The 54,686-nt window shown below is 70.5% G+C and carries 59 protein-coding genes and 1 pseudogene (2 of these 60 only partly in view); 34 read left to right on the forward strand and 26 right to left on the reverse strand.

Going from position 1 to position 54,686, the window contains the following annotated elements:
• Nucleotides 1-131: the end of a hypothetical protein gene (locus ACFSZT_RS23490; RefSeq protein WP_377478342.1), read on the forward strand. Its footprint begins 274 nt before the window's first position; 131 of the gene's 405 nt are visible here — the last part of the coding sequence; the start codon falls outside the window, past its left edge; it ends in the stop codon at nt 129-131.
• Between the two features lie 221 nt (nt 132-352).
• On the opposite strand, the gene rpsR is transcribed toward ACFSZT_RS23490, so the two are convergent.
• Genes rpsR through rpmB form a run of 4 tightly spaced genes read right to left on the reverse strand, consistent with a single transcriptional unit; the run spans nt 353 to nt 1,312 of the window.
• Nucleotides 353-592: a 30S ribosomal protein S18 gene (gene rpsR / locus ACFSZT_RS23495; RefSeq protein ID WP_377383948.1), complete on the reverse strand. Its 240-nt coding sequence runs from the start codon at nt 590-592 to the stop codon at nt 353-355.
• 10 nt (nt 593-602) lie between these two features.
• Entirely contained in the window at nt 603-908 is a 306-nt protein-coding gene (gene rpsN, locus ACFSZT_RS23500; protein WP_377383945.1) for a 30S ribosomal protein S14, read from the reverse strand.
• Nucleotides 908-1,072, reverse strand: a complete 165-nt coding sequence (gene rpmG, locus ACFSZT_RS23505; RefSeq protein WP_377383943.1) for a 50S ribosomal protein L33 — start codon at nt 1,070-1,072, stop codon at nt 908-910. The genes rpsN and rpmG overlap by 1 nt, the downstream gene beginning before the upstream one ends.
• A gap of 3 nt (nt 1,073-1,075) precedes the next feature.
• A complete protein-coding gene (gene rpmB, locus ACFSZT_RS23510; protein WP_377383940.1) occupies nt 1,076-1,312 on the reverse strand; it encodes a 50S ribosomal protein L28 in 237 nt (78 codons plus the stop codon).
• 51 nt (nt 1,313-1,363) lie between these two features.
• Here rpmB and mrf point away from each other — a divergent pair, with 51 nt between their 5' ends.
• From mrf to rpmF, 3 genes are read left to right on the forward strand one after another with little or no spacing between them, the layout of a single operon-like run.
• The gene (mrf, locus tag ACFSZT_RS23515) at nt 1,364-2,608 is read left to right on the forward strand and encodes a ribosome hibernation factor-recruiting GTPase MRF (protein WP_377383937.1); all 1,245 of its coding nucleotides are present in this window, start codon (nt 1,364-1,366) and stop codon (nt 2,606-2,608) included.
• Complete coding sequence (locus tag ACFSZT_RS23520; protein ID WP_377383934.1) at nt 2,605-2,862, forward strand: type B 50S ribosomal protein L31; 258 nt, start codon at nt 2,605-2,607, stop codon at nt 2,860-2,862. Before mrf ends, ACFSZT_RS23520 begins: the two co-directional genes overlap by 4 nt.
• Nucleotides 2,862-3,020, forward strand: coding sequence for a 50S ribosomal protein L32 (gene rpmF / locus ACFSZT_RS23525; RefSeq protein ID WP_377383932.1), 159 nt, complete (start codon nt 2,862-2,864; stop codon nt 3,018-3,020). The genes ACFSZT_RS23520 and rpmF overlap by 1 nt, the downstream gene beginning before the upstream one ends.
• Before the next feature lie 109 nt (nt 3,021-3,129).
• On the opposite strand, the gene ACFSZT_RS23530 is transcribed toward rpmF, so the two are convergent.
• Nucleotides 3,130-4,356: an MFS transporter gene (locus ACFSZT_RS23530; RefSeq protein ID WP_377384186.1), complete on the reverse strand. Its 1,227-nt coding sequence runs from the start codon at nt 4,354-4,356 to the stop codon at nt 3,130-3,132.
• A gap of 303 nt (nt 4,357-4,659) precedes the next feature.
• Nucleotides 4,660-5,480: pseudogene (locus ACFSZT_RS23535) on the reverse strand (MmyB family transcriptional regulator); the annotation flags it as partial.
• Between ACFSZT_RS23535 and ACFSZT_RS23540 the strand changes: the two are divergent.
• Complete coding sequence (locus ACFSZT_RS23540) at nt 5,481-6,503, forward strand: zinc-dependent alcohol dehydrogenase family protein (protein ID WP_377383930.1); 1,023 nt, start codon at nt 5,481-5,483, stop codon at nt 6,501-6,503.
• A gap of 125 nt (nt 6,504-6,628) precedes the next feature.
• On the opposite strand, the gene ACFSZT_RS23545 is transcribed toward ACFSZT_RS23540, so the two are convergent.
• The 3 genes from ACFSZT_RS23545 to ACFSZT_RS23555 are packed head-to-tail and all read right to left on the reverse strand — an operon-like array spanning nt 6,629 to nt 9,623.
• Entirely contained in the window at nt 6,629-6,937 is a 309-nt protein-coding gene (locus tag ACFSZT_RS23545) for an AtuA-related protein (RefSeq protein ID WP_377384184.1), read from the reverse strand.
• The gene (locus ACFSZT_RS23550) at nt 6,937-8,262 is read right to left on the reverse strand and encodes an acyclic terpene utilization AtuA family protein (RefSeq protein ID WP_377384181.1); all 1,326 of its coding nucleotides are present in this window, start codon (nt 8,260-8,262) and stop codon (nt 6,937-6,939) included. Before ACFSZT_RS23550 ends, ACFSZT_RS23545 begins: the two co-directional genes overlap by 1 nt.
• A gap of 5 nt (nt 8,263-8,267) precedes the next feature.
• A complete protein-coding gene (locus tag ACFSZT_RS23555) occupies nt 8,268-9,623 on the reverse strand; it encodes a CitMHS family transporter (RefSeq protein WP_377478344.1) in 1,356 nt (451 codons plus the stop codon).
• 173 nt (nt 9,624-9,796) lie between these two features.
• On the opposite strand from ACFSZT_RS23555, the gene ACFSZT_RS23560 reads away from it, so the two are divergent.
• From ACFSZT_RS23560 to ACFSZT_RS23570, 3 genes are all read left to right on the forward strand, one after another.
• Nucleotides 9,797-10,735: a LysR family transcriptional regulator gene (locus ACFSZT_RS23560; protein WP_377383926.1), complete on the forward strand. Its 939-nt coding sequence runs from the start codon at nt 9,797-9,799 to the stop codon at nt 10,733-10,735.
• An 81-nt stretch (nt 10,736-10,816) separates the two neighbouring features.
• Nucleotides 10,817-10,966, forward strand: a complete 150-nt coding sequence (locus ACFSZT_RS23565) for a hypothetical protein (RefSeq protein WP_377383924.1) — start codon at nt 10,817-10,819, stop codon at nt 10,964-10,966.
• Between the two features lie 135 nt (nt 10,967-11,101).
• On the forward strand, nt 11,102-13,411 hold the full coding sequence (locus tag ACFSZT_RS23570) for an FdhF/YdeP family oxidoreductase (RefSeq protein WP_377383922.1): 2,310 nt from the start codon (nt 11,102-11,104) through the stop codon (nt 13,409-13,411).
• Between the two features lie 59 nt (nt 13,412-13,470).
• On the opposite strand, the gene ACFSZT_RS23575 is transcribed toward ACFSZT_RS23570, so the two are convergent.
• The 5 genes from ACFSZT_RS23575 to ACFSZT_RS23595 all read right to left on the reverse strand — a co-directional run bounded on the left by ACFSZT_RS23575 (nt 13,471) and on the right by ACFSZT_RS23595 (nt 17,084).
• Nucleotides 13,471-13,980 (reverse strand): hypothetical protein, encoded by a 510-nt coding sequence (locus ACFSZT_RS23575; protein ID WP_377383919.1) that lies wholly within the window; start codon nt 13,978-13,980, stop codon nt 13,471-13,473.
• 141 nt (nt 13,981-14,121) lie between these two features.
• Nucleotides 14,122-14,841 (reverse strand): alpha/beta hydrolase, encoded by a 720-nt coding sequence (locus tag ACFSZT_RS23580; RefSeq protein WP_377383917.1) that lies wholly within the window; start codon nt 14,839-14,841, stop codon nt 14,122-14,124.
• A gap of 40 nt (nt 14,842-14,881) precedes the next feature.
• A complete protein-coding gene (locus tag ACFSZT_RS23585) occupies nt 14,882-15,898 on the reverse strand; it encodes an LLM class flavin-dependent oxidoreductase (RefSeq protein WP_377383914.1) in 1,017 nt (338 codons plus the stop codon).
• Nucleotides 15,895-16,215 carry a TIGR04076 family protein gene (locus ACFSZT_RS23590; protein WP_377383911.1) on the reverse strand — a complete coding sequence of 107 codons (321 nt, stop codon included), beginning with the start codon at nt 16,213-16,215 and terminating at the stop codon, nt 15,895-15,897. Before ACFSZT_RS23590 ends, ACFSZT_RS23585 begins: the two co-directional genes overlap by 4 nt.
• On the reverse strand, nt 16,212-17,084 hold the full coding sequence (locus tag ACFSZT_RS23595) for an oligopeptide/dipeptide ABC transporter ATP-binding protein (RefSeq protein WP_377478347.1): 873 nt from the start codon (nt 17,082-17,084) through the stop codon (nt 16,212-16,214). The genes ACFSZT_RS23590 and ACFSZT_RS23595 overlap by 4 nt, the downstream gene beginning before the upstream one ends.
• On the opposite strand from ACFSZT_RS23595, the gene ACFSZT_RS23600 reads away from it, so the two are divergent.
• The 9 genes from ACFSZT_RS23600 (at nt 16,979) to ACFSZT_RS23640 (ending at nt 24,584) form a co-directional block, all read left to right on the forward strand.
• Nucleotides 16,979-17,503: a tryptophan 2,3-dioxygenase family protein gene (locus ACFSZT_RS23600; protein ID WP_377383905.1), complete on the forward strand. Its 525-nt coding sequence runs from the start codon at nt 16,979-16,981 to the stop codon at nt 17,501-17,503. The genes ACFSZT_RS23595 and ACFSZT_RS23600 overlap by 106 nt on opposite strands.
• An 11-nt stretch (nt 17,504-17,514) precedes the next feature.
• Nucleotides 17,515-18,753 carry a kynureninase gene (gene kynU / locus ACFSZT_RS23605; RefSeq protein ID WP_377383902.1) on the forward strand — a complete coding sequence of 413 codons (1,239 nt, stop codon included), beginning with the start codon at nt 17,515-17,517 and terminating at the stop codon, nt 18,751-18,753.
• A complete protein-coding gene (locus ACFSZT_RS23610; RefSeq protein WP_377383899.1) occupies nt 18,750-18,902 on the forward strand; it encodes a hypothetical protein in 153 nt (50 codons plus the stop codon). The genes kynU and ACFSZT_RS23610 overlap by 4 nt, the downstream gene beginning before the upstream one ends.
• The gene (locus tag ACFSZT_RS23615) at nt 18,899-20,215 is read left to right on the forward strand and encodes an FAD-dependent oxidoreductase (protein ID WP_377383896.1); all 1,317 of its coding nucleotides are present in this window, start codon (nt 18,899-18,901) and stop codon (nt 20,213-20,215) included. Before ACFSZT_RS23610 ends, ACFSZT_RS23615 begins: the two co-directional genes overlap by 4 nt.
• The gene (locus tag ACFSZT_RS23620; RefSeq protein WP_377383893.1) at nt 20,212-21,684 is read left to right on the forward strand and encodes a 2-hydroxymuconic semialdehyde dehydrogenase; all 1,473 of its coding nucleotides are present in this window, start codon (nt 20,212-20,214) and stop codon (nt 21,682-21,684) included. The genes ACFSZT_RS23615 and ACFSZT_RS23620 overlap by 4 nt, the downstream gene beginning before the upstream one ends.
• Before the next feature lie 146 nt (nt 21,685-21,830).
• Entirely contained in the window at nt 21,831-22,607 is a 777-nt protein-coding gene (locus tag ACFSZT_RS23625; RefSeq protein WP_377383890.1) for a 2-keto-4-pentenoate hydratase, read from the forward strand.
• Nucleotides 22,604-23,041 carry a RidA family protein gene (locus ACFSZT_RS23630; RefSeq protein WP_377383888.1) on the forward strand — a complete coding sequence of 146 codons (438 nt, stop codon included), beginning with the start codon at nt 22,604-22,606 and terminating at the stop codon, nt 23,039-23,041. Before ACFSZT_RS23625 ends, ACFSZT_RS23630 begins: the two co-directional genes overlap by 4 nt.
• Nucleotides 23,038-23,577, forward strand: a complete 540-nt coding sequence (locus tag ACFSZT_RS23635; protein WP_377383885.1) for a 3-hydroxyanthranilate 3,4-dioxygenase — start codon at nt 23,038-23,040, stop codon at nt 23,575-23,577. Before ACFSZT_RS23630 ends, ACFSZT_RS23635 begins: the two co-directional genes overlap by 4 nt.
• Complete coding sequence (locus tag ACFSZT_RS23640) at nt 23,577-24,584, forward strand: amidohydrolase family protein (protein ID WP_377383883.1); 1,008 nt, start codon at nt 23,577-23,579, stop codon at nt 24,582-24,584. Before ACFSZT_RS23635 ends, ACFSZT_RS23640 begins: the two co-directional genes overlap by 1 nt.
• Before the next feature lie 106 nt (nt 24,585-24,690).
• Here ACFSZT_RS23640 and ACFSZT_RS23645 read toward each other — a convergent pair whose 3' ends face one another.
• A complete protein-coding gene (locus ACFSZT_RS23645) occupies nt 24,691-25,164 on the reverse strand; it encodes a hypothetical protein (protein ID WP_377383881.1) in 474 nt (157 codons plus the stop codon).
• A 296-nt stretch (nt 25,165-25,460) separates the two neighbouring features.
• Between ACFSZT_RS23645 and ACFSZT_RS23650 the strand changes: the two genes are divergently transcribed.
• The 6 genes from ACFSZT_RS23650 to ACFSZT_RS23675 all read left to right on the forward strand — a co-directional run bounded on the left by ACFSZT_RS23650 (nt 25,461) and on the right by ACFSZT_RS23675 (nt 32,374).
• Nucleotides 25,461-26,459, forward strand: a complete 999-nt coding sequence (locus ACFSZT_RS23650) for a 2-keto-3-deoxygluconate permease (protein ID WP_377383878.1) — start codon at nt 25,461-25,463, stop codon at nt 26,457-26,459.
• Nucleotides 26,456-27,658: a four-carbon acid sugar kinase family protein gene (locus ACFSZT_RS23655; RefSeq protein WP_377383875.1), complete on the forward strand. Its 1,203-nt coding sequence runs from the start codon at nt 26,456-26,458 to the stop codon at nt 27,656-27,658. Before ACFSZT_RS23650 ends, ACFSZT_RS23655 begins: the two co-directional genes overlap by 4 nt.
• Complete coding sequence (gene pdxA / locus ACFSZT_RS23660; protein WP_377383872.1) at nt 27,655-28,701, forward strand: 4-hydroxythreonine-4-phosphate dehydrogenase PdxA; 1,047 nt, start codon at nt 27,655-27,657, stop codon at nt 28,699-28,701. The genes ACFSZT_RS23655 and pdxA overlap by 4 nt, the downstream gene beginning before the upstream one ends.
• A 9-nt stretch (nt 28,702-28,710) precedes the next feature.
• Nucleotides 28,711-29,547, forward strand: a complete 837-nt coding sequence (locus tag ACFSZT_RS23665; RefSeq protein WP_377383869.1) for a GntR family transcriptional regulator — start codon at nt 28,711-28,713, stop codon at nt 29,545-29,547.
• Nucleotides 29,548-29,964: 417 nt separating this feature from the next.
• On the forward strand, nt 29,965-31,065 hold the full coding sequence (locus tag ACFSZT_RS23670; RefSeq protein ID WP_377383867.1) for a Vgb family protein: 1,101 nt from the start codon (nt 29,965-29,967) through the stop codon (nt 31,063-31,065).
• A gap of 172 nt (nt 31,066-31,237) precedes the next feature.
• Nucleotides 31,238-32,374: a hypothetical protein gene (locus ACFSZT_RS23675; protein WP_377383865.1), complete on the forward strand. Its 1,137-nt coding sequence runs from the start codon at nt 31,238-31,240 to the stop codon at nt 32,372-32,374.
• Here ACFSZT_RS23675 and ACFSZT_RS23680 read toward each other — a convergent pair.
• A complete protein-coding gene (locus tag ACFSZT_RS23680) occupies nt 32,371-32,817 on the reverse strand; it encodes a nuclear transport factor 2 family protein (protein ID WP_377383862.1) in 447 nt (148 codons plus the stop codon). The genes ACFSZT_RS23675 and ACFSZT_RS23680 overlap by 4 nt on opposite strands.
• Before the next feature lie 83 nt (nt 32,818-32,900).
• Entirely contained in the window at nt 32,901-34,130 is a 1,230-nt protein-coding gene (locus tag ACFSZT_RS23685; protein ID WP_377383859.1) for an acetyl-CoA C-acetyltransferase, read from the reverse strand.
• Nucleotides 34,131-34,248: 118 nt separating this feature from the next.
• On the opposite strand from ACFSZT_RS23685, the gene ACFSZT_RS23690 reads away from it, so the two are divergent.
• The 6 genes from ACFSZT_RS23690 to ACFSZT_RS23715 are packed head-to-tail and all read left to right on the forward strand — an operon-like array spanning nt 34,249 to nt 39,649.
• Nucleotides 34,249-34,650 (forward strand): Zn-ribbon domain-containing OB-fold protein, encoded by a 402-nt coding sequence (locus ACFSZT_RS23690; protein WP_377383857.1) that lies wholly within the window; start codon nt 34,249-34,251, stop codon nt 34,648-34,650.
• Nucleotides 34,647-35,861, forward strand: a complete 1,215-nt coding sequence (locus tag ACFSZT_RS23695; RefSeq protein WP_377383854.1) for a thiolase family protein — start codon at nt 34,647-34,649, stop codon at nt 35,859-35,861. Before ACFSZT_RS23690 ends, ACFSZT_RS23695 begins: the two co-directional genes overlap by 4 nt.
• Nucleotides 35,862-36,983 (forward strand): CaiB/BaiF CoA transferase family protein, encoded by a 1,122-nt coding sequence (locus ACFSZT_RS23700; RefSeq protein WP_377383851.1) that lies wholly within the window; start codon nt 35,862-35,864, stop codon nt 36,981-36,983. It abuts the gene before it with no gap.
• Nucleotides 36,980-38,143, forward strand: coding sequence for an acyl-CoA dehydrogenase family protein (locus ACFSZT_RS23705; protein ID WP_377383849.1), 1,164 nt, complete (start codon nt 36,980-36,982; stop codon nt 38,141-38,143). The genes ACFSZT_RS23700 and ACFSZT_RS23705 overlap by 4 nt, the downstream gene beginning before the upstream one ends.
• Nucleotides 38,144-38,148: 5 nt before the next feature.
• The gene (locus ACFSZT_RS23710; protein ID WP_377383846.1) at nt 38,149-39,123 is read left to right on the forward strand and encodes an acyl-CoA dehydrogenase family protein; all 975 of its coding nucleotides are present in this window, start codon (nt 38,149-38,151) and stop codon (nt 39,121-39,123) included.
• A gap of 16 nt (nt 39,124-39,139) precedes the next feature.
• A complete protein-coding gene (locus tag ACFSZT_RS23715) occupies nt 39,140-39,649 on the forward strand; it encodes a nuclear transport factor 2 family protein (RefSeq protein ID WP_377383843.1) in 510 nt (169 codons plus the stop codon).
• A gap of 47 nt (nt 39,650-39,696) precedes the next feature.
• On the opposite strand, the gene ACFSZT_RS23720 is transcribed toward ACFSZT_RS23715, so the two are convergent.
• From ACFSZT_RS23720 to ACFSZT_RS23755, 8 genes are all read right to left on the reverse strand, one after another.
• Nucleotides 39,697-40,467 carry an enoyl-CoA hydratase/isomerase family protein gene (locus tag ACFSZT_RS23720; protein WP_377383841.1) on the reverse strand — a complete coding sequence of 257 codons (771 nt, stop codon included), beginning with the start codon at nt 40,465-40,467 and terminating at the stop codon, nt 39,697-39,699.
• Between the two features lie 11 nt (nt 40,468-40,478).
• Nucleotides 40,479-41,615 (reverse strand): acyl-CoA dehydrogenase family protein, encoded by a 1,137-nt coding sequence (locus tag ACFSZT_RS23725; protein WP_377383839.1) that lies wholly within the window; start codon nt 41,613-41,615, stop codon nt 40,479-40,481.
• Entirely contained in the window at nt 41,612-42,772 is a 1,161-nt protein-coding gene (locus ACFSZT_RS23730) for an FAS1-like dehydratase domain-containing protein (protein WP_377383836.1), read from the reverse strand. Before ACFSZT_RS23730 ends, ACFSZT_RS23725 begins: the two co-directional genes overlap by 4 nt.
• A 35-nt stretch (nt 42,773-42,807) precedes the next feature.
• Nucleotides 42,808-43,725 (reverse strand): SDR family oxidoreductase, encoded by a 918-nt coding sequence (locus tag ACFSZT_RS23735; RefSeq protein ID WP_377383833.1) that lies wholly within the window; start codon nt 43,723-43,725, stop codon nt 42,808-42,810.
• A gap of 11 nt (nt 43,726-43,736) precedes the next feature.
• A complete protein-coding gene (locus tag ACFSZT_RS23740; RefSeq protein ID WP_377383830.1) occupies nt 43,737-44,981 on the reverse strand; it encodes an acyl-CoA dehydrogenase family protein in 1,245 nt (414 codons plus the stop codon).
• An 82-nt stretch (nt 44,982-45,063) separates the two neighbouring features.
• A complete protein-coding gene (locus ACFSZT_RS23745) occupies nt 45,064-46,071 on the reverse strand; it encodes an alpha-ketoacid dehydrogenase subunit beta (RefSeq protein ID WP_377383827.1) in 1,008 nt (335 codons plus the stop codon).
• Nucleotides 46,068-47,105 carry a thiamine pyrophosphate-dependent dehydrogenase E1 component subunit alpha gene (locus ACFSZT_RS23750; RefSeq protein ID WP_377383825.1) on the reverse strand — a complete coding sequence of 346 codons (1,038 nt, stop codon included), beginning with the start codon at nt 47,103-47,105 and terminating at the stop codon, nt 46,068-46,070. Before ACFSZT_RS23750 ends, ACFSZT_RS23745 begins: the two co-directional genes overlap by 4 nt.
• A gap of 225 nt (nt 47,106-47,330) precedes the next feature.
• Nucleotides 47,331-48,803, reverse strand: coding sequence for a pyruvate, phosphate dikinase (locus tag ACFSZT_RS23755; protein ID WP_377383822.1), 1,473 nt, complete (start codon nt 48,801-48,803; stop codon nt 47,331-47,333).
• A gap of 166 nt (nt 48,804-48,969) precedes the next feature.
• Between ACFSZT_RS23755 and ACFSZT_RS23760 the strand changes: the two genes are divergently transcribed.
• From ACFSZT_RS23760 to ACFSZT_RS23780, 5 genes are read left to right on the forward strand one after another with little or no spacing between them, the layout of a single operon-like run.
• Nucleotides 48,970-49,761 carry an enoyl-CoA hydratase/isomerase family protein gene (locus tag ACFSZT_RS23760; protein WP_377383819.1) on the forward strand — a complete coding sequence of 264 codons (792 nt, stop codon included), beginning with the start codon at nt 48,970-48,972 and terminating at the stop codon, nt 49,759-49,761.
• Nucleotides 49,758-51,365 carry a class I adenylate-forming enzyme family protein gene (locus ACFSZT_RS23765; RefSeq protein WP_377383816.1) on the forward strand — a complete coding sequence of 536 codons (1,608 nt, stop codon included), beginning with the start codon at nt 49,758-49,760 and terminating at the stop codon, nt 51,363-51,365. Before ACFSZT_RS23760 ends, ACFSZT_RS23765 begins: the two co-directional genes overlap by 4 nt.
• Nucleotides 51,356-52,495 carry a hypothetical protein gene (locus ACFSZT_RS23770; protein ID WP_377383813.1) on the forward strand — a complete coding sequence of 380 codons (1,140 nt, stop codon included), beginning with the start codon at nt 51,356-51,358 and terminating at the stop codon, nt 52,493-52,495. The genes ACFSZT_RS23765 and ACFSZT_RS23770 overlap by 10 nt, the downstream gene beginning before the upstream one ends.
• On the forward strand, nt 52,492-53,553 hold the full coding sequence (locus ACFSZT_RS23775; RefSeq protein ID WP_377383810.1) for a phosphotransferase family protein: 1,062 nt from the start codon (nt 52,492-52,494) through the stop codon (nt 53,551-53,553). The genes ACFSZT_RS23770 and ACFSZT_RS23775 overlap by 4 nt, the downstream gene beginning before the upstream one ends.
• On the forward strand, nt 53,529-53,960 hold the full coding sequence (locus tag ACFSZT_RS23780; RefSeq protein WP_377383807.1) for a hypothetical protein: 432 nt from the start codon (nt 53,529-53,531) through the stop codon (nt 53,958-53,960). The genes ACFSZT_RS23775 and ACFSZT_RS23780 overlap by 25 nt, the downstream gene beginning before the upstream one ends.
• A 7-nt stretch (nt 53,961-53,967) precedes the next feature.
• Here the strand turns inward: ACFSZT_RS23780 and ACFSZT_RS23785 are convergent, their stop codons facing one another.
• Nucleotides 53,968-54,686: the end of an AMP-binding protein gene (locus ACFSZT_RS23785; protein ID WP_377383804.1), read on the reverse strand. It continues 790 nt past the right edge of the window; 719 of the gene's 1,509 nt are visible here — the last part of the coding sequence; its start codon lies beyond the right edge, outside the window; it ends in the stop codon at nt 53,968-53,970.

Here is a 54,686-nt window from a genome sequence, read left to right on the forward strand (position 1 = left end):
CGGAGCGGGACCGGATGGCCCAGGAACGCAACGACTACGCCGAACGCCTCCACAAGGCCCGCATTCAGCTCGATGAGCTCCTCGGCGGCGCGGCGGAAAATCCCGAACGCCAGGCCGAGATCAGCGCTTGACCTGGCCGGATGACGTTGGCTTCATTCAAGCGACACGGAAATGAGAAGGCGCAGGCCCCGACGATCTTGTGAAGGAGACCGTCTGACCTCCCTTGTCCGCCTGGCTTCCGCGGCGTGTCGTCTGTTGGAGAGACGGGAGCCTCTGTGCCACGGCGGGCGCGAGCGCGGCACCGTGAGGCGTCGGCGGCACCGAACTCGCAGCCACTCGCGCGGCCGCGGGCTTACCCCCGTCGCGACGCGGGATACGGAAGCAAGGCCATCTCGCGTGCGTTCTTGATCGCGGTGGCGACCTGCTTCTGCTCCCGCGGCGTCAGGCCCGTCACGCGGCGGGCGCGAATCTTGCCGCGGTCGGAGATGAACTGACGCAGCAGTGCCACGTCTTTCCAGTCGACCTCCTCGACCCCGTTGGCACGCAACAGGTTGCGCTTGCGCTTGCCGGGGCGCGGATCACGCTTGACCATCGGCCTCTCCCTACCAGCTCGACTTGGCGACGCCGGGCAGTTCCCCGCGGTGGGCCATCTCGCGCAGCCGGATGCGGGACAAGCCGAACGCGCGGAAGTAGCCGCGCGGCCGGCCGTCGACCGCGTCGCGGTTGCGGATGCGGGTGCGGCTGGCGTCGCGGGGCATCGCCTGCAGCGCCGACACGGCGGCCGCCTTCTCCTCGGGGGTCGACCGGGGCGAGCGGATGGTCGCCTTGAGGGCGGCCCGGCGATCGGCGTAGCGGGCGGCGAGCGTCCTCCGCTGCTCGTTGCGGGCGATCTTCGACTTCTTGGCCATCAGCGCTCCTCGCGGAACTCGACGTGCCGCCGGACGACCGGGTCGTACTTGCGCAGCACCATGCGGTCGGGATCGTTGCGGCGGTTCTTCCTGGTCACATACGTGTAGCCGGTTCCGGCCGTGGACCGGAGCTTGATGATCGGCCGGACATCGTTGCGGGCCATGACTCAGCGGAGCACCCCCGTGGCGCGCAGCTCGGCGACCACCGCGTCGATGCCGCGCTTGTCGATCGTCTTCATCCCCTTCGCCGACACCCGCAGCCGCACCCAGCGGCCCTCGCTGGGCACCCAGTACCGGCGCGACTGCAGGTTCGGCTCCCAGCGCCGCGACGTGCGGCGGTGGGAGTGCGACACCTGCTTGCCGTACCCCGGCCTGCGGCCGGTGACCTGGCATACAGCCGACACAAACCCTCCCTATTTGGTACTGATTTTCATTGTCAACTACGCTACAGCACCGTGACCGATAAGCACCGAACACCCCTGCTCCTGATCAGCGGCCTCTCCCCCGGGCCGAACCAGGACCTCGCCGACGCACTCGGCGGAGCCGACCCCGGCACGGCCGTCGTCCACCACGACCTGCGCCAGGTCACCTCCGGCGTCGTGCTGCGCACCGTGCGGCTCGGTGCGGGCGAGTCGCTCACCACGCTGGAACCGGCCCACGGGTGTGTGTCCTGCACCCTGCGGGAGGATCTGTTGCCGCTGCTGCGCCGGCTCGCCGAAAGGCCCGACGTGGAGCGGATCGTGCTCCGGCTCGACGCGGCGATGGAGCCCGAGCAGGTCAGCGTGGCCCTGCAGTCCGTGCTGGTCGGGGACCGTCCGGTTATCGAGGACGTCGAGATCGAGGCCGTCGCGACCGTGTTCGATGCCGGACGCTGGCTCGACGACGCCATCGGCGAGGAGACCCTGGCCGAGCGCGGACTGCATGCCTCGGCCGACGACGAGCGCACCGTCGCCCAGGTCGCCCTCGCCCAGGTCGAGTTCGCCGACGTGCTCGTCCGCGCAGGCCGCCCGCCCGACGCGTGGACGGCCGCCAAGACCAGCGCCGTGCTGCAGCGCGTCGCACCGACCACCCCCATCCTCGAGCTGCCCGCGACACGGCGGGACACGCTGCTCGACGCCGTCCCCCGCGACGCCCGCCGCGGCACGGTCGAGGACCCGCACGGATCCCTGCTGCGCGGCCAGCCACCGCTGCGCACCGACTGCGGGGTCACCGTGCTCCCGTTCTCCGCGCGCAGGCCGTTCCACCCACAGCGATTGCACGAGGCCATCAACGCGCTGCTCGACGGTGTCGTCCGGACCCGTGGCCGGGTGTGGATCGCCAGCCGACCCGACGTCGCACTGTGGATCGAATCCGCCGGCGGCGGGCTCGGCGTCGGACACCTCGGCCCCTGGCTCGACGCACCCGACGCGCCGGCGTGGGAGGACGTCTCCAGCGAACGACGCACGCTCGCGTCGCTGCGCTGGGATCCCCGCTACGGCGACCGGCACCAGGAGATCGTGGTGATCACCCACGACGCGGACCCGCACCACATCGAGGCCGCCCTGCGCGCCGCCCTGCTCACCGACGACGAACTCACCGACGGCCGCGCCGCCTGGGCCCGGTACCCGGATCCCTTCGGCGAGTGGCACGAGCAACCGTGCGGCGACACCGGATCCGCCGACACCGCACCGACCATCCACAACGGAAGGACCGGCGAATGAAACCGGGTATCCACCCCGACTACCACCCCGTGGTGTTCCAGGACCGCTCCACCGGAGACGCGTTTTTGACCCGCTCGACAGTCACCTCCGACCGCACCATCGACTGGACCGACGGCAACACCTACCCGCTCGTCATCGTCGACATCAGCTCCTACTCACACCCGTTCTGGACCGGCACCCGCCGCATCATGGACACCGCCGGCCAGGTCGAGAAGTTCCACCGGCGCTACGGACAGCGAGGAGGCGCGAGGTAATGGCGGTCCCCAAGCGGAAGACGTCCCGTTCCAACACTCGCGCCCGCCGCTCCCAATGGAAGGCGAAAGCGCCCGACCTCGTGCCGATCACCATCAACGGCGAGCGCAGGCTCGTGCCGCGCAGGCTCGTCGCCTACTACCACCGATACGGACAGTGAATCCCGCGTTCAGGACTGTCCGGATGCGACGGTCGCGCTGGTCCAGGACGGACTGGACCGGCGCGTCCGCCTGACGATCACCCCGGTCGCGGGCACCGTGGCCATGCACTCAGGTGGGCCGGTCGCCCTCGCTGTCCGGCGGCCCGGCGCTGTGAGCACTCACCAAGCCGTCCGCCCTGCGCCGTGCCGTGTAGGCCAGAAGCATGCGGCGGCCTACCAGGACCCCGCCGCAGGCCACCAGCATGGCCGCCGCGGCCACCAGCCAGGCCGAGGCGAAGGAGGCGTGGGTGGCCAGGAACCCGAAACCGATCGGCCCGACGAATCCGCCCGCGTACACACCGACCTGGATGATCGCCGTCGCCCCCGCGGGAGCCGAGGGATTCAGCCGCACGACGGCGAACTGCAGCAGGCCGGGCCACGACCAGCCGAGCCCGAAACCCAGGACGGTGCCGACGACCAGCCAGACGGGACCGGGCACGGCCAGCAGCGCCAGCCCGATCGCGCCGAACAGCAGGCACCCCGCCACCACCGCGATGTGGCCGCCGGATCGGCGGTCGGCGAGCCATCCGTGCAGCAGCCGCATCAGCAGCCCGACCACACTGCCCAGCGTCAGGACCAGCCCGGCCAGCGCCGGGTCGATTCCGCGGTCGACGGCCGAGGACACGAGGAAGATGCCCAGTCCGTTCGCCGAGGCGGCCCCCAGGCCCGCGGCCGCACCGATCACCCACAGTGCCCCGGTCGCCCGGTCCACGGGTTCGTTCCGGTCGCGGGCGCGCGGCCCGGATCCGCGCGGTGCGGCGGCGAGGGCCAGCAGCGCCAGCCCCGCACCCATCACGTAGGCCCACCGCCAGCCGACGGTCAGGCCGACGGCCGGCACCGCGGCGCCCGCGAGCAGCGTGGCGAGCGGCACCGAGGCCTGCTTGGCGCCGAAGGAAAGCCCCATGCGGCCCGCCGGCATCGCGCGTGCCAGCGTGAGGTTGGACGACAGCTGTCCCATGACGTTGCACCACGCGCTGCACAGCAGGGTCACGAGGAACGAGACGTAGTTCCAGGGGACAGCGGCGGTCAGCACCATCATCGTGGCGGCGCCGAGCGCGGCGATCCGGCTCGTCCGTGCGGAGCCGAAGCGCTCGACGATCCGTCCCACCGGCAACGACACCAGCGCGGACACGCCGAAGTACAGCGCCGCGGCCACACCCAGGCCGGCGGGATCGAAGCCCAGCTCGGCCGAGATCTGCACCGCCATCGCGCCGGCGAGGAACACCGGCAGCACGGTGGACGTCGTGATCGCGATCGCGCCACACCCCACGCGCAAGGCGGACTGCTCCCGGCTCATGCTGAGCAATGCTAACGGACCATGCGCCCGCACCGGCCGTGTCGCGGTGACCACCGCCCCGTTGACCGCGGGCCGGGACAGGCGTGGCACCCCGTCCCCGAGGGCCGCTCGGCCACAGGCCCGTGCCGCGGGCACGACCGCGGGCGTCACCTCACCGATGCGGCGACGTGGACCCGCTCGCCGCCCGCCCGTGGCCGCAGCCCGATTCCGGCGTTCGGTGTCCACGGTCGCCGCCCAGCTCTCCAGCAGCGCGAACTTGTCGGCCGAATCGGTGCCCGGCGGCACGCTGTAGGTCACGATGTGCAAGCCCGGCTCGCCGGGCAGGTCGAACACGTCGAAGGCGACCTCGATGAGCCCGACCTCGGGGTGCCGGAACGACCTCACCCCGTGCGGTGCTCGTGCACGTCGTGCCCTGCCCAGTCTTCCCGGAACCGCGGACTGCGCCCCGAGAGCTCACCGACGAGGGCGGTGAGCTCGCCGTTGAGGGGGTCGCGGCCCGCTTCCAGCCGCATCATCGCGGCCGTCGTGCGGCGGGCGCGGGCCCAGTCGACGTAGTAGTCGCGGGCACGGGGGTCGAGGAAGACGAACCGGGCGACGTTGGGCGTGCCGTCGGTGTCGAAATGCGGCGCGTACAGGGCGCGGCCCATGAGGTTGGCCGCGACGAGGTCCTGGTTGGCGTTGTGCACGATCGCCGGCAGCGCCATGTTGTCCAGCACGCTGGACAACATGTGCGGACCGCCTTCGACGGCTGCCTCCTCCGCGCGGTCGCGGTGGCAGGTGCGGTGCGGGGTGACGTTCGCGCGACGGGAGATCCGGAACTCCCTCACCTCGGCCTTCGTGCTCATGCAGGCACCGTAAGCCGGTGCCGGGAACCGGTGGGGGGTCCTCCACCATGCGAGGCACCCAGACTGCCTCCCAGCGGGCGCGGGTCGTGGTGTCGGGTGACGGGTACCGACAGGACCTCCCAGGCCGTGGTGACGCGCAATTGGCGTCGGAGACGCGATGAGCCGCGCGCGGGTGTTTAGCAGGCTCGCGACGGGCGACACGTAGAGCGCCGAACGAGACATCGCACACCGCGTCAGCACGATCGCGACCAACAGACCGACCGCGAGGAGTACGAGCATATGCGTGGCGTAGTCATGCACACCCCCGGTGACGTCCGGGTGGAGGAACGCGACGACCCGAGGATCGTCGAGCCGACGGACGCGATCATCCGGGTGACGTCCACGTGCATCTGCGGCTCGGACTTGTGGCCCTACCGTGGCGTCGAGCCGGTCGAGCACACCCCGATGGGACACGAGTACGTGGGCGTCGTCGAGGAGGCCGGCAGCGAGGTCCGCAACGTCAAGGTCGGCGACTTCGTCGTCGGTTCGTTCGTGATCTCGGACAACACCTGTGAGATCTGCCAGGCCGGGTTCCAGTCCAAGTGCGTGAACGCCCGGATGGTCGCCGGAACGATCGGTACCCAGGCGGAGCGGGCCCGCATCCCGTTCGCCGACGGAACGCTGGTTCCCACGCCCGGCCGGCCGGACCCGGACCTGGTCCCCTCGCTGCTGGCCGCCTCCGACGTGCTCGGCACCGGCTGGTTCGCCTCGGTCGCGGCCGAGGCCGGCCCCGGAAAGACGGTCGCCGTCGTCGGAGACGGCGCGGTCGGCCTCATGGCGATCCTCGCGGCCAGACACCTGGGCGCCGAACGGATCATCGCGTTCTCCCGCCACCCGGAACGCCAGAAGCTCGCCCGCTACTACGGCGCCACCGACATCGTGGAGGAACGCGGCGACGAGGGCGTGGCCAGGATCAAGGAGCTCACCGGTGGGCTCGGCGCGCACTCGGTCGTGGAAGCGGTCGGCACGCAGGAGTCGTTCATGCAAGCCGTGGGTGCCACTCGCGGCGGTGGCCATCTCGGCTACGTCGGCGTGAACTACGACGTGGCGATTCCCGGTATCGAGTTGTTCTTCGCCGGGATCCATACACTCGGCGGCCCGGCCCCGGTACGGCGGTTCCTGCCCGAGCTCATCCAGCTCATCTGGGATCGCACGATCGACCCCGGGAAGGTCTTCGACCTCACCCTGCCCCTCGACCAGGCCGCCGAGGGATACCAGGCCATGGACGAACGCCGCGCCACGAAGGTCCTGCTGCAGCCGTGAGCGGCATCCCGGTGCCCTGGCTTGGTCGCCGTCTCCGGACGGTTGCAAGCCAGGCACCCGAAGGCGCTCGCGTCGGCCTGGACCGTCTTATGTGGACACCGGATTCTCCGGGGAACTCCGCACGTTCACCCCAGCTCCAGCGTCAGCAGGTGGTAACTCAGCGTCTTGCCGTGGCCGTCGAGGACGGTCGAGCCGGTGACGCCGCCGCCGAGCACACCGGGAAGGCGGAACACCAGCGCGGGCAGACCGGGCACGACGTGCCTGCGCACCTCGCCTGTGACCAGTGGCGCGAAGTGCGCCCGCACGGCCTCGGCCGTGAGCAACCGGTCGAGCACCGCGAACCACTCCTTCTCGCGCGGGAAGACCGCGAGCATCAGGATGTCTCCCTTGTCGCCGGCACGCACGTCGGCCACATCGTCGACCCGCAAAGACATCACGACACCACCCTGACCGCCGGCCGCACGTCCTCGCGTGGCACCAGACACGAGCGGACCGCCACGATCTCGCGCGCGTCCGAGCGAGCGCCCCCACCCCCGGCGGGTCCGTTGGTGTACAAGGACTCGACCTCCCAGCCGATCGCCGTCGCGAGCTCGGCCGACGGGACACGCGCCGACACACGCAGGCGCACCTCCACGGGATCGGCAGCGTCGCTCAGCCCACGGAACGCGGCACCCGCGCCGATGTACTCGATGCCGATGGCTTCCTCCGCCACGCCGTGCACCGTGACGAGGCGTTCGCGCACGATGTCCGCGGCCAGCCGCGCGCGGTCGAGGCACCGTGGGCCCGCGTAGGTCAGCTGCCCCTCCCCGAGCCAGCCTCCTCGGAACCCGAGGGTCACCTTCAGCTCGTCCGGCCGCGCGCGGCCCGTCGCGCCCCGCGCCACCACTCGGTCCTGACCCACGGACGTGAACGTCACGGCGCTGAAGTCGGCGATGACGTCCGGCGTCACGTACGCGCCCGGGTCGTCCACTTCGTACAGAAGTTGCTCGCCGCATGTTCTCGGGTCCAGCCTCCCCCCGGTGTGCGCGAGCTTGCCGAGTGTCGCCGTGCCGTCCGCGGCGACGTCCGCGAACGGGAACCCCAGCCTGGCGGGATCGGGCACCGGCTTCGTGCCGGGATCAGCGAAGTAACCGCCGGTGAGCTGGCCCGCGCACTCCAGGAGGTGCCCGACCAGCGTTGCCTTGCCGAGCAGGTCGTAGTCGCCGACATCCCAGCCCAGTTCGTGCACGAGCGGGCCGAGGTACAACGCCGGGTCGGCGACCCGGCCGGTCAGGACCACGTCGGCGCCCTCGGCCACCGCCTCCGCGACCGGCTCCGCGCCGAGGTAGGCGTTGGCGGAGATCAGTTCCTCGTCGATCGCCGACAGCCGAGTCCCGGTCTCCCACACCAGCGGATCGCGCTTGCGTACGAGGTCGAGGACGTCGTCTCCGGTGACCACCGCCACCCGCGAGGGCAGGTTGAGTTCCCGGGCCACACGCACCGCGCACTCGCCCGCGGCCTCGGGATTCGCGGCACCCGAGTTGGTGACCACGGTCGTACCGGCCCCGTGGCAGGACGGCAGCACCGCGCGCAACCGGGCCGCCAGCAACGGGTCGTAACCAGCCCGCGGGTCCGCCAGGCGGCGGGCGTGCCCGGCCGCGACGGTGCGCTCTCCGAGGCACTCGAACACGAGGTAGTCGAGCTCACCGTGCCGGGCCAGTTCGACGGCGGGATCGATGCGGTCGCCCGCGAATCCCGCGCCCGCGCCCAGCCGGACCATGCCGCTCACGAGGCCCACACCGGGATCGCTCCAGTGGCGAACGCGACGGCCAGCATGACGATGCTCGCCAGCCACGCCCAGCCGAGCAGGCTGCGGATGTGCTTGCCGATCTCGACGCCGGCGAGCCCGACCAGCAGGTAGAACGCGCCGGTCAGCGGGCTGATCGGGAAGCCGAGCGTCTCCTCCCCGATGAGTGCGGCCTGGGCGATGTCCGCGCCGCTGATACCGAACTGCTCTGCGACACCGGTCAGCACCGGCAGCACACCGAAGTAGAACGCGTCGGGACCGAAGAGCAGGCTCAACGGGACGCCGAGCACGCCGACGATCAGCGGCAGCGCAGGCGCCGCTCCGCTCGGAATCGCCTCGGCCGCGGTCCTCGCCATCGCCTCGATCATTCCGCTGGCCTCGAGAATGCCGAGGAACACGCCCGCGGCCAGCAAGGTCGTGGCCATCAGCATCGCGCCCTTGGCATGGGCCTCGATGCGATCCGTCTGCCGTGCGAGTCCCGGGTAGTTGACGATCAGCGCGATGACGAGCCCCGCGAGGAAGAGCATCTCCGGCGGCGCGACCGTGGCGACCAGGCAGCCGATCACCACGACGGTGAGCACGACGTTGAACCAGAACAACCGGGGCCTGCGAAGGTCATCCGCCGGGTCCGAGGTCCGGTCGGACGCATCCGCGGATCCGGTACCCACGGCGGACCCACCGGGCGGCGGCTCGGACGTGGCGCCGCCCGCGGCGACGGCCACGGGCTGCTCCGCACGCGCGGTGATCCGCTTGCTCTCCCGGCGACCGAGCAGCCACGCGATCACGAGCACGACGACGATGCCGGCAACCTGTGCGGGGATCAGGGGAACCCACAGGTCGTTCACCGGCACGCCTGTTGTGCTCGACGCACGCGCCGTGGGACCGCCCCACGGCAGCACGTTCATCACACCGGCACCGAGGCCGACGCAGGTCGCCAGGAGCAGTCTGCTCATGCCGAGCCGGTCGAAGATCGGCAACATCGCCGGGATGGTGATGAGGAACGTCGTCGCGCCCGCACCGTCCAGATGTGCCAAACACGCGAGCCCGGTCGTGGCGACACAGACGGTGGCGGGCGAGTTTCCGGCGAACGCGACGATCCGCCTGATGATGGGGTCGAACATTCCGGCGTCGCGCAGGACGCCGAAGTAGGCGATCGCGAACACGAACATCGCCGCCGTCCCGGCGACGTCGGCGATACCGTCGCCGGCGAACTCACCGACCTCGGCGGGGGTGAACCCGGCCACGAGGCCGGTGACGATCGGTACCCCGGCCAGCGCGACCACGGCGGCGACCCGGTTGGTCAGCAACAGCACGAGGATCACGCCGACGGTCACAAAGCCCAGCAAAGACAACATTGTCGCGGGACCTCTCACGTAGCGAACGGAGTTGCCGAGGGTCCGGTGGCCGCGGCGAAGATCACCACGGTGCCTTCCGGGGACTCGGCCCCGCCAGTCTGCAGCGCCGACCTTCTACCGTCCAGCATTGGTTTCGCATAGATTGATGCATCGTGAGCATCGATCTCTCCGTGCGGCACCTGCGGGTCGTGGTCGCGGTGGCCGACGCGGGCGGCTATACCGCCGCCGCCCGCGTGCTCCACATCGCACAGTCCTCATTGAGCAGAGCGGTGCTGGAGATCGAGCACCGGATCGGAGTTCCGCTGTTCGAACGCACCACCCGGCACGTGCGTCCGACGCCGGACGGCGAGGAGTTCCTCGTGATCGCACGCCGCCTGCTGGCCGACTTCGACGCCGCGCTCAACCACTTCCAGGGCTACCTCGAAGGAAGCCGCGGCTGCGTCGCGATCGCGGCTTTGCCGTCGCTCGCCGGCAGCATGCTGCCCGCCGTGCTGTCGGCGTTCCGGGAAGGCAGACCGGAGGTGACGGTGTCCGTGCGAGACGGGTTGGCGGATGAGGTGCTCGCGCACGTGCTCGGCGGCACCGCCGACCTGGCGGTCACCGTGTCCCCCACGGTGCCCGCGAACCTCAGCGCCACGCGGATAGCGGTCGACCGCTTCGTGTGCGTGTTCCCGCCCGGCCACCGCTTCGACCAGCGCAGGCGCCTCACCTGGCGCGACCTTGACGGGGAACCGTTCGTCGCCTTCGACCACAGGACCAGCATCCGCGCCTACGTCGACCGCACGCTCACCGACGTCGGTGTGGAGCTGGGGCCGATCACCGAGGCCCGCAACATCGGCGCGGTCGCCGGACTGACCGCTGCCGGGCTCGGGGTGTCGATGGTGCCTGCACTCGTCGTGCCCATGATGGGGTTCGCGGCGCTGCACCGGCGGGCCGCGACCGGGCCGGTGGTGGAGCGCGACATCTGCCTCGTCCACGACCCGAACCGCCCGCTGTCCCGGCCCGCCCGAGCGCTCATGGACACCCTGCTCGACGCCTCGTCGCACGACCTGGAGCTGCCTTCCGGCGCCCGCTGGACCACCGGGACGTGACGCCGGACCGGGGTGACCGATCGCTCAGTCGGGACCGTGGTCCAGGCCCGGGCCGCGCGGTCATGTGTCATAGTGCAAGGGATGGACGAGATCAACGACGACGTCGCCGGCACCGAGGTCGTCCTCGTCAGCGGAGCCGGCGACCCCGGCGCTCCGGCGACAGCCGGACACCCCCGCTCTCCCCTCGCGGGCACGCCCTCGCCGCGGCCCCGGGAGCAGCCGATGCCGTGAGCTCGGCCATTCCGACGTCCCGGCCCGTGCCTTCTGCCGAGGTCACGGCCGTCGTCCAGGCAACAGACCCCGGTGCGCCGCGCAGGCCCCGCCTCGCGCTGACCGCATCCCCAGCTGGTCCGGAAAGGCAGTGCAGTGAACAGGAAAGCCCCGCTGTCCGACGTCGACGAGTCCGCGTTGCAGGTCGGTGAGGTGGAGGATCACGCCGCGGGGATGACCGCGGTGGGTGTGTCGCTCAAGCGTGCCTATGAGCAGATGGGCGTGGCGCGAACGGTCAGGACGCTGCCGTTGCTGAACCAGCGGCACGGGTTCGACTGCCCGGGGTGTGCGTGGCCGGAGCCGCAGGGGCGGCGCAAGCCGGCGGAGTTCTGTGAGAACGGTGCGAAGGCGGTCGCGGAAGAGGCGACGACCCGGCGGGTGACGCGCGAGTTCTTCGCCCGGTACCCGGTGGCCGAGTTGGCCGGCAAGAGCGACTACTGGCTGGGGCAGCAGGGCCGGCTGACCGAGCCGATGGTGCTGCGCCCGGGCGGCACGCACTACGAGCCGATCTCGTGGGAGGCGGCGTTCGCGCTGCTCGCCGACGAGCTCAAGGCGATGGACTCGCCGGATCAGGCGTTGTTCTACACCTCCGGCCGCACCAGCAACGAAGCGGCGTTTCTGTACCAGTTGTTCGCGCGAAGCCTGGGCACGAACAACCTGCCGGACTGCTCGAACATGTGCCACGAGTCCTCCGGCGCGGCGCTGTCGGAGACGATCGGCATCGGCAAGGGCTCGGTGTCGCTGGCCGATCTGCACCAGGCGGATCTGATCCTGGTGGTGGGCCAGAACCCCGGTACGAACCACCCCCGCATGCTCTCCGCGTTGCAGGAGGCCAAGCGGGGCGGCGCGCGGATCGTCTCGGTGAACCCGCTGCCGGAGGCGGGGCTGATGCGGTTCAAGGACCCGCAGGGCGTGCGCGGCGTGCTCGGCAAGGGCACCGCGCTGACCGACGTGTTCTGCCAGATCCGCCTGGGCGGTGACCTGGCCTTCTTCAAGGCGATCGCGGCACGGTTGTTCGCACTGGAGGAGCAGGCTCCCGGCACGGTGCTGGACCGGGAGTTCCTCGACCGCCACACCCACGGGTTCGACGCCTACCGCGCGCAGGCCCGGGACGTGGACGAGAAGGAGCTGCTGACCGCGACCGGTCTGACCAGTGAGCAGCTGGACGAAGTCGCCGAGCTGTTCGCCCGCTCGCAGCGGATCGTGCTGTGCTGGGCGATGGGGCTGACCCAGCACAAGCACTCGGTGCCCACCATCCGCGAAGCGGTGAACCTGCTGCTGCTGCGCGGCATGATCGGCAAGCCGGGCGCGGGTGTGTGCCCGGTGCGCGGGCACTCCAACGTCCAGGGCGACCGGACCATGGGCATCTGGGAGAAGATGCCCGAGTCCTTCCTGGCCGCGCTGGACACCGAGTTCGGCATCACCTCCCCGCGCAAGCACGGCTACGACACCGTCGACGGCATCCGCGCCATGGACCGTGGCGAGATCCGGGTGTTCATGGGCATGGGCGGCAACTTCGCCCGCGCGACCCCGGACAGCACGGTCACCGAGGCCGCGCTACGCCGCTGCCGCCTCACGGTGCAGGTCTCGACCAAGCTCAACCGCTCCCACCTCGCCACCGGCGCGACCGCGCTCATCCTGCCCACTCTCGGCCGCACGGAACGCGACGTACAGGCGAGTGGCACCCAGTTCGTCACGGTCGAGGACTCCATGTCGGTGGTGCATCGCTCCCGCGGCCGGCTCAAGCCCGCCAGTGAGCAGCTGCTGTCCGAACCCGCCATCGTCTGCCGGCTCGCCCGCGCCACCTTCGGCCCGGACCACCCCGTGCCGTGGGAGAGGTTCGAGGCGGACTACGACACCATCCGCGACGCGATCTCGCGCGTGGTGCCCGGCTGCGAGGACTACAACACCCGCGTGCGCACCCGCAACGGGTTCGTGCTGCCTCACCCGCCCCGCGACGCCCGCGAGTTCACCACCGACACCGGCAAGGCGAACCTCACCGTCAACGAACTCGTCTACCCCCGCGTGCCGGAGGGCCGCCTGCTGCTGCAGACCCTGCGCAGCCACGACCAGTACAACACCACCATCTACGGGCTCTCCGACCGCTACCGCGGCATCGAGAACGCCCGCCGCGTCGTGATGATCCACCCGGACGACCTCGCTGACCTCGGCCTGTCCGACGGGCAGCTGGTCGACCTCATCAGCGAATGGACCACCGACGGCGTGACCACCGAGCGGCGTGCGGAGAACTTCCGCATCGTCTCCTACCCCACCGCCCGCGGCTGCGCCGCCGCCTACTACCCGGAGACCAACCCGCTCGTCCCGCTCGACTCGGTCGCCGACGTCTCGAACACACCGACGTCGAAGTCCGTCGTCATCCGGCTCGAACCGGCCACGCAACGGTAGGCGGCGGGGCGCTCCCGCCGACGAGTCCGTGGCTCCGGCATCGTGGTTGGCGCTCCGGCCTACGAGTCGGATGGCTCGTCGTAGTCGCCTGGGTACGGCCCGGCCGAGTAGACCAGCCACTCGCTGCCGGACTTCTCGAGGATCACCACGTCCTCGACGATGCTGCCGTCGGGCAGGTTGAGCTGGAGGTCGAAGTTCTTGCGGGTCGCCGTCGAGTCCCCGGCGTTGGGCGTCGCGGACTTGAACCTCAGGCCGAGCTCCGCCATGCCGACCCAGTCGTTGTGGTCCTCGGTCTCCTCGCAGCGGATCGGGTTGTCGTCGGGCAGGTGGATCGCGGCGCCTGCCTCGCAGTCGCCGTTGGCCAGCGCCACGCCCCACGCCTCGGCGACGGACTGTGGGTCGGTCGTGTCCACCTCGCCCTCGGAGGCACCCTGACCCGGCGCGGCAGCGCTCTGGCTCGGGACAGGCGGCGGGCCGGAATCCTGCTCGGAGCTGCCCTCGTCCGAGCAGCCCGCCACCGTCAGTGCCAGGACCGCGGCCGCAGCCACCAGTCCAGGAGTCCTGCGCACGTGCACCATCTCCTTCGCTCACCGGGTCGGTTCACCGGTGCGACGTGACGCCGAACGATGTCGTTCCCTGCGGTGTGGCGCTCCCCCGCACGGAGGACCCACAACGGCGACGCGGGTTCGCCCACGGGGCCGTCGGCGACCTCAGGACCCGAGTGCCACCAGTTCCGCCGTCACGGCCGGCCACGCCGCGCTGAGCGGATCGATGATCTCGAAGTGCGCGGCCTCCGGCACCACGACGAGCTTCGCGCCCGGATGGGTGTCCACATAGGATTCGCTGACCGCCACCGGCAGCCGGTCCTCGGCGCCGTGCAGGAGGACGACCGGCCGTTCCGGAGCCGGCATCCGTACCGGGTCGAGGTCGGCACGGTCGTCGGGCGGCCCGCCGAGGAACGCGGCCACCGCACCGTCCCCGAGCCCGAGGCGGTGCGCGAGCATCAGGTCGGCGACCGGGGCGAGCGCCAGCGTGCCGAGCAGGCCCGCCGGCGGACAGGCCGACGACGCCCAGAGCGCGAGATGCCCGCCCGCGGAGTGGCCGGCGAGCACGACCTCACGGGCGCCCAGCTGCCCCGGCAGCTCGGCCAGCGCCGCCCGCACGTCGCCGACCAGATCGTCCGGCTTGCCCGGCACCCGACGGTATTCGATCGACACCACTGGCCAGCCGTCCTCGCGCAGCGCGACCGCGAGCGGGCGCGTGTGCGTCCGGTCGTACTGCGGAGTCCAGTACCCGCCGTGGACGAACATCAACAGCGGGTGGCGGGCGGTGCCGGGCAACCAGGCGTCGGCCACCTGCTCGGGCGCCTCGCCGTAGCGCAACGTGCGGTCGGGCTCCGGCGCGGAGCGCGTGAGCACGGAACGGTCCATCACGGCCTCCCACACTGCGTCGTCATCGCCATTCTCACCGTCATCCTCTCCCGGCCGACCGGTCGAGCGCGGGCAGCACCCTGCTCCCGATCAGCTCGATCCCGCGCCGGGTGTCGAGCCCCTGCGGGGTGCCGAACTCGACGCGGCCCGCGCCCGCGTCGATGAGCCGCTGCGCCTGCGCGGCGACCTGGTCGGGCGTGCCGGAGAAGGCGAACAGGTCCAGCAGCTCGTCGGAGATCAGCGAACCGGCACCGTCGTGGTCCCCGGCGGCGACGCGGGCCTTGACCTCGGCCAGCAGCTCGTGCGGAACGTCCACGGTGGGGTCGAGGTCACCGACGACGCCGAGATACATCGCGACCTCCCGGCGCGCCCGGCGCCGCGCCGCCGCACCATCGAGGTCCACGACCGTGACGGCCCCGACGACAATACGGACCTCCCCGGGTTCCCGGCCCGCCACGAGCTCCCCGGGTTCGAGCCGCCCGCGCATCACCGGCAGCATCGCGGGGTTGGCGGTGCCGCCGATCTTGATCTCGTGGGCGAGGGAGCCCGCCATCGCGACGGCCCGTGGGCCCCACGCGCCGATCAACAGCGGCGGGTCGGGTCGGTGCGTCTCGTACCGCAGTGCGGCGCCGGGCGCCAGCTCGAAGACCTTTCCCCGGTATCCGGCGCCGTCACCGGCCAGCAGCCGGTAGATGAACTCCACCGCCTCGCGCAGGTGTGTGAGCGGCCTCGGCTGCGTGAGCCCGATGTCGCCGAGCCAGGTCCCCCGCGCCAGCCCGAGGTAGGCGCGCCCGTGTGAGGCGGAGTCGAGCGCCGCGAGCTGGCCGGCGATCTCGTACGGGTGCATCGAGTACGGGTTCCAGCAGGCGGCGCCCAGCCGGACCCGGTCGGTGACCCGCGCCATCTCCAGCAGCGCGGGCAGCGGCGGTTGGAACAGCAGGTCGGCGAACACGCTGAGCACGTCGATGCCGTGCGCCTCGGCGGCCGTCGCGAGCCGCGCGTACTCCGGGAACGGGAGGTTGCTCTGCAGGCCGAGCCCGATCTCCACGCGACTCATGTCAGGTCGCCGGAGTTCAGGGCACACCGCCGGGTGCGGTCGACGCGCATGACGAGCCGTTCCTCGGGATCCGGGCAGGCGACGTGGCTGTCCCGTTCGAGCCAGTCGCCCTCGGGCAGGTCGCGTTGTTTCGCGGGCAGCAGCGGGAGCGCGGCTTGAAGTGCGTACACGCAGAAGTGCTTGCCCTCGGGAATGCGCAACTCCGCGCTGTTGGTCAGCTCGAAGTAGTCGCCGACGGCCATTCCGCACACCGAGCGCCCCTCGATGCGCTCGACGGTCACCCGCAGGTCCCACAAGCTCATGTCCGGTTGTGTCATGCCGCCCTTCCCGTGTCGTCGGCGTCCAGCCAGCAGGCGACCGTGTGGTCGTCACCCGAGAGTCGCGGTTCCTCGGCGCAGGCGGCGAACGCCTGCGGGCACCGGGCCCGGAACCGGCAACCGGTGCGCACGGCCGCCGGGTCGCCGGGCTCCCCCGCGAGCACACGCGGCAGCCCGGCGTCCGGGTCCGCGCTGGGGATCGCCTCGATCAGCGCCCGCGTGTAGGGATGCTTCGGGTCCCGCCACAGCCGCTCGGTCGGTCCGGTCTCGACGATCCGGCCGAGATACATCACCGCGGTGACGTCGGCCAGCCTGCGCACGAGTGCGAGGTCGTGGGAGATGAACAGCATCCCGACGTCCAGCTCTCGCACCAGGTGCGAGAGCACCTCCACCACCTGCGCCTGCGACGACACGTCGAGCGCGGTCACCGGCTCGTCGGCGATCAGCACGTGCGGGCGGGCGGCCAGGGCGCGGGCGATCGCGATGCGCTGCAGCTGCCCACCGGAGAACTGGTGCGGGAACCGCGTCGCGGCGGACTCGTCGAGTCCGACGCGGGTGAGCAGGTCCAGCGCGTACCGTTGCCGGCCCGGCTCGCGCCCGACGTCCGGTGGCACGCCGTCCAGCAGCTGGCTGAGCACCGTGCGGCGCGGGTTGAGCGACGAGTACGGGTTCTGGAACACCATCTGCAGACCGATCTCGGCACGCCCGCGCCTGCGCCGGCCCAGCGGCGTCACCGGCTCTCCGCGCAACCTGACGTCGCCGTGTGTGGGCGCGGACAGCCCGGCCGCGACCCTCGCGAGCGAGGACTTGCCGCACCCCGACTCGCCCACCAGACCGACGATCTCGCCGGGCCGCACGCCCAGCGACACCCCGTCGACCGCGCGGACCCGGCCCCGGCAACCCCGAACAGCACGAGGCGCTGCAGCTCACCGAGCCGAGCGTCTGGGACGACGCGATCGCCACGCTGGCCCGGCACGGCCACGACATCCCGGGCGACCTGCTGAAGCGGGACTTCTCCGTCGAGCACGAACCGCATCCCGCCGTCGAGGCGGCGTGGGTCGCCGTCCTCGGCGACGACGGGCCCGGTAACCACCTGCGCCTGCTCGCCGAAGCGCTGACCGAAGTGGCGGAACGATTCGCCGAATGGCGTTACCGTCATCTCAGCGCGGTACGCCGTGCGATGGGCGCGAAGGCCGGCACCGGAGGCACCAACGGCATCGGCTGGCTGGAGCGGAGCATGGCCCGGGTGGTCTTCCCGGAGCTGTGGTCCGCCCGCACACACGTGTGAGGAACGACGCCATGACAGAAGAACACGCCAGAGAGCTCGACCGGAGCGACCCGGGATGGCGCGAGCTGTTCCTCGTCCCGCCCGCCGACGGCGGCCGCTACCCCGACACGGCCTACCTGGCCGGGAACTCGCTGGGCCTGCAACCTCGGGCGACCCGCGGCGAGCTGCTCGAGGACCTCGACGACTGGGCCAGGCTCGGCGTCGAGGGCCATCACGAGGCGAAACGACCGTGGTACCCCTACCACGAGCTGCTCACCGAGCCGGCCGCCCGGCTGGTAGGCGCGCTGCCCGCCGAGACGGTCGTGATGAACTCGCTGACGGTGAACCTGCACCTGCTGATGGTGTCGTTCTACCGGCCGCGCGGGGAGCGGGTCCGCATCGTCATCGAGGATTCCGCGTTCCCCTCCGACAGCTACGCGGTGCGCAGCCAGGCCCGCTTCCACGGCCTGGACCCCGACGAGACGGTCGTGCGCCTGGAGACCGGGCAGCAGGTGCTCGACTACCTGCGCCGGGAGGGCGACACGGTGGCGCTGGTGCTGCTCGGCGGCGTCAACTACCTCACCGGCGAGCTGCTCGACATTCCGGGCATCACGGCCGCGGCGCGGGCCGCCGGGGCGGTCGTCGGCTGGGATCTCGCGCACGCGGCGGGCAACGTGCCGCTGCACCTGCACGACTGGGGCGCCGACTTCGCCGCCTGGTGTTCGTACAAGTACCTCAACGCCGGGCCGGGTGCCCTCGCCGGCGTGTTCGTGCACGAGCGGCATCTCGGCGACCCCACGCTGACCCGCTTCGAGGGCTGGTGGAGCACCGACGCGGGCACGCGCTTCGAGATGGCGCCCGTCGCCCGGCCACCGGCCAGCGCGGACGCCTGGCAGATCTCCAACCCGCCGATCTTCGCGATGGGCCCGGTCCGCACGTCGCTGGAGCTGTTCGACCAGCTCGGTATGACGACGCTGCGCCGCCGCAGCGAACGCCTCACCGGCTACCTGGAGGGGCTGCTCGACGAGCTCACGCCGGGGCGGCCGCTCAGCCTCCTCACCCCCCGCGACCCCGCGCGGCGCGGCGCGCAGCTGTCCCTGCGCATCGAGCGGGGCAGCGCGGCCGAGCTGGCGCGGCGGCTGCGGCACGAGCACGGCGTCATCACCGACGCCCGCGAACCGGACGTGCTGCGGCTCGCGCCGGTGCCGTTGTACTCGACCTACCACGACTGCTGGCGTGCCGCCGACGCCCTGAGCGAGGAGGTGTCATGAGCCACCATCGGCCCCTCCCGCTCAAGACCACCGACCGGGTGCGGGTGCCCCGCAAGACACAGGAGGTGGTCATGAGCCACCATCGGCCCCTCCCGCTCAAGACCACCGACCGGGTGCGGGTGCCCCGCAAGACACAGGAGGTGTCATGACCGACGACGTCGCCGTGGTCGGTGCGGGGCTCACCGGGTGCCTGCTCGCCTGCTATCTCGCCCGGCGCGGGCACCAGGTCGTGCTCTACGAACGCCGGCCCGACCCCCGCACCGGCGTCGCCGAGCGCGGCCGGTCGATCAACCTCGCCATCTCCGAGCGCGGGCTCGACGCGCTCCGTCGCGTCGGCCTCGAGGAGCGGGTCATGGCGGATGCGCTGCCGATGCGCGGCCGCATGATCCACGCGCGCTCGGGCGAGGTGAGCCTGCAGCCCTACAGCGCGGACGGCACGCGGGCGATCAACTCGATCAGCCGCGGCGCGCTGAACAACACGCTGCTCGACGCGGCGGAGTCGGCGTCCGGCGTGAGCGTCCGGTTCGAGCACCGGCTGACCGGCCTGGACACGGGCACCGGGGAGCTGACCTTCGCCACCCCGGACGGCGAGACGCACGCCAAGGCGCGGGTCGTGTTCGGCGCGGACGGCGCGGGCTCGGCGGTGCGCGGGCAGCTGCTCGCGCAGGAGGGCGTCGACGAAACGCTCGACTTCCTCGACCACGGCTACAAGGAACTCACCATCCCGTCCGTGGACGGCGAGTTCGCCCTGGACCCCGGCGCGCTGCACATCTGGCCGCGCGGGACGTCGATGATGATCGCGCTGCCGAACCCGGACCGCTCGTTCACCTGCACCCTGTTCTGGCCGACGGGCGGCACGGAGAGCTTCGCGTCGCTGAGCAGCCCGGCCGCGATCGAGCGGCATTTCCGGGACTACTACCCGGATCTCGTGCCGCTGGCACCGAACCTCGTCGAGGACTACCTCGCCAACCCGGTCGGCCTGCTCGGCACGGTGCACTGCACACCGTGGCAGGCGGGCGGCACGGTGTGCCTGATCGGCGACGCCGCACACGCGATCGTCCCGTTCTACGGCCAGGGCGCCAACTGCGGGTTCGAGGACGTCGTGGTGCTGGACCGCTGCCTGGACGAGACGGATACGTGGGCGCAGGCGCTGCCGCTGTTCGAGCGGCGCCGGAAGGTCCACACCGACGCGATCGCCGACATGGCGCTGGACAACTTCGTCGAGATGCGCGACAAGGTGGCCTCGCCGGTGTTTCGCTTCACCAAGGCCGTCGAGCACGCCCTCGAACGCGCGCTGCCCGGGCGGTATGTGTCGCGCTACGAGCTGGTGTCGTTCTCCACCGTGCCTTACGCCGACGTCCGGCGCCGGGTGCGGCGCCAGCAGCGCGCCGTCGGCGGGATCGCCGCACTGCTGGCGGGAGGCATCACGGCGGCCGCATGCCTGAGGAGGGCGGGACAGTGACCATCACCGACGTTCGGGTGCTGCGCAACGTCGTCGGCGGCGAGTTCGTCGACGGGGACAGCTGGTTCGACAAGCGCAGCCCGGTGACGGGACGGACCGTCGCCACGGTGGCCGAGGCCGACGAGGCCACAGTGGACGCCGCCGTGGCCGCGGCGCGCGCGGCGCTGCGCGGACCGTGGGGGCGGATGGGCGAGCAGGAACGCGCCGCCGTGTTGCGCCGCGTGGCCGACGAGCTGGACCGCCGGTTCGACGACCTCGTCGCCGCGGAGATGGCCGACACCGGCAAGCCGCTCGTCCAGGCCAGGACGCTCGACGTGCCGCGGGCGGCGGCGAACTTCCGCGCGTTCGCCGACATCGTCACGAGCACCCCGGCGCCGTCGTTCACGACGGTCACGGCGGGCGGCGGACGCGCCCTGAACTACGCGGTGCGCAAACCCGCGGGCGTGGTCGCGGTCATCGTGCCGTGGAACCTGCCGCTGCTGCTCCTGACGTGGAAGCTCGCTCCGGCGCTCGCGTGCGGCAACGCCGTCGTGGTGAAGCCGTCCGAGGAGACCCCGTCCTCGGCGACGCTGCTGGGCGAGATTCTGGTCGCGGCCGGCGTGCCCGACGGGGTGTTCAACCTCGTGCACGGCTTCGGGCCCGGCTCGGCGGGCGAGTTCCTGACCCGGCATCCCGGTGTCGACGCCATCACCTTCACCGGCGCCTCCGCCACCGGACGTTCCATCGCGAAAGCGGCGGCCGACGGCGTGAAGACCGTGTCGTTCGAGCTGGGCGGCAAGAACGCAGGCCTGGTGTTCGCCGACGCGGATCTCGACGCGGCCGTCGAGGGCAGCGTGCGGTCGGCGTTCACCAACGGAGGCCAGGTGTGCCTGTGCACCGAGCGGCTCTACGTGCAGCGCCCGGTGTTCGAGGAGTTCGCGGAGAGGCTCGCGGCGCGGGCACGCGAGCAGGTGTTCGGCTGGCCGTCCGACGCCGGAACGACAGCGATGCCGCTGATCTCCGAGGAGCACCGGCGAAAGGTGCTGGGCTACTACGAACTGGCCCGCGCCGAGGGAGCCGCCGTGCTGGCGGGCGGCGACACCCCGAGCTTCGGCGATGAGCGGGACGGCGGCTGGTACGTGCGGCCCACGGTGCTGACCGGGCTGGACGCGCACGCCCGCACCAACCGCGAGGAGATCTTCGGGCCGGTCTGCCACGTCGCGCCGTTCGACGACGAGGACGAGGCGTTCGCGCTGGCCAACGACAGCGACTACGGGCTCGCGGCCACCGTGTGGACCCGGGACGTCGGCCGGGCGCACCGCGCCGGATCGGCACTCGACGTGGGTCTCGTGTGGGTCAACACCTGGTTCCTGCGTGACCTGCGCACGCCGTTCGGCGGCATGAAGGCCTCCGGCGTGGGCCGCGAGGGCGGCACGCACTCGCTGGACTTCTACAGCGAATACACCAACGTCTGTTTGGAGGTTTCGTGATCGACAATCCGCGCACCCCCGATCACGACGACCGACCGGGTGCGGGTGCCCCGCAGGACACAGGAGGTCTCGTGATCGACAATCCGCGCACCCCCGATCACGACGACCGACCGGGTGCGGGTGCCCCGCAGGACACAGGAGGTCTCATGAACGGCGCACTGGCTCCCGACCACATCGCCCGGCTGGCGACGGTCCTCGACGACGCGGCGATCGGCGGCACCGCGATCGAGCGCCTGCCCGATCTGGACGGTGCGTCCCCCGCCGATGCCTACGCCGTGCAGGCGGCGCTGGTCGAGCGCAGGCTGGCGCGCGGCGAGCGGCTCACGGGACTCAAGATGGGGCTGACGAGCGAGGCCAAGATGACGCAGATGGGCGTCGACGCGCCGATCTGGGGCCGCCTCACCGACGCGATGCACATCCCCGACGGCGGATCGGTGTCGCTCGCCGGTCGCATCCATCCCCGCGTCGAGCCCGAACTGGCCTTCCGCATCGGCCGCGACGCGTCGCCGGGGGACGCCTTCGCCGACGTGGTGGACGCGGTCGCGCCCGCGGTGGAGCTCATCGACTCCCGCTACGCGGGCTTCCGGTTCACGCTGCCCGACGTCATCGCCGACAACACCTCGGCCTCCGGCTACGCCGTCGGCGCGTGGCGGCCGGTGCCCGGGGACCTCGCCGGGCTGGCCGTGACCCTGGAGATCGACGGCGCGGCCGTTCACACCGGGTCGGCCGCGGCGATCCTGGGCGATCCGCGCCGCGCGTTCGACGAGGCGGTCCGGCTCGCCGACCACAGCGGCGTGCGGCTGCGGGCGGGCTGGGTGCTGCTCGCGGGCGCGGCCACCCCGGCCGAGCCACTGCCCGCCGGCGCGGGCGTGCGCGCCGTCGTCGAGACGCTCGGCTCCGTCTCGTTCAAGGCGCAGCCATGACCGGGGCGCGGATCGTGCCGGGCAAGGCCACCCCGCGCGGCCGGTTCCCGCACGTCAAGGTCGCGGGCGGGTTCGCGTTCGTGTCGGGCACGAGCAGCCGCCGTCCGGACAACACGATCGCCGGCGCCGAGGCCGACGCCCTGGGCACCACGACCCTCGACATCCGCGTCCAGACGCGCGCGGTGCTGGAGAACCTCCGCGACATCCTGCACGAGGTCGGCGCCGGTCTGAGCGACCTCGTGTCGGTGACGACGTATCTGGTGAGCATGAACGATTTCGGCGGCTACAACGAGGTCTACGCCGAGTTCTTCGACGAGTCCGGACCCGCGCGCACCACCGTGGCCGTGCACCAGCTCCCCCATCCGCACCTGCTCATCGAGATGCAGGCGATCGCTCTCCTACCCGGCGCGACAGAGGAAGGACACCTGACATGAGCGAGACGCTTCCGGCCGCGATCACCGGCCCCGTGCACTTCCCGGGTTGGCTCGCCGAGAATCAGCACCTGCTCAAGCCGCCGGTCGGCAACAAGCAGCTGTTCACCGGCAGTTCCGACTTCATCGTGATGGTGGTCGGTGGTCCCAACCAGCGCACCGACTACCACGTCGACCCGTACGAGGAGTTCTTCTATCAGATCAAGGGCAACATGCACGTCAACGTGGTGACCGAGGACGGCCCGCGCACCGTGCACGTCCGTGAGGGTGAGATGTGGGTGCTGCCCGGCAACATGCCGCACTCGCCCCAGCGCCCCGAACCGGGCTCGGTCGGCCTCGTCATCGAGCGGGTGCGCCAGGAGGGCACGCTCGAGAAGTTCCAGTGGTACTGCGAGCAGTGCGGCGGCCTCGTGCACGAGGTGGAGCTGCAGGTGCGCGACATCGTCACCGACCTGCCGCCGGTGTTCGAGGCGTTCTACACCGACGAGGCCGCCCGCACGTGCGGCACCTGCGGGGCCCTGCACCCGGGGAAGGGGTGATGGGCGCCGCGGCCGGTCCGGTCGTCGACGTCCACACGCATCTGGTGCCGAACGGCTGGCCGGATCTGTCCGCCACCTGCGGCGGGTCCGGCTGGCCGTGGCTGCGCGTCGACTCCGAGCGGCACGCGATGATCATGGTCGGCGAGACGGAGTTCCGGCCCGTCGGCGCGGCGTGCTGGGATCGCGAGGTCCGCGCCGCCGACATGGCGGCCGACGGCGTCGACGTGCAGGTCGTCTCCCCCACCCCGGTGTTCTTCGGCTACGAGCGCCCGGCCGCGCAGGCCGCCGCGGTGGCCCGGATCTTCAACGACCTCACGCTGGAGGTCACGGCGGGCGATCCACGGTTCGTCCCGTTCTGTCAGGTGCCGCTGCAGGATCCGGACGCGGCATGCGCGGAGCTGGACCGCTGCCTCGCCGCCGGCCATCGCGGCGTCGAGATCGGCAACCACGTCGGCGACCGCGACCTCGACGACGAGGGTGTCGTGACCTTCCTCCAGCATTGCGCGGAGGCCGGGGCGCCGGTGTTCGTGCACCCTTGGGACATGCCCGCCGGGCCCAGGCTGGACCGGTGGATGGCGCGCTGGCTCACGGGCATGCCCGCCGAAACGCACCTGTCGATCCTGGCGATGGTGCTCGGCGGGGTGTTCGACCGCGTGCCGGAGACGCTGCGGTTGTGTTTCGCGCACGGCGGCGGCAGCTTCCCGTTCTGGCTCGGTCGCGCCGACAACGCCTGGCAGCGGCGGGGCGACCTCGTGCGCGGGCGTTCGGAGCATCCGCCGAGCCACTACACCGCGCGGTTTCTGGTCGACACGGTCGTCTTCGACCCGGCCGCTCTGCGGCTGCTCGTGGACACCCTCGGCGACGACCAGGTGGTGCTGGGCAGCGACTACCCGTACCCGCTCGGCGAGCGGCCGGCGGGCCGGGTGGTGCGCGAATGCACGTTCCTGGACGACAAGCAGCGCGACAAACTGCTGTCCGGCAACGCCCTGCGATTTCTCGGCTGGTGAACGGTCCGGATCGGACTGCGCGCTGAGGATCGTGCACTGAGGACCGTGCACAGAGGACTTCGCCGAGGATTGTGTGCCGGGACGGCGTGCCCGTCCCGGCATCGGCTCACCGTCCCGGCACCCACAACCTCGACGCGGCGGACGGCTCCTTCGGTTCGGGCGCGGCGGTGGCACCCGATGCGGCGGTGGGGCTCGCGCCCGGCGCCGCGGTGGAGCTCGGCGGTGCGGGTGTGCGGTCCAGGTCGTTCGGCTCGGGCTCGGCCTTGCCCGCGACCTCGGACTCCGCGCTCACCTGGCCGAGGCGCAACTGCGCGAGCGCCCGGTCGACCTGCTGGGCGAGCTCGGCCGACACGTACTCACGGCTGTGGCCGGCCACCAGGCCGCCCAGGTCGATCAGCAACCGGGCGTCCCGCCTGCCCAGCTTCACCTGGGCCGCGTTGAGCAGGCTGAAGACCACCTCGGAGACCAGCTGCTCGACCGGTGCGGTGCGCAGCCTGCTGACATACTCGCGGGCCTCGTCCTCGGACATGCCCGGCTGCCCCTGCGATCCGGTGGGCCCCGTCGATTCCGTAGCACTCATCTGGCGACACCTCATCTCATGAGCGATCGAGCGATCTCATGAGCGCCGGTCAGAACCACGACGCGCACCGGAAAGCATAGCCAGCGCGCCGACGGCACGGCCCCGGAATCCGGGCCCCGCGATGTGCCGCGCTCACCGGGTGGCGTACCAAGGACGGTCGGCGTACGGGCGGGTCCGGCCACCCCGCGGGCAGCTCTTCCGTTCGAGCCTCTACTGTGCCATCTTGTCCGTACAACATATACGTACAAGTGCCCGTTCCCCGGCGGGCGCGAGTCGGAGCCGACAAGGAGGCCGGCGTGAACAGTCAGGAGACGTCCCGAGTTCCCCTGTTCGCCACCATGCAACGCATTCCCGGCGGACTCATGCTGATCCCGCTGGTACTCGGCGCACTCATGGGCACGTTCGCGCCCGGCGCCCTGGAGATCGGCAGCTTCACCACCGCCCTGTTCCAGGAGAGCGCGCTGCCGTTCATCGCGCTGCTCATCTTCGCGACGGGCACCCAGGTCAGCGCCCGCACCGGCGGGCCCATCCTGGCCACCGCGGGCACGCTGCTGCTGGCCAAGAGCCTGATCCCGGCCGGCCTCGTCGTGGCGCTCGGACTCGTGGTCGGTCTGGACGGCGTGTTCGGGATCTCGCTGCTCGCGCTGCTCGCGGCCGTCGACAACAGCAACGGCGGCCTGTGGCTCGCCTTCACCGGCCAGTACGGCGACGAGCGCGACCGCGGTGCCTACCTCGCCAGCGCCGTCAACGACGGTCCGTTCCTCACCCTGCTCTTCCTGGGCGCCTCCGGCCTCGGCGACATCCCCGTGCTGGCGCTCGTGGCCGCGATCGTGCCGTTCCTGCTGGGCGTGCTCGTCGGCAACATCGACGCCCAGTGGCGCCGGATCGTCCAGCCGGTGCCCAACATCGTGATCCCGTTCTTCGCGTTCGCGCTCGGCACGGACATCGACCTCGGCGACATCGTCACCGGTGGCCTCAGCGGTCTCGTGCTCGGGCTGATCGTCGCGCCGGTCACCGGCCTGCTCGTCTACCTCGGCTACCGGGTGCTGCTGCGCCGCGGCGCCATGTCCGGCATCGGCTTCGCCGCGGGCACCACGGCGGGCAACGCGATCGCCACCCCCGCCGTGGTGGCGGCCGCCGACCCGCGGTTCCAGGAGTTCGTCGGCACCGCCACCGCGCAGGTCGCCGCTTCGGCACTGGTGACGGCGATCGTCGCGCCGGCCATCGCCGCGTTCGTGCTCAAGCGCTCCGGTGCGCTCAAGCAGACCGAGACGGCCCCGGCGGCACAACCGTGACCGGCCAGGACGTGGTGATCATCGCCGACGACGTCACCGGAGCCGGCGACACCGCGGTGCAGTTCTCGAACGCGGGCTGGACGGCCGAGCTGAAGCTGCGCAGTGGTGAGAGCGACGCCCAGGTCGTCGCGGTGAGCACCGACTCCCGGCCCTGCTCCGACGCGGACGCCGCCGCCCGGGTGCGTGAGGCCGCGAAGGACCTGCTCCGTGGTGACGGCACCCGTGTGTTCAAGAAGATCGACTCGACCGTGCGCGGCCCGATCCGCGCGGAGATCGACGCGCTGCTGGACGTTCTCGGCCCAGGCACCACCGCCGTCGTCTGTCCCGCGTTCCCGGGCGTGGGCCGCACGGTCGTGGACGGCAGCCTGCTCGTCGACGGCCGGCCCGTGAGCGAGACGTCCGCGGGCACGGACCCGGTGACACCCGTGACGCAGAGCCACGTCCCGACGCTGCTCGGCGCTCCCCTGGTGCGGCTCGACCCGGACGGGTCACCGGCGGCCTGGGCGCGCCGGCTTCGCGACGCGGGCCGGGTCGTGGTGGTGGACGCCGAGACCGACGCCGACCTCGACCGCGTCGCGCGGGCCGTGGCGGAGCTCGGTGAGAGCGCCCTCCCGGTCGGCGCCGGCGGCCTGGCCGGTGCCCTCGCGCACCACTGGCGCCCGAGCGAGCGGTCCCGCACGGTGCTCGTCGTTGTCACCAGCCTGCACAGTGCCGCGCGCGAGCAGGCTCGGGCGCTCGCCGGGACCGGCGCCACCTGCCACGAGCCCACGGCACGGCAGCTGCTCGACGAGGGCGAATGGAGCTCGTTCTCGGCCGAGGTACTCGCGTCGGCCGCCGGGCAGCCGGACACGCTGCTGCTCAGCGCACCCGAGCGGGCGGACGAGGCCGTGCCGCCCGCCCTGGTGGCGCGGCGCCTCGCCGACGTGGCCGCGCGCGTGGTGCGTGCCACCGGCCCGGCCGGGCTCGTGGTGACCGGCGGCGACGGCGCGCGTGCCCTGCTGGACCACCTCGACGGCACCGGCATCCGCCTGCACGGCGACGGCCCGGGCGGCCAGGCCGGGCCGGGTGTGGCGCTCGGCACGCTCGTCGGCGGCTGGGCGGCCGGATTGCCGGTCGCGACCAAGGCAGGGGGCTTCGGCGACCCCGACGTGTTGATCAAGGCCGCGGACGCGGTACGAGAGAAAAGGAGCGTGCGTTGAACCAGCCGCAGGTGCCCACCCTTGCCCTCACGCTGGGGGACGTCGCCGGGATCGGACCCGAGATCACGGCCCGCACCCTGCTCGAGCACGACGACCTGCGCGAGGTGTGCCGCCCGGTGGTGATCGGGGACGCCGACGCCCTCCGCCGCGCGGTCCGCGAGGTGCTCGGCGGCGACCCCGCCGTCGTGCGCGTCGTCGACACGCCGGACGACGCCACCAACGACCCGCGCACGATCGAGGTCGTCCAGGAGGGCCCGTCGCTCGGTCACGTTCCCTACGGCGAGCTCAGCGCCGAGGCCGGTGATGGCGCGGCGCGGTTCGTGATGCGGGCGTGCGCCCTGGCGCGTGCGGGGCAGGTCGACGGAATCGTCACCGCCCCGCTGAACAAGGCCGCCATGCACGCGGGCGGCCACAACTGGCCCGGCCACACCGAGTTGCTGGCCCACGAGTTCGGCGTGCAGAACTTCAGCCTCGTGCTCTCCGCAGGCGAGCTGTACTTCTTCCACCTCACCACACACGTGTCCCTGCGGGACGCGATCGAGGGCGTCACCCCGGAACGCAGCGACAACGTGCTGCGCCTGGTGGGCTCGTTCGCGCGGGCGCTGGGCAAGGAGGACGAGCCGATCGGCGTCGCCGGGCTGAACCCGCACGCCGGGGAGAACCGGCTCTTCGGCGACGAGGACGCCGACGTGCTCGCACCGGCCGTCGAGCGGGCCAAGGCGGCCGGGATCAACGCCGTCGGCCCCCTGCCCGCCGACGCGCTCGTGCCGGCGGCCGTGCGCGGGAACTGGCGATTCGTCATCGTCTGCTACCACGACCAGGGACACGCCCCCTTCAAGGCGGTCTACGGTGACGACGGCGTGAACATCACCGTCGGCCTGCCGGTGGTGCGGGTGTCGGTCGACCACGGCACGGCGTTCGACATCGCGGGTAAGGGCGTCGCGCGCGAGGCCAGCCTGGTGCTCGCCACCCGCCGGGCCGCCGAGCTCGCGCCCGGCTGGCACCAGGTGTGGGAGACCGCCCGGGCCGGCGCGGCCTCGTAGACTCCCGCCATGGGCGTCGACCGGAGGGGCTCGCGGCCCCTGCACCAACAGGTGGCGCAGGCTCTGCGGCAGGAGATCCTCGGCCACGACCTGCCACCCGGCGCGGCGCTGCCCAGCGAGGCCGCGCTGTGCGAACGGTTCGGTGTCGCCCGCAGCGTCGTGCGCCAGGCCGTCGCCGGGCTCGCCGCCGACGGCCTGGTCATCCGCAGGCAGGGCAGGCCCACGGTCGTCGCCCCGCCTGCCGAGTACCGCAGGCTCGTGCAGCGGGCGACGGGCCTGTTCGAGCAGTTCGCCCGGCGCGGCCAGGAGCTTCGGACAACCGTGCGCCGGTTGTGCCCGGCCGAACCGCCCGCGCCCGCACGCGCGTTCCTCGGTACCGCCGACACGCTGCAGCTCGAACGGGTACGGCTCGTCGACGGCGACCCGCTGTCCTACGTCCGCACCTGGCTGCCCGCCGAGCGCGTACCCGGGCTGCGCCCCGAGGACCTGACCGACGCGTCGCTGCACCAGCTCCTGACCACGGCGTACGGCCTGCGCCCGGTCCGGGGCCGCCGCCAGGTGCGTGCCGTCGCGGCCGACGACATGCTGGCCGAGGCCCTGCACACCGAGCCGGGCGGGCCGCTGCTGCTGCTCGAGGGCGGCACCACCGACCAGGACGACCGGCCGCTGGAATGGTTCACCGCCTGGCACCGCGCCGACCGGGTGGTGTTCGACATCGACGTGTCGGACACGGTCGAGACGGTGCGCATCGACGCACCCCGCGACGAGGCCGGTGAGCCCCCGGGTCCGGTCGACCTGGCCCGCGCCCGGGACCTCGTGGCCGAGCTGGGTCGGGTGCTCGGCTGAGCACGGCGGGTTCGGGCGCGCGACCGAGTGCTCTGCGCCGGCCAATGCCGCCGCGACGCGATGACCTTCCCACCCTTTGCACCGCACGAGCCCCGGCGCGCCGCCGGACGCGGGCTCCCGTGTGCTACCGACGCCGGACCCCACCACACGCAGGGTGACGAGTAGTGCACCACCTGACTACTCACAGTCTGCCGACAACACTCGATCCGGTCACCAGATCACCTGAATGTTGTCTTGTCGGTAATTGATCCATAGAGTTTCTGCGCTGGGTCGCAGTGTCTGTCCCGCAACGAAGCGGTCTGCCAACCCGGCCGAGCGGAAAGGAGTCCAATGGTGGTCTCAACAAGAACGCTGCCAGCTGGCATGCGGCGACGCTGGAAACGTTCAGCGACAGCGCTGGCGGCAGCGACCGCACTCATGGCACTGAGTGCGGTACCTCCGGCCGTAGCGGAGGACAGCACGACCTCCCCCATCACGGAGTACGGCCCCATACCCGCGCAGCTGCCGATCGGCGGCGTGTGCGAAGTCGAATCCGATGGCAAGGGCAAGCTGTGGATCGAGCAGTACCTCAGCAGCGAGATCACGTCGTACGACCTCGAGACCGGTGAATACAAGAGCTATCCGACGCCACAGCCACTCTCCGTTCCCGGTGGTATGGACAAAGACCACGAGGGTCACTTCTGGATGACGGGCGTCACCAACAACAGCGTCATCCGGATCGACACCCGCGACGGCAGCTACAAGCAGTGGCCGTTGCCGTGGGGGAACGCTCTCAACACGACTGTTGGCGCGACCCCGTTGAATGTCGGCACCTCCCTGTCCAACGACGTCGCATGGGGTCCCGACAACGCATTGTGGATGACTCTCGGGGGACACAACGCGATCGGCCGGTTCGATCCGGAGACGGAGACGTTCAGCAAGTTCCCGGTCCCCGGCGAAGTTCTCGGCCACGTGCATTCCTTGTTCGGCATCATCAAGCCAGGACCCGGCCGTACCGTCATCTTCAACATGCCGCAGATGAACAAGGTCGGGATGATCGACGTCGACACCAAGGAGATCAAACAGTTCGAGATGCCGACACCACTGTCCTGGCCGACCGGCATCCGCACCGCGCGCGACGGCACCATCTGGGTCGGTGAAGGATTCGGCATGGCCCTGGCGAGGATCAACCCGGAAACCGGCCAGGTGAAGGAATATCCCCTGCTGAGCATGGACGGGGTGCGGTCGAGCCTGCGCAAACAACTGGAGTCGGGAAGTCTCGGAAACCCGCTTCCCATGCTCGGACCGGTCGTCGAGGGCCAGGACGGGAACATCTACGGAATGGTCGCGTTCGCCAGTCCGGCGACTCTCGGCAACCAGGTGCTGAAGTTCGATCCGAGGACCGGGAAGGCCGAGATGTGGCCGACACCGTCGCACGCCTCCTATCCCTGTGACATCAACCCAGATGAGCACGGCCGGCTGTGGTTCGGCGAGCTGGTCTCCCAGAAGATGGGCCGGATCGACGTTCCCGCCGACTGAGGGCGCACTTTGTGACGATCCGCGCCTCGCCGCCAGCCGGCGAGGCGCGGTTTCGGTTGTGGGGCAACGACACTGCCGCACGGCGGCAAGCACCGCCGCTCCCATTGCGGCGAGACACGTGCCCACTTACTCTAGTCCTAGACATTCTTCCTAGTACTGGGAGCGACCTGCCATGCATTTCGGACACCCCGACCTGTGCGACCTCGACGAAGCGGTGCTCCACCAGACTCCGTTCCCGATGCGCCACGCGGCGACGTCCGACGTGCGTTTCTTCGACAGGTACTGGCTCAGCGCCGCGGATCCGCACGGCAAGGCCGCGTTCATCGCCGGGCTCGGGGTCTACAAGAACACGGGCAGCTGCGACGGATACATCGCGATTCAGTCCGGAACCCGGCAGCACAACGCACGGTTCGCGCGCCCGCTGGACGACGACCGGGACACCATGACGGTGGGCGACATCCGGATCAGCGTCGAGGAGCCGTTCCGCCGGATCCGGCTGGTCGCCGAGCCGGTGTCCAGCCCGCTCGCCGCCGACCTCACCTGGACGTCGTCGTTTCCACCGCACCTGGAGGCGCACCACTTCGACGCGCCCGCAGGCCGCACCATGCAGGACATGACACGCTACGACCAGGTCGGCCGCTGGAACGGCTGGATCGACCACGGCGACGGACGCATCGAGGTCGACAACTGGTGGGGAGCCCGCGATCACTCGTGGGGATTACGGCCGGGGGTCGGCGGATTCGAGAAGTCCCACGGCGACCCCAGCATGAAGGCGGACATGCCCACAGCTCCCCGGAAGTCCATGCTGCACCTCGTCCTCTTCGCCGAGGCCGGTGACAACTTCCTGGCGCTGCAGTATCGCGAGAACGCCGAGGGCAGGCGGCTGGCACTGGACGGTGAACTGATCGGCCGCGACGGCGTGCGACGACGCGTGGGTGACCTCGATGCCGACATCACCTTCGTCGAGGGCAGCAGGGCCTACAGCCACGTCAAGCTCGACGTGACGATGGAAGACGGCACCTCCCTCGCCGTCGAGGCGGAGCCGCTGATGCACGCGTGGGCATATTCGGGAACCGGTTACGACGGCGGATACCGGGACGGCCGCGGGCTCGGCGCCTGGCGGGGCACCCTCGCCGAGTACGACGTGTATGAGTACGTCCCGCCGGAAGGAGTCCTGCTCGACGGCCGGCCGGTACAGCCGGGCCACCGCGAGCAACCGGTCACTGTCTCGATCGACGGAGCACCCGGCATGGGGCACTGCCCCATCATCACCCGCGGCACCCTTCCTCGGCGTGGTGTCGGTGGCTAGAACTTCTCGAGCTTGATCCGGTTCAGCGTCAATCGCGAGATCCGCCAGCTCCCGTCGTCCTTGCGGTACTCCTCGTGGTAGTGCCCGTAGCCGACAAAGGACGGCAGGGCGTTGCCGATCGACGTCTCGATCAGGTCGACCATCGACCAGATACCGCGCGCGTGCGTGGCAGCCGGGCCATCGACGATCTCGATCTCGGGCATGTGACCGTGGTGCGCGGTCAGCGCGTCGCCGTAGTGCCGGCGCGTGGCCGCCACCAGCTCGTCGCGGTCACGGGGTCGCTGTGACGAACCTTCGATGTCGATGACCACATCGGGCGTGAACAGCTCGCCGAAGTCATCCCAGCGCTTCTCGTCAACGAAGCGGAAGTATCGCGCCTTGAGCTGTTTGATCTCTTCGATCGCCACCAGCCATGTCACCAGGTCTCGCAGGTTTTCACTCATGATGCGCACGGCAGCCGATCCGGGTGAAGTGCTCCGGGACACGAATATCGAGCGCGCGAGTACAACTCCATCGCAGTCATCCGCTACACCCGCTCGATGATCGTCGCCGTGCCCATGCCGCCTCCGGTGCACATGGTGACCAGGCCGACCGTCTTGTCCCGGCGCTCCAGCTCGTCCAGCACGGTCTGGAACAGCATCGCGCCGGTGGCGCCGATTGGGTGGCCGAGCGCGATGGCGCCGCCGTTGACGTTGACGCGGTCCTCGTCGATGGCGAGGTCGCGCATCACCTTGAGCGGAATCGCGGCGAAGGCCTCGTTGATCTCCCACAGGTCCACGTCGCCGACGGTCATTCCCGCCTTGTCCAGGCACTTGCGCGATGCCGGCCCGGGAGCGGTGAGCATGATGACGGGCTCCGCACCCGCCACGGCACCGGCGACGATCCTCGCCCGCGGCTTGAGCCCGTGTGCCTTGGCGAACTCGGGCGAGCTCAGCAGCAGAGCGCCCGCACCGTCGACGACGCCCGAGGAGTTGCCGGCGTGGTGCACGTGGTCGATCTCGTCGACGCCCGGGTAGACCTTCGCGCACATCTGGTCGTAGGACAGGCCCTCCGGTTCCCGGATCTTGGCGCCGGCCCGCGCGAATGACGGCGGGAGCGCGCTGAGTGACTCCACCGTGGTACCCGGCCGCGGATGCTCGTCGTGATCGAGGGCGACCTGTCCGTCAGCACCGCGGACGCCGACAATGCTCCGGTCGAACCGGCCGTCGGCGATGGCGGCGGCGGCCAGTCGTTGGCTCCGCGCAGCGAACGCGTCGACCGCCTGCCGATCGAACTTCTCCAGCGTCGCGATCAGGTCCGCCGAGATTCCCTGGGGCACCAGCGGGTAGCGGTCCCGAAGCTTCGCGTTACCGGCGTCGAGGGGAGCACCGAACCCGGCACCGTAGCGGGACATGCTCTCGACGCCACCCGCGATGACCACATCCTGCCACCCGGACTGGATCCCCATGGCGGCGAACATCACAGCCTGCTGGCCGGACCCGCAGAACCGGTTCAGGGTCACCCCGGGCACGTCGATCGGCCAGCCGGCCGCCAGGACGGCCATCCGGGCGATGTCGTTGGCGTGGTCACCGTTGTGGTCACCGTTGCCCATGACCACATCCTCCACCAGGGCCGGATCGATCCCGGAGCGCTCGCCGAGCGCTAGCAGTACCTGGGCGAGCAGCTCTTGCGGGTGGAACTCGTGCAGGCCGCCGGTCGGCTTGCCCTTGCCCCGAGGGGTGCGTACGCCGTCGATGATCCACGCTTCTCGCGTCATTTCCGAACAACCTCCCGCCGGTGCCGAGCACCCGCATCGATGGACAGTCGAGCCTCCGCCTGTTTACTCTATAGCAGTATCATTGATTACTAGAGTATCGAGCCGGATTGGGCGCGGAATGGCACAGCAGATCCCCATCGTCGACTACCTGGTGCTCGACCCACCACACCTCGAAGCACACGAGTGCAGCTCGTGTTCGTCGCTGTACTTCGACCGCCGAAACGCCTGCGCGAAGTGCGGCGGCACCGAGTTCGGCCGCCGAGCGCTGGCCAACGACGGCGAGGTGCGGGCCTTCACGATCGTCCATCGAGCGGCTCCCTCGGTCCCGGCGCCCTACACCTCGGTCGTCGTCGATCTGGATGGCGGTGGCGTGGTCAAGGCCAATCTGCTCGACGTGACCGACCCGGAAGAGATCGTGCCCCGACTACCGGTGTCCCTGGACACCTTCGTCGCCGGGGTCGACGACGACGGCGTCGAGGCGATCGGCTTCGGGTATCGCATGCGGAAGGACATCTCATGAGCTCGGGTGACGTCTGGATCATCGGAACCGCGATGACCAGGTTCGGCCGTTTCGCGGACAAGGACCTGCTCGACCTTGCCGCCGAGGCGTCGCTAGGCGCCTTGCGCGACGCCGACATGGGCATCAGCAGCATCGGCGCACTCGCCCTCGGCAACGTCTACGAGGCGAACTCCCACAACGGCCAGCGGCTGCAGAAGCAGATCGGGCAAACCGGGATCCCGGTCTACAACGTGGTCAACGCCTGCGCCACCGGAGCCACGGCCGTCCGCGTCGCCATGCTGTCGATCGCCGCCGGGGAAGCCGAGACCGCCTTGGCGGTCGGCGTCGAGAAGATGGGCAAGATGGGCCTGCTCGGCGGCGCTGCGAAGAAGCGCGACGCCAAGAAGCAGTTCGAGCCCAAGGGCCGCTACGGCAACGTGCTCAAGACCGAAGGCGTGCTCGGGACCGGCCTCATGCCGGGGGTGTTCGCGCAGGCGGGGACGGAGTACGCACTCCGGCACGGCGTGACGGCGACCCAGTTCGCCCGGGTCGCGCAGAAGAACCACGCCCACTCCGTGCTCAACCCGCTCGCGCAGTACCGCAAGGAGTTCTCGCTCCGCGAGATCTTGAACGCCGAGGTCATCGCCTACCCCAACACGCTGCCGATGTGCTGTCCGACCGGCGACGGCGCCGCCGCGGTGGTCCTGGTCTCCGACGCGAAGCTCAAGACGCTCGACCCCGACGTCCGCAAACGTGCCGTCAAGGTGTCCGCGTCGGTCCTCACCTCCGACCCGTGGACCGAGGGTGGGCAGGTGCAGCCCGACGTCAACACGCTGACCCGTAACGCGGCCGACGCGGCCTACGACCAGGCAGGCGTCGGGCCCGACGACCTCGACCTTGTCGAGTTGCACGACTGCTTCGCGACGGCGGAACTGATCCACTACGACAACCTCCGGCTGTGCGAGCCGGGCGGCGCCGGGGACTTCATCGACTCCGGTGCGCCCTGGCGCGAGGGCAAGATCCCGGTCAACGTGTCCGGTGGCCTGCTGTCCAAGGGGCACCCGATCGGTGCCACCGGCATCGCCAACCTCTACGAGGTCACCACACACCTGCGGGGCGAGGCGGGTGACCGGCAGATCGAGGGCGCTCGAGTCGGCCTCACGCACGTCATCGGCCTCGCCTCGGCGTGCGCGGTGCACATCCTCGAAGCCAGGCCGACGGGGGTGGCGTGAGTGGGTCCCCTCGAGGGCGTCCGGGTCGTCGAGATCGCCAGCGCGGCCCCCGCGCCGTTCGCCTGTATGGTGCTCGCCGACCTCGGCGCCGAGGTGCTGCGCGTCGACCGGGCCACCCGGCGCCGTGCCCGCGCGGCCGACCCGCTGGCCCGGGGACGCCGCGTCGTCGCCGTCGATCTCAAGGCCCCGGAGGGACCTGCGGTGGTCAAGCGCCTCGCCGAGCGCGCCGATGTGCTGGTCGAGGGCTTCCGGCCGGGTGTCGCGGAGCGGCTCGGAATCGGCCCGGAGGACTGCCACGCCCTCAATCCGCGGCTGATCTACGGGCGGATGACCGGGTGGGGCCAGACGGGTCCGCTCGCCGACCGCGCCGGGCACGACATCAACTACATCTCGCTCGCCGGTGCGCTCGAACCGATCGGGCCGGCTGAGCAGCCCCCGGTGCCGCCGTTGAACCTCGTCGGCGACTTCGGAGGCGGCGGCCTGCTGCTGGCTTTGGGCATCGTCGCCGCCCTGCACGAGCGGCATCGTTCGGGCCGCGGCCAAGTGGTCGACGCGGCCATGGTCGACGGAGCTGCGCTGCTGACGGCCTGGATGCACGGCCAGCGGGCCGCCGGTGACTGGACCACGGACCGTGGCAGGAACCTCCTCGACGGTGGCGCACCGTTCTACGCCACCTACGAGACCGCCGACGGCAAGTACGTCAGCGTCGGGGCCCTGGAGCGCCGGTTCTACGCCCAGCTGCTGGCCGGTCTGCAGCTGGATCCCGAGCACCTGCCCGCCCAGTACGACCAGTCCGGCTGGCCGGAGCTACGGGCCAGGATCGGTGCGGCGTTCCGGGAGCGAACGCGCGACGAGTGGGAAGCGGTCTTCGCCGGCACGGACGCGTGCGTGACACCGGTCCTCACGCCGGAGGAGGCCGTGCGCCACCCGCACATGCGCGCCCGCGACGCCTTCGTCGAGGTCGACGGCCTCCCGCAGCCGGCGCCCGCGCCGAGGTTCTCCCGCACGCCGGGCACCGTGGCCGAGCCGGTCGAGGAAACGTCCGCCATGGCGACGCTCGCGGAGTGGGGCTTCACCCAGGCCGAGGTGTCGGAGCTCAACGAGAAAGGTGCGGTCGCATGACGGCTGTTGCCGAAGGAGGAGTCGCCGGGCTCGCGAACGCGGCCGTGGACCAGGTGCGAGCCGCGTTCCAGCAGTGGCTCGCCGACAACGCGGACAAGCTTGCACCGTTCCGGCACCTGAGCACCGAGGTGGACGAGGTGTTCGCGGCGCTCTCGCGGCTTCAGCGGCTCCTGTACTCGGCGGGCTGGATCAGGCTGGGCTGGCCGGCAGAGGTCGGCGGCCTCGGAGGCCCACTCGCGCTGCGTGCGGTGGTCAGCGAGGAGCTCGCCGCCGCCGGGTATCCGCCGCCGTTCTCGTTCGGTACGCAGGAGGTGCTGGGCCCGGCCGTGGCTCGCTTCGCGCCACCGGAACTGGCAGCCGAAGCGCTGCCCCGATTGCTGCGGGGTGACGAGACCTGGTGCCAGGGGTTCTCCGAGCCGGGCGCGGGCAGTGACTTGGGTTCCCTGCGGTTGCGTGCGGTGGACGAAGGTGACGCGTGGCGCGTCAACGGCGAGAAGATCTGGACGAGCTGGGCGCAGTTCGCCGATCGCTGTGTGCTGCTCACGCGGACGGGACCGCCCGAGTCGGCGCACAAAGGCATCACGGCGCTGTTCCTGGACATGGACTCCCCCGGCATCGAAGTCCGGCCGTTACGCAGCATGAACGGCGACGACGAGTTCTGCAGCCTGTACTTCGACGACGTCCTCGTGCCCAAATCCCGCACGCTCGGCGAGGTGAACGGCGGCTGGGCGGTCGCGATGTTCGTCCTGGGTTGCGAGCGCGGCGCCGCGGCCTGGCAACGGCAGGCATGGATGCGCTGGCGGCTCGGGACGCTCGTGACCGACGCCCCGTCGGTCTCCGATGTCACCGCGGGCGAAGCTTTCGCCTTGGTGCACTGCCTGCGGCTGCTCTCCCGCCGCACCGTACGGTCGCTCTCCGCCGGTGAGCAGGTGGGCGTGCAGCCGTCGTTCGACAAGCTCATGATGTCCACGGCGGAGAAGTTCCTCTTCGACACCGCGCTGCACAGCGCGCCCGAGACCCTCCTGCTGAGCGAGGACGGGCCGGCGCGCGACTGGCGCAGCGACTACCTCTACTCGCGGGCGTCGTCCATCTACGGCGGCGCAGCGGAGATCCAGCGCAACATCATCGCCGAGCGGGTGCTCGGCCTTCCGAGGGACTGAGGAACGTGGACACCGACGAGAAAGCACTGCTCCGCGAGACCCTGGACGGAATCATCGGGGACACCCGGCCCGAGCGGCTGGACGAGGCCCTGGCCGAATTCGGGTGGCCAGAACTGCTCGACGACGAACCCGCGGTCGCCGTGTCCCTGCTGCTCGAGCTCCAGGGCCGGCACCTCGCCACGACGTCGGCATTGGACGTCACCATGGCTCGCGCCGCAGGTGCGGACGATGCCGCTGTCATGCACCCGGCACCGGGCAGTGCGATGCCCTCCAGCACGGCGACCACGACCTCGACGGGGATCCGCCTCGACGTCCACGGCATGGTCGCGGCCCGCGCACACGAGCCGAGCCGCGTGCTCGTGCCGGCCACGCTCGACGGGCAGGCTGTCCTCGTCCACACGGACTGGCACGGCGCCTGGCCGGCCACGGGCACGGGCATCGAACCCACGGCGGGCTGGGCGACGCTCACCGCGACGCTGGAGGTCGACAGGTCCGATGTCATCGGCGGCCCGACGGCCTGGCGCGCGCTCCGGGCGGCCGGGCATCGGGCTCTCGCCCATGAGATGGTCGGCCTCGGCACCGTGATGCTCGAGCTGGCCGTGGACCACGTCGGCTCTCGTACCCAGTTCGGCCGCCCACTCGGCAGTTTCCAGGCGGTCAAGCACAAACTGGCCGACGTCCGGCTGTGGCAGGAATGCGCGGTCCTCGCGACCGACGCCGCGTGGGAACCCACCGACGACCACGAGGCCGCGACGGCGGCCACGGTCGCCAAGGTGACCGCGAACCGCTTCACCCAGGCGGCTCGGCACCATTGCCAGCAGGTGCTGGGCGGCATGGGTTTCACCTGGGAACACGACTTCCACCGGTACCTGAAGCGCGCACTGCTGCTCGAGCCCCTACTCGGCAGCACCGAGTCGCTGCACGTCGAACTGGGCGCGCAGCTGCGGGCGGGTTCCCTTCCCCGGCTGGCGATGCTCTGAGCGGAAAGGCAGAAGCATGGTGCAGTACGACCTCGCGAGTGCGGACCTTCGCGCGCTCGCCGACCGGCTGGCACGTCTCGAAGCCGTCGAAGAGATCAAACAGCTGAAGGCGCGGTACTTTCGCTACGTCGACCTGCACTGGTGGGACGAGCTGCGCGCCCTTTTCACCGACGACGCCGAGTTCGACATCGGTGAGTCGTCCTCACAGCCGTCCACTCCGGACGAGTTCATCGCGTCGATCAGCCGGCATCTGACGGACGCGATGACCGTTCATCACGGGCACATGCCGGAAATCGAGATCCTCGACGACACGCACGCACGCGGCGTCTGGGCGATGTACGACCTGGTGGAGCCGCCGTCGGACAGCCGGTTTCCGGTGCTCACGGGATTCGGTCACTACACCGAGGACTACCGCAGGATCGACGGGCACTGGCGGATCAGCCGGCTGCGCCTCACACGGCTGCGACGGTCGATCGACGGCGAGGTCGTCGAGGGCGCGGATGTGAACGGTCGCAGGCCGTTCTGACGCGCGGTGGTGGCGTCGCGGCCTCCCACGACGCCACCCGGCCCGTGCTAGCTCGCCGACTCGCGGAACCGCGCCGGGCGGCGCTGCAGGAATGCCCGCATGCCTTCCTTGGCCTCGGCCGACGAGAAGCTGAACGCCTGCGCCAGACTCTCGGTCTCGACCGCCTCGGAAAACGAGGACTCGTAGGCCTTGTTGAGTTCCTTCTTCATGACCGACAGCGCGAGGGCCGGGCCGTCGGCCAGTGTCCGTGCCCACTCGTCGACGGTCTTGTCCAGGTCCTCGTCCGGCACGGTCAGGTTCACCAGACCGAGCCGCTCCGCCTCCGCGCCGGACACTCGCCGGGAGAAGAACACCAGCTCCTTCGCCTTGGCGAGCCCGACCAGCCTCGGCAGGATCCAGGATCCGCCACCGTCCAGGGTCAGCCCGCGCTCGGCGAAGATCTCCCCGAACACAGCGCTTTCCCCGGCGACGGTCAAATCGCCCGCGAAGGCGAGATTGCAGCCGAAGCCGACAGCCGGACCCGCGACCTTGGCGATCACCGGCTTGGGCATCTCGTGGAGCAGGGTCACGACCTGGCCGACGCGTCGCATGAACGGCAACTCGTCCGGTGCCACCGACTCCGCGAGGTCCATCCCCGAGCAGAACGCTCCGCCCGCACCGGTCAGCACGACCGCGCGGTCGTGCGCGTTGCCCGCGATGTGTTCGAGTTCCCGGACGAGCTCCTCGATGAGCGGCCAGGTGACGCCGTTGCGTCGCTTCGGACGGTTCAACGTCACCGTGACCACGCCGTCCGCGCGGTCGACGAGCAGGTCCGCCATTCGTGCCTCCCTCACAGCCCCGCCGCGACGGCGAGTCGCTCCCGGTGCTCGTCCGGGTTGCCGAACAACAACTGCGCCGCCTTCGCCCGGCGGTAGTACAGGTGCGAATCGTGCTCCCAGGTGAAGCCGATCCCTCCGTGAACGTGCAGCGCCTCGTCGGCCACGTGCGAGAAAGTCTCCGAACACAGGGCTCTCGCCAGGCTCGCGCCTTCCGCGAGCGCACGGGCGGTGTCCGTCGACGGATCCTCCAGGTAGTCGTCAGCCGTCCGCACGGCATGGGTCATCGCGGACCGGGCGAGTTCGACCTCGAGCAGAAGGTCGACCAGCTGGTGCTTGATCGCCTGGAAGCTCCCGATGGGCCTGCCGAACTGAATTCGGTCCATGGCGTAGCCCACCGCGTTGTCGAGGCAGCGCTGCGCCCCGCCGACCTGCTCCGCGGCCAGCAGGACCAACGCGACGTCGAGTCCGGCCTCGAAGCGGTGAGCGACGTCGGGCTCGGCGACGAGACGCGCCGGAGCCCGGTCGAACTCGACGGTCGCCAGCGGCCTGAGCAGGTCGAGCGAGGTCAACGTGGTGACCCGTGCGTCCGCGGCGTCCACCGCGAACACGCCGATGCCCTCGCCGACCCGCGCGGGCACCACCAGCACGTCGGCGAAGGACGCGTCGGTGACGAAGCCCTTGGTCCCGGTGATCGTCCAGCCCTCGCCGTCCCGCTCCGCGCGCACGGACGTGGCATCCGGGGCGTAGCGGCCGTCGGTCTCGTGCACGGCGAGCGTGGCCACCGTCGACCCGGCCGCGATCCCGGCGAGGAGGTCACGGGCAGGCCCCGGACGTTCGTCCTGCACGACGGCGCGGAGAACCGGCAGCGCCAATCCGGCCGTCGCGAACATCGGCACCGGCGCCAGCGAGGCACCGAGCTCCTCGAAAACCACCGCCAGATCGGCGACCGAGGCTCCCGAGCCCCCGTCGGCCTCGGGCACGATCAGCCCGGCGAGCCCCATTTGGACGCTCAGAGCCCGCCAGAGGGACTCGTCGGTTCGGGCCCCGGCATCACGGTTCTCGGCAAGGTAGGGCCGCACGTCGACGTGTTCGTCCAGGCACCGTCGCACTTCCGCCCGCAGCTCGGCGCGGACGTCGACCGCGGTCACCGCTCCGCCCTCGCCCTGGCGGCCACCGGGCCGGCGGTGCCGTCGCGGGTCGGCAACGCGACCACCGCGGTGCCCGGCATGACGTCGTCGCCCCGCTGGTTGCGCGCGAAGGTCTCCACCTCCACCACGTGCTCCCCCGCCTCGTCGACGGACTTGCCCACAACCGTGCCGCCGAGATCGATGACGTCGGACAGGTAGACGAACCCGCGGTACTGGGAGGAGACGTGCTTGACCCAGCCACTGTCGCCACACCAGTTGGTGAGCAGATGGATCTGCCAGCATTGCCGCTGGAACCCCACGTCGTACTGGAAAGCCACGCCCATCGCGTTCGCGGCCGCCTTGTTGTAGTGCACCGCGTAGATCGGCTCCTGCGCTCCGGTCACCGGGTCACGGAACGACCAGGCCGGGTGAGCGGCGTAGTCGTGCAGGGACGCCGCATGCGCCTTCAACCGCGGAATCGGCGTACCGCCACCGGCGATGAACGCCACCTCGTCGGTCAGTCCGATCGGGCCCTTGGTGAGGAGATCGATCGAGTCCCCGACCTCGACGTCCTCCCAGTAGCGCGGCTCGGCCCCACGGGGACGCTGCGCGAGCACCCGCTCCTCCACCGCCCGCAACTCGTCCTCGCTCCAGGGGTGCGGAACCTCGATCTTGCGCTTGCCGCTCTTCCCGCGTGCCGCGGCGCGCTCGTAGTTCACGACCTGCCAGCGAATCTGCGCGACCTGCTCGCCGCGTTGGTTGACGTAGTCGTTGACGAAGTGATCGGTGACCATCCGGCCCGCGAAACTGCTGGGGCGAGGCCCGGTGAAGCCGTCGTAGCGGCACGTCGCCTCGATCTTGTCGCCCCAGTAGATCGGCGCGTGCAGGTCCATCTGTGTGGCCGAGTGGAACGAGCCCAGCCCCGGCCACCCGAACTGGATCCCGGAGAAGCAGCCGATGACGAACGACGGTGGCGCGACCGGGGCGCCGTAGTCCGAGGCCGTGCCCCGCTCGGCGTCCGTCCACAGGTCGTTGGTGTCGCCGATCCCGCCGGCGAACTTCGTCACCGCGATGCGGGTCGCTTCCTCGTTGTTGACCGAGTGCCCGATCCGGAGCTGGATACCCGCCTTGGCCTTCATCGACGCGATCATCGCCTCGTCGATGACCGCCTCGGGCATCCGGGCTTCCTTCTCGGCCCTCACATCCTGGGTCGTCACTTCTTACCGCCTGACGGGTTGGCACTCCACGACTGGCCCTGCGGGATACCGGCCTCGATGACCGCCTTCTCCAGATCGGCGACGGTCCACCTGCCCTCGGTGGAGAGCTTCCACTCCGGATCGAGCTCCCACGGCCGTACCCGCTGCACCCGGCTGCCACCAACCAGGAACACCTCGCCCGAGATCTCGCACACCGGGCTGGACAGGTAGGTCACGAACGGTGCGACGTTGCCCGGGTGCCAGCGGTCGAACTTGCCTTCCTTGGGTGCCATGGCGTCGCCGAACGTGCTCTCGGTGAGCCGCGTGCGCGCCTGCGGGAGAATCGCATTCACCCGCACGCCGTAGCGCTTGAGTTCCTTGGCCGCCACCTGGGTCAGGGACGCCACGGCCGCCTTCGCCGCCGCGTAGTTGGCCTGGCCGGGATTGCCGAAGACACCCGACTCGCTGGAGGTGTTCACGACCGACGCACGCACCTCGCGGCCGGCCTTGCTCTCCTCACGCCAGTGCCGAGCGGCCTCACGCGTCACCAGGAACGTGCCACGCATGTTCACGCGGACGACGACGTCCCAGTCCTCGTCCTCGATGTTGACCAGCACGCGATCCCGCAGGATGCCGGCGTTGTTGACGACCGCGTCGAGCCGACCGAACGCGTCGAGCGCCGTGCCGACCACCGACCGCGCGCCCGCGGCGTCCGCGACGTCGTCGCCGTTGGCGACGGCCTCCCCGCCGGCCTCCTTGATCTCGTTGACCACCTGCTGCGCGGGCCCGATCTCGCCGCCGGTGCCGTCCTGAGCGCCGCCCAGGTCGTTAACGACGACCTTCGCACCCTCGGCGGCGAGCAGGAGGGCATGCTCCCGGCCGATTCCCCGGCCGGCTCCAGTGACCAGCGCGACTTTACCGTCAAGGCTTCCCATTGCGGTCTCCTTCATGTCCTGTTCTTCGAGTGCGCGCCGGGCTCCTTGGGCAGGCCCAGTACGCGGTGCGCGATGATGTCTCGCTGGATCTCGTCGGTACCGCCTCCGAGCCGCATGCCCGGTACGCCGAGGACGAACTCCGCCCACGAGAACGTGCTCCGCTCGCCGGTGTCGGCCAGGAGCCGTGGGCCGAGCGCGGTGGCGACCAGGTCGGACAGGGCGGCCAGGTTGGCCGTCAGGGCCAGTTTCGACAGCGACATCTCCGGTCCGGGTGTCGTCCCCGCCTTCACGGCCGCCTCGGCGCGGGCGCGCATGGCCTTCGCCGCGGTGAGTCCGATGTGGACACGGGCGAACGCCTGCCGTACGGCGGGGTCCTCGGTACGTCCCATGTCCTTCAGCCAGGCGATGATCCGTTCGAGCCGGAACAGACCACTGCCGCCCGCGGTGGAACCGCCGATGGCACCACGCTCGTACATCAGCGTCGCCAGTGCGACCTGCCAGCCGCCGTCGACCTCGCCCAACCGGTTCTCGTCCGGCACGTGGACCCCGTCGAGGAACACCTCGTTGAAGTCGGCGCCGCCGGTCATCTGCCGCAGCGGCCGCACCTCGACGCCGGGAGCGTGCATGTCCACGAGGAACGCGGTCAGGTTGCGGTGGCGTTCCCCGTCCGAGGTCCGAGCCAGGAGCAACCCCAGGTCGGAGTAGTGCGCGCCCGAGGTCCACACTTTCTGACCGGTGACCACCCAGTCACCGGTCGCCGGATCCCGGTCCGCCTTGGTGGAGACGGATGCGAGATCCGAGCCGGCGCCCGGTTCGCTGAACAACTGACAGCCGACGACATCGGCGCGCCGGAGGGCACGCAGCCATCGCTGCTTCGCGGCCTCGGTGCCGTAATGCTGCAGCGTCGGCAGCACCATGCCGAGGCTCACCCCGAGCGGAGACCGGGACGGCACGGAATAGCGCCGTTCCACTTCCTGGTAGGCCCGCTCGTAGCGGGCGGGTAGGCCCGAACCGCCGTACTCGGGCGGACCGGTGATCCAGCCGAAGCCGGCATCGAACACCGTGCGCTGCCAGTCGCAGGCGCGCTTGGCTTCGGCTTCGGTGGCGCCGCGAAAGAGCGTCACCCGGTCCTCGTCCTCGGAAAAGTCGAACCGATGCTCACCGTCCGCGCGCGGAGCGGCGGACTCGACGAAGGATTCGGCTTCCGCGCGGAACTCCTCGAGAGAAGGCGCTCGGCGCGCTGAATCGACCGACACGGAAGTCTCCTCAGGAATTGCCCATGTCCATGTACTGGTACTCACACCCAGCCTGATCGCGTCCCTGCCGATCAGGTGCCGGCTACCGTCCGGTGACGTGTCGCACGGCGGCGACGAGGTCGTCGGCGTTCGGGATCGCCCGCAGGCTCTTGGCGAACGGAATCGGCGCGTACGTGCCACCCACCCGGGCCACCGGCGCCATGAGCTCCCCGAAGAGCTCCTCGGTGATCTTGGCAGCGATCTCGGCACCCGGGCCGCAGAACTGCGTGGCCTCGTGTGCGACCACCGCGCGCCGGGTGCGGCTCACCGACTCCAGCACCGTTTCGAAATCCAACGGGACCAGGGTCCGCAGGTCGATCACCTCGGCACTGATGCCTTCCTCGGCCAGCGTCTCCGCGGCCTGCAACGACCACGGCACCGCGGGGCCGTAGGTGATCACCGTGACGTCCGAGCCCGGGCGTTTGATCGCCGCCTGGCCCAGCGGGATCGACACCTCCCCGGTCGGCACCTCCTCCTTGTTCGTGTACTCGAGGTGGATGTGCTCGATGAACAGGCAGGGGTCGTCGTCGAAGATGCACGACGTCAGCAGGCCCTTGGCCTCGGTCGGCGTCGAGGCCATCACGACCTTGATGCCGGGCGTGTGCATGAACCAGGCCTCGAGCGACTGGGCGTGCTGCGCACCGAAGCGGCTGTTGCCCACCACGGTCCGCACCGTCAGCGGAACACTGCTGCGCCCACCCGACATGTAGCGCAGCTTGGCCGCATGGTTCACCAGCTGGTCCGACACCAACGTGAGGAAGTCGCAGAACATGACCTCGGCGACGGAGCGGTAGCCGCCCAGCGCCAGTCCCACCGCGGCGCCGACGATCGACTGTTCCGCGATCGGTGTCGCGCGGACCCGGTCCTTTCCGTACTTCGTGGACAGGCCCTTCGTCACCTTGAACACGCCGCCCATGGGGTCGGCGATGTCCTCGCCGAGCAGCACGACCTTCGGGTCCTTGGCCATCGCGAGATCCAGCGCCGAGTTCATCGCGACGGCGGCGGACATCTTCTCGGTCTCGACCGTTCCGGGTTCTTGGAGAGTAGTCATAGCAGGTCCAGCACCAGCTTCTTGTCGGCGAACACGTCCTCGTGCAACTGATCGGCGTCGGGCTGCGGCCGCGATTCGGCGTAGGAGAACGCCTCGGCGACCGACGACTCGGCATCGCGCTCGATCGCGTCCAGCCGCTCCGGCGCGACGAGCCCCTGCTCGATGAGCCAGGTCCGGAAGTTCGGCGCAGGGTCCCGCGTCATCGCCTGCGCCAGCTCGTCCTTGGGTACGTAGCTGTAGTCGGCGGTTCCGGTGTGACCGGTCAGCCGGTACGTCTCGAACTCGAGGAACACCGGGCCGCCGCCCGACCGGATCGAGTGCACGGCGTCGGAGAGCGCCCGCCACGAGGCGATCGGGTCGAATCCGTCAACCTTCCGGGCGGTCATGCCGTACGACGCCGCACGCTGGGCGAACTCCGGCGCCGCGGTGTACTCGGCGAGCGGAGTGTGTTCGGCCCACTTGTTGTTTTGGCAGACGAACAGGACGGGCAGCTTCCACAGGGCGGCCATGTTCATCGCCTCGTGGTACGCGCCGATCGAGGTCGCACCGTCGCCGAACGTCACCGCGACGATCTTCCCGTCGCCGTCCAGCTGAGCGGCTATACCGAGCCCGGCCGCGATGGGCAGGCCCGATCCGACGATGCCCGTTGTGGCGGTCATCCCCACCGAGTCGTCCTGCAGGTGCATCGGGCCGCCCTTGCCCTTCGACACACCGTCGACGCGGCCGTAGAGCTCCGCCATGATGGATTTCAGTGACACGCCCTTGGCCACCACGTCACCGAGGTTGCGATAGGTGGACACGAACTGGTCGCGCGGCTCGAGAACGGCCCCCAGAGCCGCGCAGACCGCTTCCATCCCGCGTACCGGGTAGAACGCCGCCTGCAGCTTGCCCGCCTTGGCCTCCTTCTGGGCACGGGAGTCGGCCAAGGTGGTCGTGACCATCACCCAGTACATCCGTTCGAGGTCGGCGGTGGACGGCAACGGGGCTGTGCCCGTCTCCTCGTCCCTGGCGACCTCGTGAGGGGTCTCGGTCAAGACAGCTCCTCCTTTGCTGATGACGACTCCCCCGGGGCCTGAGCCGTAGCCGCGAGGTCAAGATCGGACACTCGGTGTGCCGCCGGCCGGCTGCCCACCCACTGCGCGTGAGAACGGAACCCCGGTGGCGAGAGGACTCCTCCTCACCAAGCCAGTTCCCAGATTAGTCTAGTGCTAGATAATTTACAAGACGCCCATTTGCGGGTTACCCGGCCGAGGCCGGCGTCAGGACTGCAGCTGACCAGCCTCGTTCAACGCCGGCCGGAGGTGGGACGCCGCTCCGTCGGCATGCTCACGCACCCACGCACAGAACTCCTCGAGAACCGCGTCGCCCGTACCGGCCCCGGTCAGCGGCAGCGCACCGTCGAGAACCTCACCCGAGGTGCTGTCCACGGTCACGATCCGCCCGGCCAGCGAGCTGAGCACACCCTCGCCGCACCCCACGATGCACGGCCGGCCGAGCTCCCGGCTCACGACCGCGGCGTGAGACGTCGCGCCGCCGATCTCGGTGATGATGGCGCGCGCGGCGAGCATCCCGTGTACGTCGTCCGGGTTCGTGGTCGGTGTCGCGAGTACCACGTCCTTCCCCTCGGCGGCCTGCTCGTCGGCCTCGTCCGCGGTGGTCACGACGACACCGGACGCGACGCCGGGGCACGCGACCTCACCCGTGGCGAGGACGGTCGCGCCCGCGCGTGCTTCGGGATCGAGATGCGGTTGCAGGAGCGCGCTCAGCTGCTCGGCCGTCACCCGCTCCAGCGCCTCGGTGACGCCGATCAGACCTTCGTGGCGCATCGCGACCGCGTGCCGCAACGCCGCCGTCGCCGAGCGCTTGGCCGATCGAGCCTGGAGCAACCACAGTTTGCCCCGCTCGACGGTGAACTCGATGTCCTGTACGTCGCCGAACTCGGCCTCCAGCACCCGCGCCGCGGCGAGCAACTCCTCGTGGACCCCCGGGAGAGAGGAGGCCAACGCGGACAGGTTCAGCGGGTCGAACCGACCGGAGACCACGTCCTCACCCTGGCCGCCGGGCAGCCACTCACCGTAGGGTTCGGCGGCTCCGGTCACCGGATTACGACTGAACAGTACTCCGGTACCGGACTGTTCGCCGAGGTTGCCGAACACCATCGCCTGGACGGTCACGGCCGTGCCGGCGTCGTCGGGCAGGCCGTGATGCTTGCGATACGCCGTCGCGCGCGGCGAGCACCAGGAATCGAAGACGGCCGCGACGGCCTTCTCGAGCTGATCCCACGGGTCCTCACTCGGCGCACTACCCACGATGTGGGTGAACTGCTCGACGAACCGGCGATAGGTGTCGGCACCGAAGGACTCGTCACCCGACTGCCGGGACAGCACGGCCGCGATCTCCGCGTTGACCCCGAGGTTGAGGATCGTGTCCATCATCCCCGGCATGCTGCGCGCCGCGCCGGAACGGACCGACACCAGCAGTGGCGCCGCCGGGTCACCGAACTTTCTGCCGACCACTCGTTCGAGGGCGGCGATGCCCTCCCGCAGAGCACCGGGAACGTGGCCGGGCACCGTCCGGCCGGAGGCGTAGTACTCCGCACACACCGTCGTGGGGAAGACGAATGCCGGAGGCACCGGGAGACCGAGCGAGAGCATCTTGTTGATACTGAAGGCCTTGCCGCCGAGCAGAGCGCGATCGCCGCCGTGCGGACGGCCCGCCTCGAGCAGAATCATCAACGTCCCTCCGGTCCGCAGACACGGCCGGAGCTGTCGCCCATCGGCCGCTTTTATCTAACCTAAAAATATCTGGCTCTAGACTAAAGTTCCATGGTCACCTTGTCCATAGCACCCCAAATGCTCTACGTTTAGAGTACTTGACCCGCTGATCCGGAAGGCGGAGATGACCGGTTACGCAGCACTGACGCTGGCCACGACGGGCCGGGTGGCCGAACTGCGGCTCTCCCGGCCCGACCTGTTGAACAGGTTCGACTCGTCCCTCATCACCGAGTTGCACTCGGCGCTCCGGGAGCTCCGGGACGACCCCGAGGTCCTGGCCGTGGTGTTCTCCTCGACGGGCAAACACTTCTCGGCCGGCGGGGACTTCGAATCGATGCTGGCCGCCAACACCGATCACCAGGTCCTGATGCGCCAGGTCGACGAGGGACGCGAGCTGTTCCGCGCCTTCGCCGACTTCCCCAAGCCGATCGTCGTCGCTCTGCACGGCGACGTCTTCGGCATCGGGTCGAGCCTCATCCTGACCGCAGACGCCATCGTGTCGACACCGACAGCCCGGCTGAGCGACCCGCACGTGCACATGGGCCTGGTGGCCGGCGACGGCGGCTGTGTCGCCTGGCCGGCCAACCTTCCCTTCATCCGCGCCAAGCGGCAACTGCTCTGGGGTGACCCGATCACCGGCAAGGAGGCCTGCGAACTCGGCATCGTCACCGAACTGGAGGACACCGCCGAGCAGGTTCGCGACCGGGCCTTCGACCTGGCGCACCGCGTCGCGGCGCTGCCCCCGGTCGCGGTGCAGCTCACGAAGCGGGCCCTGAACAAGCATCTGCACGCTCGCATCGACGACGTCTTCGACGTCGGGTTCTATCTCGAGGCCATCAGCGCGCGCACAGCCGACGTCACCGAAGCTGTCGCCGCGTTCAAGGAGAAGCGGAAGGGCAGGTGGACCGGGGCATGACCACCGTGGAGTCGGCTCTGGCGGCGATCTGGGGCACCGACGTCGTCCGTGATCCCGAAGGCCCCGGTCTGCTGTACGAACCGCGGCCGCGGTGCGTCACCGGAATGCTCGCCGGAACGGACCGATGGGCGGACCGCACCTTCCTCGTCCAAGGCGAGCGGCGGATCGATTTCGCGACGTTCCTGAATGCCGTGCCACGTGCCGCGGGCGCGCTCCCCGCGCGCGAAGGCGACAAGGTGCTCGTGCTCGCCTACAACAGCCCCGAGTTCGTGCTCGCCATCTGGGCGATCTGGTGGGCAGGCCTCGTCCCGGTACTCGGCAACCGCTGGTGGAGCGACCAGGAGATCGAGCACGCGGTCGCCCTGACCCAACCGGCGCTTGTGCTCAGCGACCGCGACGCACCGCAAGGGCATGCACCGACCGCTCCGTGGACACGCATCGCCGACCTCGGTCGCCACTTCGCAGGCGAGGGCACACCGGTCGAGGTCAGGGAACCGGACGACGAATTGTCGCCCGGCATGGTGCTGTTCACCTCCGGCTCGTCCGGCCCGCCGAAGGCGGTCGTGCTCTCGCACCGGTCCGTCGTCGCCAACCAGCACAACCTGCTCAGCCGCTCGCGCATGCTGCCCCAGACGATCTCCACGGACGCACCGCAGCAGGTCATGCTGGCCTGTACGCCGTTGTTCCACGTCGGCGGAGTCTCCAACCTGATCACGCAACTCATCCTGGGTGGGCGGCTGGTCATGACCGTCGGCCGGTTCGACGCGGGCGAGGTGCTCGAACTCATCGAGCGGGAGAAGGTGCATCGCTGGGGCGGCGTGCCGACCATGGCCGCACGCGTGCTGGCCCATCCCGACTTCGATCGGCGCGACCTGTCCAGCCTGCGGTCCTTCCCCCTGGGCGGCGCCCAGGTGTCGGCGGCGCTGCTCGACCGGATGCGCACGAAACTGCCGCAGCTCCGGCAGCGAGGGCTCGCCAACACCTGGGGCATGACCGAGTCTGGCGGCTTCGTCACCGTGGCGGGCAACCGCGACCTGGAACGCTTCCCCGGCACGGTCGGACGGCCTTACCCCGTCGCCGAGTTGCGCATCCTCGATCCGGACGAGACCGGCCGTGGCGAGATCATGCTCCGCTCCCCCACGGTGATGCTGGGCTACCTCGGGCTCGACGACGGCACGGTGGACGCCGATGGCTGGCTGCACACCGGAGACCTCGGCCGGCTCAACGACGAGGGCTACCTCTTCCTCGATGGACGGTCCAAGGACATCGTGATCCGGGGCGGCGAGAACATCGCGTGCGCACACGTCGAGCAGGCACTGCTCGCCCACCCGGACATCGTGGAGGCCGCCGTGTTCGGTCTTCCGCACGAGGACCTGGGCGAGGAACTCGCCGCCGCGGTCACGCACCGAGCCGGCCCGGCGCCCGCGGAGGACGAGCTGCGCACCTTTCTCCGCGGGCGGCTGGCCCACTTCGAGGTTCCCACGAGGTGGCGCATCGGCAGCGACCCGTTACCGACGCTGGCCGGTGAGAAGGTCGACAAGAAAGCCCTGCGAGCCGAGCTGGCCGCAGAACTGGACACGAAGGACGGCTCCCCGTGCGACTGACCCCTCCCGACGAGTACTTCCACCACCAGGTCTCGCTTCCGCACTCGATGGTCGGTTCCAGTGACCCGAGCTGGCGTGAGCGTTACTGGATCAGTATCCAGGACGTCGAGAACCAGGACACGGTGCTGACCTGCGGTATCGGCCAGTATCCGAACCAGGACGTGCAGGAGGCGTTCGTCGTCGTGTCCGAGGGCGGCAGGCAACGCAACCTGCGGCTGGCCAGGGAACTCGGTCCGCGCAGTGACGTGATGAAGGTCGGTCCGCTCACGATCGACGTCGTCCGCCCGTACGAGGACCTGCACCTGGTCCTCGACGACAATCCGTCGGGCATGACGTTCGACCTGCACTGGAACGGCACGATGGAGCCGGTGCTGGAGGGCAGGCACTTCCAGGTCAGCCGGTCGCGCGCGACGTACGACGCCATCCGCTACGTCCAGGTCGGGCGCGCCTCGGGCACGCTGCGCACGCCCGACGGTGAGCGGCAGGTTCGGCCGGAGCACTGGTGGGGCGAGCGCGACCACTCGTGGGGCACGCGCCCGCTGCCGCGGACGCAGGGCACTCCCCCCGGGCAACGCCCGGAATGGCGGATGCTCATGTTCTGTCCGATCCAGATGCCGGACTTCGGCCTGCACTTCTACCTCTACGAGGCCGAGCCCGGCCGTCCCGTGCACCTGTCGGCCGGGGTCTCGCACCCGCTCGGCCGAGCCGCAGACGAGGCGTTTCCCGACGAGGCCATCATCGGGGTGGACCACGATCTCAGCTGGGTGGCAGGCGCACCGGCCGCGACCCTGTCCGGCGGCACGATCGTGGTCACGCTGGCCGACGGCCGCAAGCTCGACTTCGAGATCCGGGCGCTGCCCGGCCGGGCCTGCCTCCGCGGCGGCGGCTACGAGGGCTGGAACGGCTGGTTCCAGGGGCACTGGAAGGGCGAGGAGAGCCTCGAACACGAGATCTGGGACCTCACCGACGACTCGCAGTTCTACCGCTACGCCAAGGCGTCGAGCGACCACCTGATCGAGGTCCGGCACGGCGGCAAGACGGGCTACGGCGTGATGGAGTACATGGTGCTGCCCGGGTACTCGAAGTACCCGGACGCGATCCCGCCCAGGCCAGCGCGGGCGGACCGATGAACCAGGACGCGGCGGAGTCCGTCGAGGTTGTCCAGCAGCGGTTACGGGACTTCCTCGCGGCGCGGACCGGTGATGGGAACGTGACCGTCACCGGGCTGCGCCGCTCCGGCACCGGGTCGTCGCGCGAGAACTGGCCGTTCGACGCCGGCTGGGTGCAGGACGGCCACTCCGTGCACCGGCCTCTGCTGCTGCGCCGGGACCCGCCGAGCTCCGTGGTCGACACCGGCCGGACCACCGAGTTCGCACTGCTCAAGGCGCTCGAGCCGACCCCGGTACCGGCCCCAGTCGTGCACTGGCTGGACGACAGCGGGGACGAGTTGCTCCGGCCGAGCATGGTCGTGGACCGGCATCCCGGACGCGCACACCGAGCGGTACTCCGCGACAAGAACCCACTGGGCCTGACCTCGACCGAGCGCACCGAGCTGGCGAGGAACCTGTGTGACCTGCTCGCGTCGGTACACGCGGTCGACGTGGACGCCGCGGGCCTGCGGGACGTCCTGCCCGGTCCGCAGCCGGACCCCGCCACCGCCGAGCTGGACCGCTGGGAACGCATTCTCACCGAGTCCGAGTGGGAACCACAGCCCACGCTGCGGTGGACGCTGCGGTGGCTGCGGGACCATGTTCCTCCTCCCCCGGCCCGGCACGTGCTCGTGCACGGCGATTTCCGCCCGGCCAACGTGCTCGTCCACGAGGGGCCCGTGCAGGCGCTGCTGGACTGGGAACTGGCTCATATCGGCGACCCGCTGGACGACCTCGGTTGGTACTGCGCGCCGCTGTACGAACGAGAGCACTTCATTCCCGGCAGCTGGGAGCAGGCGGCCTTCCTGCGCCGGTATACCGAGCTCACCGGCACGCCGGTCGATCCCGACGCGTTGCTGTTCTGGCAGATGCTCGCGATGTTCCGGCTTGCCGTGATCGCGCTTCAGGCAGTCCGGGTGTTCTGTGCCGGCGAGTCCGACCGCCCCGCCGCACCGGCCGCCGCGCTGACGCGCCGGCTTGCGTCCACCGTGTCCGAAACTCCTGAGAGGCCGTCATGCGTCCGACCCCAGCCGAGTTGATCACCCATGTGCGCCGCGTGCTGCGCGACGTCGTGGAGCCGGAACTGACCTCCGAGTACGCTCGAGCGCGCCTGACGGAGGTCCGTGCCGTGCTCGCACAGGTCGACTGGGACAACGCCGGCCTCCAGGTCAGGTCCACGGCCACGGCGTTGCGCGAGACGCTGGCGGAATTCCGCGTCTGGGTGGACGCCGACGAGCGCCGCCAGGTCCACTTCGGACCGTCGGCGAGCCTCGATCTGCTGGACACCGACGCCGCGGACTTCGCAGGTTGGAACGAGTTACACGCCCGGTACACGGGCATCGTGGTGTCGCTGATCGATCCGCTGGAGGACTGGTTGCGCGCCAACCCCGACGACAAGGACGGTCTGGACCTACGACGGCAGCTGCTGACGCTGTCCGCCGGCTGATGGCCGATCAGCGCCGGGTGACCGACCGGTCAAGCTTGCGCTTGTACAGCTTGCCGTTGTCGCCACGTGGCAGCTCCGGCACGAACTCGACGGCACGCGGGCACTTGTAGTGCGCGAGGCGGGCCCGGCAGTACTCGATCAGCTCCGTGCCCAGTTCCGGCCCGGGGGCCGCATGAGCCGCGGGCACGACCAGAGCATGCACGATCTGGCCGTATTCCTCGTCGGGGACACCGATCACCGCCACGTCGTCGACCGAGGTGTGCAGCAGGAGCACGTCCTCGGCCTCCTGCGGATGAATGTTCACGCCACCCGAGATGATGAGCTGATCGCGCCGGCCGGTCAGGTACAGATAGCCGTCCTCGTCGAGATACCCGAGGTCGCCGACGGTCCGCCAGCCGCGTGGGTCCGTCGACGCCTGCGTCTTGCGCTCGTCCCCCTGATACCGGAACGCACCGGCTCCCTCGAACCACACGGTGCCGATCTCGCCGGGTGGCAGCTCGGCTCCGTCGGGGTCGGTGATGTGGATCGTGCCGGTAAGCGCTCGTCCCACGGAGCCCGGGTGCGCCGCGACCTCCGTGGGCCCGATGTGGCAGTTGCCGTAGCTCTCCGAGGCGCCGTACAGCTCGTGCACGACCGGGCCCCACCACTCCATGAGCCGCTGCTTGACCTCGTGCGGGCAGGGCGCGCCCCCGGTGATGGCCACTCGCAGGCTGCTCAGGTCGTACC

It is taken from the genome of Prauserella oleivorans (assembly GCF_042685745.1).
GTDB lineage: Bacteria > Actinomycetota > Actinomycetes > Mycobacteriales > Pseudonocardiaceae > Prauserella_A > Prauserella_A oleivorans.

What these genes read in the sequence shown, in the direction of transcription:
- rpsR (WP_377383948.1), bottom strand. Translation starts at nt 592, where the DNA reads ATGGTCAAGCGTGATCCGCGCCCCGGCAAGCGCAAGCGCAACCTGTTG.
- rpsN (WP_377383945.1), bottom strand. Translation starts at nt 908, where the DNA reads ATGGCCAAGAAGTCGAAGATCGCCCGCAACGAGCAGCGGAGGACGCTC.
- rpmG (WP_377383943.1), bottom strand. Translation starts at nt 1,072, where the DNA reads ATGGCCCGCAACGATGTCCGGCCGATCATCAAGCTCCGGTCCACGGCC.
- ACFSZT_RS23520 (WP_377383934.1), top strand. Translation starts at nt 2,605, where the DNA reads ATGAAACCGGGTATCCACCCCGACTACCACCCCGTGGTGTTCCAGGAC.
- rpmF (WP_377383932.1), top strand. Translation starts at nt 2,862, where the DNA reads ATGGCGGTCCCCAAGCGGAAGACGTCCCGTTCCAACACTCGCGCCCGC.
- ACFSZT_RS23530 (WP_377384186.1), bottom strand. Translation starts at nt 4,356, where the DNA reads ATGAGCCGGGAGCAGTCCGCCTTGCGCGTGGGGTGTGGCGCGATCGCG.
- ACFSZT_RS23540 (WP_377383930.1), top strand. Translation starts at nt 5,481, where the DNA reads ATGCGTGGCGTAGTCATGCACACCCCCGGTGACGTCCGGGTGGAGGAA.
- ACFSZT_RS23545 (WP_377384184.1), bottom strand. Translation starts at nt 6,937, where the DNA reads ATGTCTTTGCGGGTCGACGATGTGGCCGACGTGCGTGCCGGCGACAAG.
- ACFSZT_RS23550 (WP_377384181.1), bottom strand. Translation starts at nt 8,262, where the DNA reads ATGGTCCGGCTGGGCGCGGGCGCGGGATTCGCGGGCGACCGCATCGAT.
- ACFSZT_RS23565 (WP_377383924.1), top strand. Translation starts at nt 10,817, where the DNA reads ATGGACGAGATCAACGACGACGTCGCCGGCACCGAGGTCGTCCTCGTC.
- ACFSZT_RS23580 (WP_377383917.1), bottom strand. Translation starts at nt 14,841, where the DNA reads ATGGACCGTTCCGTGCTCACGCGCTCCGCGCCGGAGCCCGACCGCACG.
- ACFSZT_RS23585 (WP_377383914.1), bottom strand. Translation starts at nt 15,898, where the DNA reads ATGAGTCGCGTGGAGATCGGGCTCGGCCTGCAGAGCAACCTCCCGTTC.
- ACFSZT_RS23590 (WP_377383911.1), bottom strand. Translation starts at nt 16,215, where the DNA reads ATGACACAACCGGACATGAGCTTGTGGGACCTGCGGGTGACCGTCGAG.
- kynU (WP_377383902.1), top strand. Translation starts at nt 17,515, where the DNA reads ATGACAGAAGAACACGCCAGAGAGCTCGACCGGAGCGACCCGGGATGG.
- ACFSZT_RS23610 (WP_377383899.1), top strand. Translation starts at nt 18,750, where the DNA reads ATGAGCCACCATCGGCCCCTCCCGCTCAAGACCACCGACCGGGTGCGG.
- ACFSZT_RS23615 (WP_377383896.1), top strand. Translation starts at nt 18,899, where the DNA reads ATGACCGACGACGTCGCCGTGGTCGGTGCGGGGCTCACCGGGTGCCTG.
- ACFSZT_RS23625 (WP_377383890.1), top strand. Translation starts at nt 21,831, where the DNA reads ATGAACGGCGCACTGGCTCCCGACCACATCGCCCGGCTGGCGACGGTC.
- ACFSZT_RS23630 (WP_377383888.1), top strand. Translation starts at nt 22,604, where the DNA reads ATGACCGGGGCGCGGATCGTGCCGGGCAAGGCCACCCCGCGCGGCCGG.
- ACFSZT_RS23635 (WP_377383885.1), top strand. Translation starts at nt 23,038, where the DNA reads ATGAGCGAGACGCTTCCGGCCGCGATCACCGGCCCCGTGCACTTCCCG.
- ACFSZT_RS23640 (WP_377383883.1), top strand. Translation starts at nt 23,577, where the DNA reads ATGGGCGCCGCGGCCGGTCCGGTCGTCGACGTCCACACGCATCTGGTG.
- ACFSZT_RS23645 (WP_377383881.1), bottom strand. Translation starts at nt 25,164, where the DNA reads ATGAGTGCTACGGAATCGACGGGGCCCACCGGATCGCAGGGGCAGCCG.
- ACFSZT_RS23665 (WP_377383869.1), top strand. Translation starts at nt 28,711, where the DNA reads ATGGGCGTCGACCGGAGGGGCTCGCGGCCCCTGCACCAACAGGTGGCG.
- ACFSZT_RS23670 (WP_377383867.1), top strand. Translation starts at nt 29,965, where the DNA reads ATGGCACTGAGTGCGGTACCTCCGGCCGTAGCGGAGGACAGCACGACC.
- ACFSZT_RS23675 (WP_377383865.1), top strand. Translation starts at nt 31,238, where the DNA reads ATGCATTTCGGACACCCCGACCTGTGCGACCTCGACGAAGCGGTGCTC.
- ACFSZT_RS23680 (WP_377383862.1), bottom strand. Translation starts at nt 32,817, where the DNA reads ATGAGTGAAAACCTGCGAGACCTGGTGACATGGCTGGTGGCGATCGAA.
- ACFSZT_RS23685 (WP_377383859.1), bottom strand. Translation starts at nt 34,130, where the DNA reads ATGACGCGAGAAGCGTGGATCATCGACGGCGTACGCACCCCTCGGGGC.
- ACFSZT_RS23690 (WP_377383857.1), top strand. Translation starts at nt 34,249, where the DNA reads ATGGCACAGCAGATCCCCATCGTCGACTACCTGGTGCTCGACCCACCA.
- ACFSZT_RS23695 (WP_377383854.1), top strand. Translation starts at nt 34,647, where the DNA reads ATGAGCTCGGGTGACGTCTGGATCATCGGAACCGCGATGACCAGGTTC.
- ACFSZT_RS23705 (WP_377383849.1), top strand. Translation starts at nt 36,980, where the DNA reads ATGACGGCTGTTGCCGAAGGAGGAGTCGCCGGGCTCGCGAACGCGGCC.
- ACFSZT_RS23715 (WP_377383843.1), top strand. Translation starts at nt 39,140, where the DNA reads ATGGTGCAGTACGACCTCGCGAGTGCGGACCTTCGCGCGCTCGCCGAC.
- ACFSZT_RS23720 (WP_377383841.1), bottom strand. Translation starts at nt 40,467, where the DNA reads ATGGCGGACCTGCTCGTCGACCGCGCGGACGGCGTGGTCACGGTGACG.
- ACFSZT_RS23730 (WP_377383836.1), bottom strand. Translation starts at nt 42,772, where the DNA reads ATGCCCGAGGCGGTCATCGACGAGGCGATGATCGCGTCGATGAAGGCC.
- ACFSZT_RS23735 (WP_377383833.1), bottom strand. Translation starts at nt 43,725, where the DNA reads ATGGGAAGCCTTGACGGTAAAGTCGCGCTGGTCACTGGAGCCGGCCGG.
- ACFSZT_RS23745 (WP_377383827.1), bottom strand. Translation starts at nt 46,071, where the DNA reads ATGACTACTCTCCAAGAACCCGGAACGGTCGAGACCGAGAAGATGTCC.
- ACFSZT_RS23755 (WP_377383822.1), bottom strand. Translation starts at nt 48,803, where the DNA reads ATGATTCTGCTCGAGGCGGGCCGTCCGCACGGCGGCGATCGCGCTCTG.
- ACFSZT_RS23760 (WP_377383819.1), top strand. Translation starts at nt 48,970, where the DNA reads ATGACCGGTTACGCAGCACTGACGCTGGCCACGACGGGCCGGGTGGCC.
- ACFSZT_RS23765 (WP_377383816.1), top strand. Translation starts at nt 49,758, where the DNA reads ATGACCACCGTGGAGTCGGCTCTGGCGGCGATCTGGGGCACCGACGTC.
- ACFSZT_RS23775 (WP_377383810.1), top strand. Translation starts at nt 52,492, where the DNA reads ATGAACCAGGACGCGGCGGAGTCCGTCGAGGTTGTCCAGCAGCGGTTA.
- ACFSZT_RS23780 (WP_377383807.1), top strand. Translation starts at nt 53,529, where the DNA reads ATGCGTCCGACCCCAGCCGAGTTGATCACCCATGTGCGCCGCGTGCTG.